The organism is Streptomyces sp. NRRL S-920, assembly GCF_000717945.1.
Classification (GTDB): Bacteria; Actinomycetota; Actinomycetes; order Streptomycetales; family Streptomycetaceae; genus Streptomyces; species Streptomyces alboniger.
In genome coordinates, this window is the sequence record NZ_JODF01000003.1 from 1 (window position 1) to 57,402 (window position 57,402).

Genomic DNA, 57,402 nt, shown 5'->3' on the forward strand with positions numbered 1-57,402 from the left:
GACTTCGGCATCGCGACCAGCCGGGGCGACTCCACGCTCACCGCGACCGGCATGGTCATCGGCTCCCTCCCCTACCTCTCCCCGGAGCGGGCCCAGGGTCTGAAGGCGCAGCCACCCAGCGACCTGTTCGCCCTGGGCACGACCCTGTACGAAGCCGTAGAAGGCACCTGCCCCTTCAAGCGCGAGAGCCCGGCCGGCTCGCTCCACGCAGTCGCCTACGAAGACGTACCGCCGATGAAACGCGCAGGCCACCTGCAACCCCTGATCGAATTACTCCTGGAAAAGAACCCGGCCAACCGCCCCACCGCCACCGAGGCCCTCGAACTGCTCAACTCATCGCGCTCGACGTCGGCACCCAAGCCGAAGCCCGAGCCGAAGCCCAAGCAGGACTCTCCCGCTGCTGCGGCAGTCGCTCCCGTCGACAAGAAGCCCTCAGAGGAGAGCGACTGGGGGGCCGGCCTGGCCTGCATCGGTTGTCTCCTCGGCGTGCTGCTCTTGCTATACGCGAGCGAAGAATCCTTCGCTAGCTGGGTGAGCGGTGGCCTCAACGGCCACGTGTCCTCCGCGAGGGCGGGCGACTGCGTCCACGAAACCGGAGACGTTGACGAGCACCGCACATGGGTCCAGGTCTCTTGCGACTGAGCCGAGGTCGGTGTTTTCCGCGCCCCGGCGGCGTGCTGGTGGGCCGTGCGACGGTGGAGCCGGAGTTGAGTTCCCAGGTGAGGCGCTTGGTGGCGGCAGCTGAACGGCCGGTTCAGTCCTCGATATTGACGCCGTACCTTCGTGCCAGATCACCAAGTCCCTGGTCGTAGCCCTGGCCGACGGCGCGCAAGCGCCAGACCGGGCCGCGCCGGTAGATCTCGGCGAGGAGCAGGGTGCGTTCGCTGGTGGCCGCGTCCAGGAAGGCGGTCTCGTCGATGATGGGCACGCCCTCGGCGAGGGCCCGCCGGGCCTTGGCCGACCCGGACGCGGAGTCGTTGGTGACCAGCACGCTGGTGTGCCGGCTGACCGAGGACACCATGTTCAGCCCTGCCGCGACGGACCGCGCCACCAGCTCGGGGCGTGAGGTCGCGGTCTCCCCGGTGACGGCGATCTTCATGCCCTGGAGGAGTGGGCCGCCGGGTTGCAGTCGCCCCGGGTTTCGATAGGCGCAGGGCGTCTTCGGCGGCTTGGGCGCGAACTGCGAGTCCTGCCGCGGCGGGCAGGCCACAATCGGCAACGGCAGGTCGATCCGGGCCGCCTCCCGCAGCGTGGCGCGGAAGATCCCGGCAAGCACCCGCGTGTCGTCCAGCGCGTCGTGCGCCTGACTCTGCGGTACGCCGTAGTGGGCGGCGAGCGTGCCCAGCTTCATGTCGTGGAGCGGCAGGTCCACCTGCCGGTTGAGCGCGAGGGTGCACAGGCGCCGCGAGACCGGGAGGTAGGCGCGGGCCCGCGCGAACTCGTGGGCGAGGAAGTCATAGTCGAACTGCGCGTTGTGGGCCACTAGGACGCGGTCCCGCAACAGTGCCCCGATCCGCTCCGCGACCTGCTCGAAGGTCGGTGCTCCGTGGAGCCGCTCGGGGGTCAGGCCGTGCACGTGCACCGGCCCGGGATCGCACCCGGGGTTCAGTAATGTCGAGAACTCTCCGGTCTGTTCACCGTCCGGCCCGATGGTCACCACCGCGATCGACAACACACGGTCCCGCCGGGCGATGAGCCCCGAGGTCTCCACGTCCACGAGCGCCCAGTCGAGGGCGTAGTCACGCAGGTCGGAGAGGGCGGGGGAGGGGAGAGCAGCCATGCCCGTAAGGATGGTGCGGAATCAACTGACCCATCAACCTGGATGACCATTTACCCCGATATGCGGGCGGCTGGCTGCTGTCCGATGGGTAGCTCGGCAGTGAGTTGCTCCAAGCGGGCGCGGAACGCATCGCCCTGAGGACCGTCCCACTTGAGGCCCGAAGCCGCCGCGCGGAGTCGGTCGGCGCGTGCGCGCAGCTCGCCCGCGTGGGCGCGCAGTCCGCCGGCGGGCCGCGGCCAGGCCCGCGGCCGCGCGCATCGACACACCCAGGACCAGCGCGACCGCTTCGGTCACGACTCCTCGCGCCGATCTCACCTCATCGGCGAACACACTCGATGAGGTAATCCTCGGTGAGCGGGTCGACGACGACCCCGTGCGTTTCGCTGCGGAAGCCGGGAAAGTGCCGGTCGAACGTTTCCAGGGCCGTCAGATAGCGCATGAGGGGCCCCTCGGGAGGTCCCGTCTCCTCGCCGGGCATCAGGACGGGGATGCCGGGCGGCGTGACGGTGATCATGGCTGCGGCGACGCGGTCGGCCGCCTCGGACAGCGGGATGCGTTCGGTACCCCCGCGGATCAGTTGCCGGTAGCAGGTCTGGGGCGAGTCGACGGGCCTGGGCAGGTTCTGGAAAGCGGCGTCGAGCAGTTCGACAAGGCGGGCCTGCCGCAGGTGGTCGTGCATCGACTGGCACAGTTCCGGCAGGCTCTGGCCGGTGTAGCGCTGGGGGTGGGCGGCGACGACGTCGGGCAGTACCTGTTCGAGGGGGGCCTCCTGGTCGTAGAGCGTCTTGAAGTCCATCAGCGCGTCGAGGAGGGTCCCCCACTTGCCCTTGGTGATGCCCATGGAGAAGAGGATCAGCGTGGTGTAGCTGTCGGTCTTCTCCACCACGATGTTCCTGGTGGCCAGATAGGAGGTGAGCACGCGGGCGGGGATCCCCCGGTCCTCGACCTGTCCCGTGGCGTCGATGCCGGGGCAGGTGAGGGTGACCTTGATCGGGTCGAGTTGGCAGTAGCCCGGGGTCAGGTCGGAGAAGCCGTGCCATGCGGCGCCCGGTTCCAGCTCCCAGCAGGAGGGGTCGGAGCGGAGCACCTCGGTGGAGGCGTCGGCGAAGGGGATGGTGTCCCCGCTGCTCGGGTCGGTCACCGTAGCGGGCTGCCAGACACCGAAGAACCAAGCGGGCCGGTCGCCCGCGTCCTCGATACGTCGGCCGGTACGCACCACGGCCTGCCGGAAGCGGATCGCCTCGGTGACCGCCTCGTCGATCAGCCAATGTCCCTGCGGGCCGTCCATCATCGCCCCGGCCACGTCCAATGAGGCGATCATCGGATACAGCGGCGAAGTGGTGCCGTGCATCATGAACGTCTCGTTGAACCGCTCGTGCGCCACGGGCGCCCGCGGGGATTCCCGTACGTGGACCATGGCGCTCTGCGACAGGGCGGCGAGGAGCTTGTGCGTGGACTGGGTGGCGAAGACGGTGGGGCGCTCGGCGCCGGGGAAGGAACCGGAATCCACGGCCATGCCGTAGCGCCGCGCGTAGAGAGGGTGGAAGCGGGCGTACGCGAACCACGCCTCGTCGAAGTGGACGCGTGGGGTGCTCGGGGCGAGCGCCTCGGCCACCTGGATGGTGTCGTAACACAGGCCGTCATAGGTGGAGTTGGTCAGCACCGCGTACTGGGCCTGGGGTGAAACGGCGCGCTCGGTCAGCGGATTGCGCGCGACTCGCTCGGCGACGGCACGGGCCTCGATCTCCGACGGGGGCAGCGGGCCGGCCAGCCCGTAGCCGTTGCGGGTGGGCACCAGGTACACCGGCCGGGCACCGGAGAGGATCAACCCGTGCAGCACCGACTTGTGACAGTTGCGGTCCACGAGAGCGATCTCGTCCTGGGTGACGCTGAAGTGGCCGACCATGCGATCACATGTCGAGTCACCGCCCAGGACGAAGTAGGTGCGCTCGGCGCCGAAGATCCGAGCGGCATTGCGCTCGGCGTCGCCGATCGGGCCGGTGTGTTCGAACAACGAGCCGAGTTCTCCGACCGAGATGGAGAGATCACTCCGCAGCAGCCGCTCTCCGAAGTAGTCGTGAAAGGCCCGTCCGACCGGGGACTTGAGGAACGCGATGCCGCCGGAGTGGGCGGGAGTGTGCCAGGAGTACTCGTGCGCGTCGTCGAAACGGCGCATCGCCTTGAAGAACGGTGGCAGCATTCCTTCCTGATAGTCACAGGCGGCGCGAGCGATGCGTCCCGCGATGAAGGACGGAGTGTCCTCCAGCGGCCAGACGTAGCCGATCACGGTCTCCGCCACCCACAGCGGCAGTCCGTCGATGTCGTCCTCGGCCGTCACCAGGAAGACCGGCAGCTTCTGGAAGCGCCGGCCGATCAGGCGCAGTACCGTGCCGCCGCCCGGCGCCCCCTCCGGGCCATCGTCCGAGAGGTGAGCATCGACCGGCCCGGCCTCGCCGGCGGGAAGGTCCCAGGCCACCACCGCGGCGGCCAGGTTCGCCTGCGTCTGGAGCACCGCCTGGGCGTGCGGGCCGGTGGCCGCCCACCGCACCTCGAACCCACTGGACTCCAACTCCTTCTCGATCCTGCGAAGTTGGTCGGACGCGGCGCTTGAACTGCTTGCGCCACCTGGTACCGCGAAAAGAACCGTTCCGTTTGCCATCGTGCCCCTTAAATGTCCGGCGTATCGCCTGCCCCGTGCCACCAGCACCCCATGGGGAGCCGAAGGAGGAACGGACTGACCGCGGGCAGCGACACCGAAGGCGGGCGGTCTTCACTCTCACGGGTACGCCGTGCCGGGCGCGGACGGGGCGCTCGTCGTCCGCGACTTCCCCGATGGCGGCCCGAGCCCGGAGCAATGGCAGCTCACCCCGTGCAGACCGCGCAAGGCGGGCAGGCACAAGGCCAGCAGGCATACGTGATCCGCAATGCGGTCAGCGGGAAGGTGCTCGGCAATCCCGCCGCCGCGGACCGCGCCGTCCGCCAGCGGGACGCCGCCGGCAGGAACCTCAGGGCACCAGACGGCATCGCTGTCCGCCGGCGCTGACAACGGGGAGAAGCAGTCCAGCATCACCCGCACCTATGGCAATGTGGACAATGGCGAGACCCACAACATGGACGCCAATACCGTCCTGTTCCGGGGCGCGGTCGACAAGGTCCTGCTCTGCCACATCGAGCTGTGGGAGGAGGACCAGAAAGTCGACTCCGAGCTGGCTGAAGTCATTCGGGATATCGCCACCACTCTCCAGGGCACCGCCGAAGTCATGAGCGCGCTCCCGGCCGGCGGGCCGTGGCAGTGCATGCACCAATTCATCGCGATGGTCGGCAGCCTGGGCCAACTCGTCAGCGAAATCGCCGGCTGGATGGCCGACGATCTGCTGCACCACCGCACCATCGCCTTCGACTGCGCGGCGCTGGAAGTCCTCTCCAACCCCACCCTCCCTAACCCCGACACCACCTGGTGGTTCCAGAACCCCAGCGACGCCGGGGCGGAGGGCCGGTTCTCCCTCGACATTCGAGGCCGCTCCTCCCAGCCCAGCAGCAACGGCATCGGGCTCCTGGCCCTGACCGGCTCCCAGTGGACCGGCCCGGCCCTTCCTTGGCCGAACTCCCGTACGCAGGGCGTCCTCGCGTTCGCCATGCACAACGGCAATCTCTTCTGCGCGGTCCGCGGCCTCGACAACGCGGTCTACATCAGCCGGCGCCAGAACAACCAATGGGGCGCCTTCCGCAAGGTCACCGGGACCAACACCCTGCATGCCCCGACCCTCGCGTCGACCGGCGAACGGCTCTACCTGGGCTTCACCATGTCAAGCGGCGACACCACCAACAACAGCGGCTACTGCCGCTACTCCACGGACGGGGTCGACTGGCCGACCACCAACATCACGGGGCCGGGTGGCGGACACCGGCGGGGATTCACCCTCGTCTCCCACTCCGGGCGTCTGTGGTTCGCCGCATTCTCCGGCGGCAGCATCGACGAATACCGCGAGTTCCGGGTCACCCAGCACAGGATCGAGAGCCTGCCCCGCCCTTACGGAGAATCGTCGAGCACTGGTCGGCCTCCGGAGGCCGATTGACCTGGGGCAGGAGTGGACCGATCGTCTTGACCGAATTGCAGCTCTTCCGTGAGGCAGAAGGCGAGAGGACTGGCCGGTGGGTCGTCCGACTGGGCATCCTGGACGAAATGCTCTGCCAAGCTGATTCGGTGTTCGAATATCGTCTCTGGCTTGCCGCCGTCCCGGAACCTGTACCTGAAGCCGAAGCCCGTATCTACTGGAACCTCAAGGATCTCCCCACTCCGACCCTCGACGAAGCATTGAAGCAAGCGCACTACGCATACGTCGGCTCCTGGCAAGACAGGCATCTGGCGGACATTTCGCAGGCTGGCCGTTGCTCGGCTGTCCGGGTCTTCGACTGGCTGTTCTATCGAGGGACCATTGACTGCTACCAAGCACCGATCCTGGACGCTCGGATGCGAGATGAACTGATCGGGCTGTACCAGCCCCGGCCGGACGACCTGCCTGCGGAGTCCATCAATACGGACGAGATCGCCGCGTTCCTCACCACGCACCTCGGTTGGTGTCTGCTGCCCCAGGAAGCGCCACCCACTGACCACCCCGTCCCCGGGCACCCCGGGGCAGTCTGACCGACGAGCAGGACGGCTGAGCTGACCTTCTTGCCGACAGTAGATCTTCCGCGAAAGCCATGTCGTTTGAGAATGAGCATGCAGCGGGGCAACGTTCTCAAGTGACATGGCACGCCAGCAGGCCAGCAGCTCTCTGCCCGCCAGATGAACTGCGACGGGTCAACGGAGAGCATCGTGCCGATACCGCGCCCCGGGGAACTCTCGGAGACCGCGAGGCCGGCCAACTCACCCAAGCCGTCCACCGGCGATGAGCAGGCGCCCGCGCCGACGATCCGCGAAGCCCCCGACCGGACGACGCCGTCAGAACTCTGTCCCTTGCCATTCAATCGAGGCGCTTTCGCAGCGGACTCAGCCGAATCGACTTCTCCGGCAGTGGATCGAGTCGTGAGGGGTGATCGCGCTGGGGGTGTTGTGTGTCGGTATCGCACGGGGTGGGCACGAACCGACCACCGGCCCGCGCACGGGTACGGCCCGCGGGCCGCTGCCGGGCCGCGGCCCTGGCTCCGTCCCGTCGGCTTACCAGGTCACCGGCAGGCCCACCGGTCCGCGGATGAGCACGTCCTTCTGCCAGATCACCTCGCCGGGGTCGACGGCCAGCCGCAGGTCCGGCAGTCGCTCGACCAGCGTGGTCAGGAGCAGCTCGGCCTCCAGCCGGGCCAGCAGCGGTGCCACGCAGTGGTGAGGGCCGTAGCCGAAGGCCAGGTGGGGCGGGCCCTGGCGATCGATGTCGATGCGGCCCGGCTCGGGGTAGCACGACTCGTCCCAGTTGGCAGCCACGTACGAGACGTACACGGCCTCGCCCCGGCGGATCTGGACCCCGCCCACCTCGACGTCCTCGGTGGCGACGCGTGGCTGTCCCACGCCGTGCTTGTGCGGAATCCAGCGCAGCAGCTCCTCCACGGCCGCCGGCACGGCCTTCGGGTCGGACCGCAGCCGGCCCATCAGGCTGGCGTCGGTCAGGAGTACGTACATCATGTTCGAGGTGTGATTGCGGACGGCGTGCCAGCCGTTCAGCCCCATCAGCACCGCCAGAGCGAGCATTTCCTCCTCCTCGATCCGGCCACTCGCGACCGCGGCCGCCAACGCGCTCGTGAGATCGTCCTGCGGCTGGGCCCGGCGCTCCCGGGCGAGCTCGCGGAACAGGACGCGGGCGGCCTCCTTGGCCTGACGGGCCCGCTCGACGCCTGCCTCGTCCGTCGCCCTCGTCAGCACGGCGTCCGCCCAGCCGCGCAGGCGCGGCCGGTCGGACTCCGGCACGCCCAGCACGGCTCCGATGACGTGCAGGGGGAACGGCGAGGTCACCTGCCGTACGAGGTCCGCGGGCGGCCCCGACGCCACCATGCGGTCGATCAGGCCGTCGAGCACAGCCTGTGCGCGCGGACGCAGCGCCGCCATGCCCGAGCGGTTGAACGACGAGGCGACCACGGAACGGACCCGGGTGTGGTCGGGGGGATCCACGAAGCTGACCGCACGGTCCAGCGGCACGAGGTACCTGTTCATGCTCGGCAGCGGTCGGCCGACGATGTCCCGGCTGAACCGGGGGTCGGAGGTGACGAACCGGACCACGTCGTGCCGCGTCGCCAGCCAGCACTCGCCAGGAGTCCCGTGCAGCAGCCGGACCCGGACGACCGGCGCTTCCCGCAGTGCTTCACGGAGGAACGGGTCGAAGTCCAGCGCCGTCAGGTCGACGGCCTCGTACACGGGGGGAGCGGTGTCCCGCATCACTGGCTCCTCGCCGGCCGGTCGTGGCGCAGCGGGGTGAGCTGCTCGATGTCGTAGCGGCGGCGCAGGGCCGCGATGACGGTCTGGTCGGCGGGTCCGTCGGCGGACAGGATGTCCATGAGTTCCTCGAAATACCGCTCGTGGTCCGGCGGCGGGGACGACTGGAAGAACATCCGCGCCGGGTCTTCGGTGGGATTGGCGAACGCGTGCGGGCAGCCCGGCGGGACCACGATGACCGTGCCGGGTGTGGCGCGGACCACGCGGTCCCCCTGCGTGGACCGCCACCCCCGCCAGCTGTCGGGAGTCCGGATGCGCGGCTCGAAGGCGAGGACGTCGAGTTCCCCTTCGAGTACGTAGAAGAGCTCCTCGCTGCGGGTATGGACGTGCGCGCCGACGTCGAAGCCGGGCGGTACGACGACCTCGAAGCTCGATGCGCTGCGCGATTGTTCGCCGGTCACCTTGAACGTCACCTGCTGCGCGGCGGTGCGCAGCGTGCGGCCACCGCCGGGCGGCACGATCAGGCCGTTGGGTGGCCGCGGGGCCGTGGGGGTGGCGGATGTGATCGTGGTATCTGCCTCGGGAAGGGTCACGGCGTACGGCTCCAGCGACCCAGTGTCATCTCGGCGGTGATGCCCGGCCCGAATCCGGCCAGCAGGCCGCGCGCCCGGTCGGCGGCGCCGCCCTCGTCGAACAGGCGGCGCAACGCGTCCAGTACGACGACGCTCGCCACGTTCCCGTACTCGGTGAGCGTGGCCCGGCTGAAGCGGAAGGCGTCCGGGGGCACGCCCAGGAACTTGCTGAGGTCGTCGAGGATCCGCGGCCCTCCGGCGTGCACGATGTAGAAGTCGAGGTCGGACGCGTCCCAGCCGTGTCCGTCGGCGAGGGCGCACAGCGCGGGGGCGAGCGGCTCCATGGTGCCCGGCACCCGCTTGTCGAGCAGGAAGTGGAAGCCGGTGGCGCGTACGTCGTACGCGATCCAGTCCTCGGTGCCCGGGACCAGATGCGAGCCGTTTCGCTCCAGGTGGATGCCGGCTCCGCCCGTCCCGCGGACCACTGCGGCGGCCGCACCGTCGCCGAACAGGCCGTTGGACAGCAGCGATCCGACGCTGATGTCGGTGGGCTGGTAGCACAGGGAGCAGAACTCACAGGCCACGATCAGCACGTTCGCCTCCGGGTAGGCCGTGCAGAAGTCGTGCGCCCGGTTGATCGCGGCGCCGCCGGCCGCGCAGCCCAGCTGGGCGATCGGCAACTGCCGGGTGGTGGAGGGAAATCCCATTGAGTTGATGAGCCAGGCGGTGAGCGAGGGCATCATGAACCCGGTGCAGGACACGTAGATGATCAGGTCGATGTCGGCGGCGCGCAGCCCGGCGTCCTCCAGCGCCCGCCGTACGAGCAGGGGCACGCGGGCCTTGGCCTCTGCCTCGTAGAGCCGGTTGCGCTCTTCGAAGCCCGGGTGTGCGAGTGTCTCCTCGACCGGTTGCACCAGGTGGCGGGTCCGTACCCCGGTGTTCTCAATCAGGCGGAGTGAGAGGCCCAGTTGGGGGTGGCCGGCATGGCGCGAGCGCGCGAGCTCAAGTGTCTCCTCCATGGTGATGACGTACTCAGGAACCGACACGGCAGGCCGACATAACGTCGCCATGCAACACCCTCTTCTCCACGGGCGCCCAGAGTGCCCGGTCCGGCTCTACCCGGTGAGTAACGATCACTCTCGGTATAGGTCACAGCGGTCCGGAGCCGGCACCGCGGTGTGGACCGACGGATGGAAGTGAGACGGTGGCAACGTCGACGGCGCCCGCAAGTTCGTCACTCACGGCCAGCAGGTCCTGATCCGCGTGAACAGGACCGTGGCATGAGGCCTTCAGCGGTCGATGTCTGCCCTGCCGGCGTGAGTACGAGGCCCCACAGCTGCCCCCTTACCTCTTCGTTGGCTCCGCAAGGGGGCCTCCGGCCTTCGGGTCCGGCATGACTTCCCCCGCTGTTGTTCATGATCCGGGGGGTGTCACCGGGCCCGGAGGCATCGACGGATCACTGATTCGGATGCTGCTTACGGCTTGCGGCCGCACCACGCCACAAGGCGGTCGATCGCCGGCGCGTCCGCGTCGACGTCCACCGCGGCCCCGAACGGCGCACCGTCGCGCGGCCCGGCGGGCAGCCCGCGCCTCATCGCGGCGTACGAGATCGCCACGAGCTGGGGGTCCCAGTCCGGGAGCTGGCCGGTCGCGGTGGCCATGTCCCAGGTGTGCACGGTGAATTCCGAGGTCCACACGGCTGCGGCGGCAGCGCCCGGAAGGCTGCCGAACGGCAGTGTCAGCGTCCGGCCCAGGATCGCGGGATCCGCCCACGCCGCCTCGACCTCACGCACCGCAGCATCCCACGCCTCCTGCCATTCGGTGTCCCCGAGATCGTCGGTGACCGCGGGAAGACTCATCACGTCGCCGCCGCGCCCGGCGAGGGCGATCCGGCGCAGGACGGCGACGAGATGGCCGGTCAGCTGCCGGACGGTGAATTCGGTGCAGGGCGTGGGCGCGTCGAACTGCTCGGGGCGGACTGCGGCGACGGTACGTCCGGCCAGTGCGATCGCCTTCAGCAGGCCCTGGCGAGGGTCGTTGGTGGCGTCAGTGCCGTCAGTGGACGGCGGGGTGTTCTGGGTGTGCGTCATGACCTCATCCTGGAAGCTGAACAGGTCATCTCCTGGCCACTTTCCGGAAGAGAATGGCCGGCATGAGAGCCGATCGCCTGGTGGCAACCCTGCTGTTCCTCCAAACGCACACCCGTGTGACGGTGGCCGAGGTCGCCGCCGAACTCGAAGTGTCGCCGCGGACCGCACGCCGCGACCTGGAGGCCCTGGCCACCGCGGGCATCCCCGTCTACTCGCAGCGCGGCCGCGGCGGCGGCTGGTCGCTGGTGGGTGGCGCCCGTACGGACCTCACCGGCCTGACCGCCGAGGAGATCCGGGCGCTGTTCCTGCTCGCGGGTCCTTCGTCGACGACGCCCGAACTCCGTACGGCGCTGCGCAAGTTGGTACGTGCCCTGCCCGCACCCCTGCGTTCGGGCGCGGAGGCCGCGTCGCGGGCCCGTCTCATCGACGGCACGGACTGGTCGCGCGCGGACGTCACGGCCGCCGGACAGCACGTCGACGCGCTGCGGCGGGCCGTGGTGGACGGGATCCAGGTACGCCTTGGGTACGCCGGGCCCGGCAAGCCCGTCGGCGTGCGCACCGTCCATCCGCTCGGGCTCGTGGCCAAGGCCGGTCACGACTACCTTGTCGCCGACACGGAGCGGGGCTTGCGGACCTTCCGGCTCAGCCGGGTCTCCTCGGTCGAAACGACCGGCGAGCCCGTCGTACGGCCAGTCGGCTTCGACCTCCCCACGGTCTGGCGTTCGCTCGCCGCGCGCTTGGAGGAGCGGCTGTACGCGGCCACGGTCCGGGCCCGGGCCGAGCCGGGTGCCATGGCGATCCTGGAGCGGCTGTTCAACGGACGACTGCACGTCGGCCCGACGCTCCCCGACGGATGGACCGAGATACGGGTCGACGGGCCGACGCCGGAGGTCGTCGCCGCACAGCTGGCCGGCCTGGGGGCACGCATCGAGGTCCTGGACCCGCCGGAGGCAAGGGAGAGGCTCGCCCGTCTGGCGGTTGAGCTGGCCGGTGTGTACGGACCACCGACTCTCTCCGGGCAAGAGGTAGCGCGCTGACCCTACGGGTAACTGCCGACACTCCCACCAGGAAGGCTGACCATCTCCCGACGAACAGCCGACACGTCGTAACCTCCTGGCGCCCCTCGCCCCGCCCCCGGCCCCACCCTGGGCGGATGGTGCAGATGCTCACGCGGACATCTGCGCGGCTGATCCTCGGTTTGTCGGTGTGCCGGTCGATCGTCACGAAGCCTTGGGCGACGGCACGCAGGGCGGTGTGCTGCGCGGGCGGGAGGTCGAGTGGCTATGGGGGCCTGAGCGGGCTCTGGTCCACTTCGTGTGGTCGCGCACGCAGCGTCACCCTTGGCTTCTTTGTGATGGGCTAGAAGTTCCGGTGCCGCTTGCGTCACGTTCCCGGGCGCCTTGGTCGGCATAAGCTCTGCTGAGAAGTTCTTCCACCAGCATGCGTTTTGCTTCCGAGTAGGCTGTCCGGCCCTCGCGGTCGTTGGTGTACCGCAGTGCCACCCGCTTCTTGAACTGGCTGTATCGCTGTGCCTGATGAGGACTGAGTGGGACGCACCCTCTATCGCCCGCCGCGCGGATGAAGGACGCCCGGCGCCTGCGGTTCGACTGCGTCACCCACGACAACTCCGGCGCCCCCTACCTGACTTGGGTCAACCACAAGATCCACGGGCGCATCGCGTTCTTCCCCTTACGCTTTGAAGGACAGTAGATTGGCCTGCTCAAGGGCGGCGAGGAACGGGTCCGTCAGTAGTGCGGAGGGTAGCCTTCACGGCCCTGCTCCTCTTGCGGCTCGCAACCGCCCGAGTCGGCCCGCCTCAGTCGGTGGCGGTCCACTGGGGTGCGGGTGTAGGGCCGGGGCGGGCGGTGATCGGCTCGCCTTCGGCCCAGTCGCGGTACTTCACCTGGAAGGACTCGTCGCCGGTCGCCGTGTCGGCCGCTGTTCGGGATCTCACCGGCGACCGTCTGCCGGGTCATTCAGCGGCTGGGGCTCCTGCTCATGCTGGAACCGGTTGCCCGCCCCGTCGACGCCGCAGAGCGGTTGTGGTTCGTGGACGGGACACTGATCCCGGTGCGGGACCGCACAGTGGCCGCGTCCTCGCGCAACTACCGGTTCTCGGCAAACGTGCAGGTCATCATCGATGCCGACACGCGCTTGGTCGTGGCCACCGCCCGCCCGGACCCGGGGAACAAGGCCGATGCCCAGGTCTGGCGGAACTCCGGCCTCGCCCAGCACTGCGAAGGCGTCAGCGTGCTGGGCGACGGCCCTACTTCAACACCGGCTTGATCGTCCCGCACCGCAAACGCCAGCATCGGCCCCTCCTGCCCGGCGAAGAGGCCGACAACGCTGGGCACCGCAAGGTCCGCGCTCGAGTCGAGCACACCTTCGCCCGCATGAAGAACTACAAGATCCTCCGCGACTGCCGCCAGCGCGGCGACGGCCTCCACCACGCGGTCCGAGCCGTCGCTCACATGCACAACCTCGCCCTGGCTGCGTGATCAGGAAGCCCCTCAAACGCACCCTGACCTGCTCAAACACAACCTTCTGCAACAGCTTTTAAGGGTCGTCCCGCGGCTACTGGTCAGGGGCAGATGGTCTTGCTGTGGCTGGTGTGATCGCGGCGTCCGAGCCGTCCTGGATGGCTCGCGGTCACGACAGCTCGGTTTGCTAATCTGTGGCGATGGACGAGGTGCTGGACGAGGGGCCGTTCTTTCACGGAACAAAGGCCGAGCTGCGGGTCGGAGACCACCTCACCGCCGGTTTCCGTTCCAACTACCGGCCCGAAATCGTGATGAACCACATCTACTTCACCGCGTTGCGCGACGGCGCGGGACTCGCCGCCGAACTCGCCGTCGGCGAAGGGGTCCCGCGAGTGTATGTCGTCGAACCGACCGGGGAGTTCGAGAACGATCCAAACGTCACCGACAGGAAGTTCCCTGGCAATCCCACCCGCTCCTATCGCAGCAGGGAACCGCTCCGGATCGTTGGCGAGGTCACCGACTGGACGCGACAGACACCCGAAGCTCTCCAGATGTGGCGAGACCGGCTGGCCGCAATCCGTCTGGATGACCGCGCCGAAATCATCAACTAAGGGTCGTTCCGTAACTACTGGACCACGGCGAGATGAACTGACTGGTTGCTCCGTATCAGGTAGGAGTGCAGTCGGCGCCAGTGTGAGTGGTGTCCGTAGCGGAGATCGCGGGCGCGGTCATAGCGCTCCCGCTCTTCGTCGTGCTCAGCCTCGTTGTCTTCCTCATCCGCGTCGCCGACGTCATTGCTGTGGTGCGGGTAGTCGCCGGTGGAGAGGGCGATGGCCGCGTCACGCTCGGCCTTGATGTCCTCCTCGTCCTCGGGGTCTGTGTCGAGTCAGATGGTGAGAGAGTCCACGTCGTTCACCGCTGCGCCGAGCGGCAGGATGGGGCTGTCCGTGAGCAGGGCCCATCGGCAGTTCGTACAGAGTCGCTCGACGGCTTCGCCGAAGGGGATGTCGAACTGGTTCACAGAAGCGGCTGACCGCAGTGTGCGGCACTCGGCGCTTCCGTGGAGCTTGCCCTTGCCCGTTGCCGAGGCATGGCAGGTGATGGGGGTGCCCCAGGTCGGGCCCAGGGGAACCTCAGGCCTGAAGACCGAGCCGAGCATGACGTGGCGGAGCTGACCGGTAGTCGAGGACATGTCGGCAGGCTACGCGCCGGTACTGACAGCCCGCCGGGTAATCGGCCCCCACGACTCTGGGGTGAGCTGACGAACCTGGCCAGACACACGGCCGTCGGCACGGTGGTCATGGGCACATGTGATGGAAGCGGTCGGGGACGAAGTGTGTGCCCACGCCTGCGGAGCACACTGGAGCGCCTGAGCGGTCTTGCTAGGTCGTGCCACTACACGTGTCAGAGGGTTCTCACCTGCCTCACCCCGGGCGGGAGTCTGGTCCGTGGTTGGCCCGGGGGCAGTCCTCATGCAGGCCGATCATCGACCTGAGGCAGTCTGTTGATTACCCAGAGCGACTCCGGTTTCGGGCTGGCTGGAACGTAACGGCGCCTCCAGGCAGCCCACTTGAAGCTCTAGAAGAACCCAAGTTTCTTTGGGCTATAAGAGCAAAGAATGTTCTTCGTCTGTTGGCGGTACAGCGGCTGCACCCAGGCTGACCTCGGGAAACGATGCTCTGTAAGCCTCTCGCACGGTGGCTGGTCCGGAGCTGGTCCGGATCTTGGTAGACACCGCATAGGCGGCAGGGGACGGTCAATAGTGGGGTCGACCGAGCCGGATGTCGTGGGCGGAGTACCAAGTGGGACTCCGCACATGCTCAAGTACCGCGCGAGTTGAGACGGCGGCGCGTCTGACGAACGAGTTGGCGGGCGCGTCCGACGGTCAGAACCGACCGCAGCGGTGCCAGGGGGCGAAGCGGTGTGCCGAGCAGGCGCGGGTCGAGGTACGGAACCCAGCCGGTGGCGCGCGGGTGGTAGCGGGGCGGGCCGAGGCAGATGCGCTTGGTGACCACCCACCGGGTCTCCGGCCCACTGTTGGGACGAGTGGCATGGAGATGGTCGCCTGCGAAGAGCAGCAGGTCACCCGGGTCGAGCTGGACTTCCACCGGTTCGCCGACTGCTTGGTCGGGGAGCAGGCGTACCCCCTCGTGGAGCAGCGAGCGCCGATATGCCCCGGGCCAGATGAGCAGGCCGTTGTCCCGGCGGACCCGGCTGAGAGCCATCCAGAGGTTGACGGAATTGACGGCTGTGTTGAACCACGAGTCCACGTGGGCGCCGGTCGGGACCATGAAGCCGGTGTACCCGCCCAGTTCTTCTTCCCGGCCGTGGACAACGGTCCTTGGGGGCATGATCCGTACACCCAAGTGCTCGCTGACGTATACCTTGCGGCTCTGCGGCGGGAGCAGGTCGGCGAAGCGCAGCAGCAGGTGACGTGCGGCGGGTCTGAGGCGACGGTCCAGGTCGTCGCGGACGGCGCGCAACTGGTCGACGTCGGCGACGGTGTGGATGTGCTCCAGCCCTCGCTCCGACACCTGCTCGGCGACCTCCGGCGAGACGGCGGAGGCGATGGCTGCCAGTGCCGCCCGGGTCCATGATCCTGTGGAGGTGAGCTGTGCGAGACCGCCCTGGACGACCACGATCCGGCCGTCGAGGACGTGGCGGAGATCGATCTCGTCGAGTGAGCGGTGTGAGGTCACGGCGGGCAAGCTGCTTCTCCCTGTCTCAGACCTGATTTCAGGCGGGCGGCTTGGAAGCACGGAGAGAGAAGGACAGGGGCATGGACGGCAGACCATCCGGCAGCCGCCACCAGTAGTGGTCGTGCTCCACCATGCAGGGAAGCATTCGCCAGGCCACGAAGGGCCATTCGTGAAGGAATTCGATGGTCAGTCCCGCGGACGCCAGGCCGCTGACGATCTCGCCGAGTGAGTGTCCCCAGGCGTATTCGACTCCCGGAACCTCGCGGTCCGGTACAGCTGTTGGACTGCGGTACTCGAAGGAAAGGGGCTCCGGCTCACCGAAGTACGAGTAGCGGAGGCGTAATTCGGCCGTGTCGAGGCGGTTGTCGAGCATCCAGGCCGCGGGATGGGACTCGAAGACGTAGACGAAGCCGCCCGGTGCGACGAAGTGGGCGACGACCTCGGCCCAGCGGCGCAGATCGGGCAGCCAGCCCAGCACACCGTGAGAGGTGTAGACGATGTCGAAATGACCGTCCAGATGGTCGGGCAGCGCCAGGACATCCGCCTCCACGAAGACCGCCGACGGGTCGATGTCGGCGGCCAGGGAACGCGCCGTCGCCACGCCCTCGGCGGCGAAGTCGACACCGGTCACCCGGGCACCCAGCCGCGCCCAGGAGAGTGTGTCGATGCCGACATGGCATTGCAGGTGCAGCAGCGAGCGGCCGCGCACCTCGCCGACCTCAGCACGTTCAAGTGCGCGCATGCGTGAACCGCCGGCCCGGAAACCGGCCAGGTCGTACTGGGTCGACGCGGCCTTCAATGGCGTCCACAGGCGCCACAGTTCACGATTCTTGCGCAGGTACGCCTCTGGGTCACGAGCCCCACGGGGCAGGTCCGCCGCGCTCATGAGGGCAGCTCGTACACACTGACGTGGTAGTTGCTGCTGTCGGTGAACGGGCCCCCGGACCAGCCGCCGAACCGTTGGCGCAGCCGCAGGCCCGCCATGGCGGCCATCAGGTCGAGTTCGCCGACAGTGGCGTAGCGGAAGGCCACCCGGATGTGCCGAACCTCGCCGTTGTGGACGACCTTGTAGTCGGAGGTGTAACGCTGGGTCGCCGGGTGGAGCCGGCGGATACGCGTGACCGGGTCGCCGCTGGCCGCCCGGACCGGCTGGGCATCAGCCCCGGCTTCGGCCGCCAGGACCTCCGGAAGATGCGCGTCCAGGACGAAGATCCCGCCCGGGAGCAACCGCGCCGCGGCCCGGGCCAGGCAGTGGATCTGCGCTCCCTGGGAGGTCAGCTCGAAGAACGTGCCGTTGACCACGTAGATCATCCCGAACCGGCCGTCGTGGTCCACATCGGAGAAGTCGCCGATGCTGATGGTGATTTCGGCCCCCCGGGACTTGGCGCGGAGTTGTTCGACCATGGCCTTCGCGGCATCGATACCGTGGAGGTCGTGCCCGAGCGCGGCGAGCGGAAGGGCTATCCGCCCTGTGCCGATGCCCAGTTCGAGCATGGGACCTTCCGGTGCGGTCGCCGCCAGCCGGTCGAGCAGGGACACCGTCGCGTCGGTGGTGGCCGTCGGCGGGGTGAACCAGTCGTCGTAGTGGTCGGCCAGGTCCACGGCATAGTCGGGACTCGGGGGCATGCTGCTCCTCTGTGAGTGGTTCAGCCGAAGGGGTGCGGCGGAATACGCGAGCCGATGGGAGAGGCGGACGGCAGCGGCAGGGCGCCGGGGGCGATCAGCCGAACGACGGCCGTACCGGAGGCGGCGAACGCGGCGGGGGTCGTGTCGACCGCGATCACGTCCTGGCCTGTGTGCTCGGAGAGCAGGCGCACAGGGTCCACCGGCCCCTGCCTTGTCGGGCACACGTCTGCCGTGGTGTGCGGCAGCCAACGCGCCATCGCGTCCTGGCAGCCGAGATACGTCCACACAGCGTGCTGGACCGCGGAGACCGGTCTGTCGCCGGGTAAGGGCCGCCCGCGGACCCGTCGGGCAGCCGACGTGCTCATGCTCCAGCGCACCATGAGCGCCTCGTGGGCCGCGCGGGCGATGAGCTCCGCGTCCTGCCCTGGAGGGCCGCAGCGAGCACCGAACGTCTGCTCGCTGTGCTCGGGCGTGTGCAGACAGACCGCGACGGCGTGGGAGCCGGGCGCGGGCAGGGTGAAAGCGGTGGCCCGCAGTCCGAGGTGCTCGCATACGCGGCGCAGGGGGAGGGGCAGTTCGTCGTGTACGGGACGGTGGCGGGGCGGATGCCGTGCCGGGTCCTGCCAGCTCAGGCGGAGCAGATCGCGTTCGAGTGTCTCCCATGCGGCATGCTCGACGGCGGTGCCCGGGTCGGGGTGGGCCGCGAGGCCCGTGGAGCCGGCCCGGTCGGGCGCCGTGCAACCCGTGGGCGGACGGTGCTGAAGGAAGGCCAGACCTGCTGGAACCAGCACTTCCGAACCGGAGAGCAGGGAGCGCCCGGTGACCCACAGCTGGCGCGCGCTCCGGGTGGCCGGCCCGGACCAGGGCGCGGGGTCCAGGGCGGGAGTGCCTCGACGGACCAACTCGGCGTGATCGGCGAGGAGAGTGCAGGACTCCTCGGCGGCGCGGGCCGCCAGCACGTTGCCAAGGCGCTCCAGCAGTTCGCCGCGGGCCCGCACGGCGACGTCGTCGGGGTGTGTCCCCGAAGCGCTGCCGATCAGGACGTGGTCGCCCCCGGCGCTGTCCGTGGCGGCGAACAGCGCGCTGCGGGCCGCGACCCGCCCGAAGAACACCGCGGGTTCGCTGGGGAACGGTGCGAAGACCTGAGGTTCCCACGCGGTGGGTGAGGAGGGAGCTGCGGGCTGTGGCATCGGCGTGGCTCCGGGGTGTCGGGTCAGACGGCGATGGTCCTCAGCAGGGCGGCACACTCCTCCAGCACGGTCAGCCCGTGTCCGGTGAGCAGTGATGTTCGGTCCCGCAGGGTGCCGATCGCCTGCCGCGCCCTCTTCACCAGCAGGGCCCGGCGGGCGTCCAGCGCGTCCGCGGCCGTGGTGTCCCCGCCGAGAAGCAGCGTGTAGAGCGCGCTGCTTCGGGTCAGGACGACCATTTGCTGGAACAGCCCCGCCACAGGCCGGGGATCGGCGCGCAGGGGGGTGCGGACGGGACGCGCGGAGTCCGCGGCCGGGGTGAGGAAAGGAGCGCTCAGCTGGGCGGCGTTGCAGCGGGTGTGGGTGCCTTCGTGAACCAGTGCCTCCGCGCACCGCACCGGACCGGGCAGCCCGCGGGGACTGGTGCGCAGCCGCGACCGGTTGACGTAGATCGCGCCATGAGTGGTGAAGTCGGTGAAGCCGTCGATCGCCGGGCCCTCCAAGAGAGCCACTTGCGCGACACCGACGCGCAGTTCGCTCAGCATCAGCGGCCAGGTCACCGCCAGCCGCGCCACGCTCTCGTCGAGCACGGCCCGGTCTGGTCGCTGCCAGGACGCCACGCGGGAGCCCCCGGGGGTGCCGGCTCCGGTCGGCAGCGCGGACAGTGCGCGGGTCACCGAGCGGATGAGGTGGGGGGATGGCTCCGCGGGTGCCAGGCTCTCGCGGGCCTTGGTGTCACGCATGCTGCGTAAGATCGCCGAAGGAGCGAGTCCTGGCTTCGCCTGAAGGGTGAACGCGGCGGCCACCACGGCGGGATGCGCCTGCGGCGGCGCGGGGAGCCCCGCCGCCGTCAGGACGGAACAGACCACTCGATGGACCGCTCCCTCATCTCGCACCGTCTCGCGCGTGTCGGGTGCTACTCGCAGCAACGGCTCACCTCCACGCGTTCACTCTCTCCGGGGCAAGGACTTGAGGGGGGAGGGGCCGGTGCTATGTCCGGCAGGGCCCGTCCTTCGCCGGACTGCCGGGGCTCCGACGGAATGAACCTCGCCGACAGGAGCACCGGCACAACGGGAGGGGTGCGACCTGTCCGGACCGCTCAGTCCTGGTCCGGAATGTCGATCATGAGCGCGTACTCGGGGAGTTCCTCGGTGACCTGCTCGATGTCCTCGTTCTCCACGATGTCCTCCATGGCTGCTCGCGGGCCCGGTGGAAGCGTCGGGTGACGCCCCGATCAGAAGTACCGCACACCAGGACGGCACACCATCGGGGGAGACAGGCCGGTGCGGGAACCGGACAGGTCCTGTTTTTCGTGCTCCGGCCTGCCCGCCACGGCATGGAACAGGCGAACGGCGTTCCGGTGACCGGTCCTTGTCGATGCGCGTGTGACGTGTGGGGCGCCATGGGCCCTGTCGGCCCGTCAAATCTGGCTGGCAAGGGTGAGGCCGGGCCCGCCCGTGCGCTGCCGTGCGCCCCTGGGTGCCACGGCCGCCCGGTGGCGGGCATTGTGCCCAGACGCCCCGCTGCGGAGCATGGGTGTCCCTCACCGGCATCTCGGAGGCCCATCCAGTCATGCGGATCGCCTACCTGCACTCCGGCAGCATCCCCTCCGTCTACGCGAACGGCGTCCACGTCATGCGGATGTGCGATGCCTTCACCGACGCGGGGCACGAGGTCGTCCTCTACGCGCTGCCGGGAACCGTGCCCGCCGGCGACGTGCACCGCTACTACGGCACCCGCAACCGATTCGAGGTGCGGAGCATCGCCCAGCCCGCCCTGCGGGGGCTCGGCGTATGGATCCGTGCCTGGCGGATCCGCGCCGACCTCCACCGACGAGGCACCCCCGATCTGCTGTACGGACGAGACCTGCGCGCCCTGCTCGTCTCGTCGGGCCAGACCCCTCTGGTGTACGAGACGCATCTGATGTGGCCGCGGCGGATCGTCCGGAGGATCGAAGGCGTCCTGTTCCGCAGAAGGAACCTGCGACGCGTGGTTTTCGTGTCCCAGGCGCTCGCCGACGACTACCGTCGCGTCTTTGCGGAGCTCGACTCGTCGCGGTGGGCGGATCTGGTGACGGCTCATGACTGTGCCGACCCCGTCCCGGCCGACGGGCCGGTGGCAGACCTGCCGGGCCGCCCGGAGGCACCGAAGATCGGCTACGTGGGTCATCTGTACCCGGGGCGCGGCACCGACGTCATTCTCGAACTCGCCGCCCGCGTACCCGAGGCCGACTTCCATCTGGTCGGCGGCACCGCGGCCGACCGCGCCCACTGGCAGAGCCGCTGCACACGCCCCAACGTCTACTTCCACGGACATCTCCCGCCTGCCGAGCTGGCCCCCTACCAGCGGGCGTTCGACGTCGTCCTGGCGCCTTACCAGCGCCGGACGTACTGTGCCGGAGGCGTGGGCGAGATCAGCCGTTGGGTATCGCCGATGAAGCTCTTCGAGTACATGTCCTACGGCAAGGCGGTCATCGCCTCTGATCTGCCGGTACTCCGGGAGATTCTGACCGACGGAGTCAACTGCCTGCTCTGCCCGCCGGACTCCGCCGAGGCCTGGGCGGCCGCGGTCAAGAGGCTCGTCGGTGATGAAAACCTGCGCGCCACCCTGGGCGGCGAGGCACGACGGCAGCTCCACGACCGGCACACCTGGCGGATCCGGGCCGACCGGGTGCTGGCCGGGCTCGGCGACACAACCAGGCCGCAGCCTTGACGCGGGCCGTGGTGACCGGCGCCGCCGGCTTCATCGGCTCCCACCTCTGCGCTCACCTGCTCGCGGCCGGTGACACCGTCCTCGGTATCGACGTGCTCACCGACTACTACGACCCGGCACTCAAGGAACGAAACCTGCGCGACCTGATCCCGCACCCGTCCTTCGCCTTCCACCGCGTGGACCTGCTGGAAGCCGCTCTCGAACCCCTCGTCGACGGAGCGGACGTCGTCTACCACCTGGCCGGTCAACCAGGAGTACGGCCTTCATGGGGAAAGGACTTCGAGCTGTATGCCCGTCGCAATGTGCTCGCCTCGCAAAGGCTCCTGGAAGCAGTGAGGGACCGACCGTTGCGCAAGTTCGTCTACGCCTCCAGTTCCTCCGTGTACGGCGACGCCCCGGTCATCCCCACGGGCGAGTCGGTGTGCCCCCGGCCGCTCACGCCGTACGGCGTGACCAAACTGTCGGCGGAACATCTGTGCGAGGTCTATCGGATCACCTTCGGCCTGCCCGCGGTGTCACTGCGTCTGTTCAGCGTGTACGGCCCACGGCAGAGGCCCGACATGGCCCTGGCCCGGCTGATCGAAGCGGCCCTGACCGGCGGGCCCTTCCCGCTCTACGGGAGCGGCGAGCAGACCCGCGACTTCACCTACGTGCACGATGTCGTCACGGCGATGCGGGAGGCGGCCTGTTCCTCTTTCACCGGCGTGGCCAACCTCGGCGGTGACGCCCCGGTGTCCATGAAGCACGCCATCGCGGCCGTCGAGCGTCTCGTCGGCCCGGTGAACCTGGATCCACGGCCCGGCAGCCGTGGCGAGGCCCGGCACACCGCGGCCGACATCGCCCTGGCGGCGCGGGCGTTCGGATATCGGCCCCGCACGGAGCTGGACGACGGTCTGGCGGCGATGGCCGACCAGACCGTCATCGATCTGGCGCGTCGGCCCGAGTCCGGAAGCACCGGCCCGCGAGCCATGTGGAGGGGTGTCACGTGACCGGTGGTATTCCCGGTGCGGCACCGCACCGCTCCCGTCCTCGTCCCAAGGTCTTCGGTATCGGCCTCTCGCGCACTGGCACCCGCTCGCTGACCGCCGCGCTGCGCACCCTGGGCTTCGACACCGTGCACTACCCCTCCGACCCCGCCACCTACCGGACCCTGCTCGCGGGTACCGGGCGCTTTCCGCTGCTGGCGGACCATGACGGGATCACCGACATCAGCGTGGTTCCGTACTACGAGGAACTCGATCTCGACTGGCCCGGAGCCAAATTCATCCTGACGGTCCGGGAGGAGCAGGCCTGGCTGCGCTCGTGCGCGACACACTGGGCGCGACCGGTGGACAGCAAGACCGACCGTGGCGAGGGGTATCCGGACATGCAGCGCTTCCTGCGTGCTGCCGTCTACGGGTGTCTCGAATTCAACCCGGAACGCTTCGCCCGCGTCCACCGCCGCCACGTCGAGCAGGTGCTGCACCACTTCGCGGGCCGGGACGACGACCTGCTCGTTCTCGACATCGCCGGGGGCGAAGGCTATGAACGGCTGGCCCCCTTCCTGGGCAAGGAGACCCCCGACGGCCCCTTCCCGAACGTCAACCGGCCCTCGCCCGCCCGGGACCGGCCGTGAGCGGCGCGATCCGCACCCTCCCCGGCGACTGGTCACCGCCCGCCGGCCGCCCGGTCGACCTGGTACTCCGCACGGTCGGTGAGCGCACCACCCACCTCGCTCTCGGCCTCGCGATCCGGCACATCCGCCCACGCCGGGTTCACATCGCAGAGAACATCCGGCCGCTCGCCCGTGCCGTGGACCGCCAGGTGCACATCGACCACGGCGAGGCCTCGCATGTCGTCCACGTCGACGCCGACTGCCTGATCCTCGAGGACATGAGGCCCTTTCTCGACGCCAACGACCTGGCATACGTCGACTGCTTCGTGCACGACCGGTTCCGCGGCCGGGTCCACTGCGGAGTGCACATCACCCGAACCGACCTGGTCCGGGCGATGCGGGAGGTGGATGTCGTAACGGAGGCACCAGCGGCGGGGCGCGGGCCGATGCTGCGGCCCGAGGCGTTCCGGCGGCACCTCGCCCGACGTCATCTCCAGCCCGACGTGCAGCTGAAGGGCTTTCACATCCTGCACGACCACTTCCAGCACTATCACCACATCTTCGCCAAGTACGCTCTGCGCGAGGTGCGCAGCCGTACCGAAAGCGCACACGCGGTGCTGAAGTCGGCCCTGCTGCGCTGGGGGGACGACCTGGACTTCGTGGTCGCCAGAAAGGCGATACAGCACAGCCGCTCGGTGGTACCCGCCGATGTCACCCCGCACGCGCTGGGCCAGTACCTCGACGGCCTGCCCGAACTGGCGGCCCGCGTGGTCGGGGAGCTGCGCTTGCCCAGCCGTCCTCGGCTGACCATGGCCAACGTCCGGGAGGCCGTGGCCCGCGCCCCGCAGACCCTTGGACCCGCCGCCGACCGGCCCAAGGTATTTTCCCTCGGCCTGCCCGGTACGGCGACCCGGAGCCTGGTCGAGGCCCTCCATCTGCTCGGTTTCGACCTCGCCCACTACCCGCTGGGTGCGGCGGACCTGGCGGCCCTGCGCCGCGAGGACGGTGACTTTCCGGCGCTGCGGCACTACGACGGCCTGACGAGCGTCTTCGCACTCGCGTCCCTGACGGCACTGGACGCGCGGTATCCGCGGGCACGGTTCGTCGTCACTGTACGGGAGACGGAGAGCTGGTTGCGTGCGGTGGAGCGGCTCTGGGACACCGGCTGGCCGGCGAAGGCGCCCGCGGCCGAGCGGGCCGCCCACAGGGAGGCGGCGTATCTGTTCCGTACGCGGATCTGTGGCGGGGAGTCCTTCGACATGGCCCGATTGGCTCGGGTCTACCAGGAACAACTGGTCCGCGTACAGCGTTACTTCGCTCGGCGCCCCGGGGACCTGCTTATATTGGACATCAGCGCGGGCGAGGGTTGGGAGAAGCTCGCCCCTTTTCTCGGCCGGCCGATTCCACCAGGACCGTTCCCGAGAGGGTGAAATCCTCCACCGCACTGTCATCCGCACTGTCATCCGCACGTGGGGTTTCCGCGCCCGGAGAGGCGCGGCCCGGAGCGGTGTCACCGTGCGACACCGGGAGCGACGGCAGGATGACACGGGTGCCGACCCATGTTCCCTCGACCTCCGCTCAACAGCCCGAACTGCGCCTGGGCTGGGACGACCCGCATCACGATCACGTCGCGGCGGCGGGTCTGGCGCAGATGGCGGCCCGTCTGCCCGCCACGCTCGGCGCCGCTGCCCGGTTGAGCTGGGCCGCCGACCGGTGGGCGGCCCTCCAGCTGCTGGTGGCCCAGCTGCTCGCGGCTGCCTCCGCCGCGGTGGTCCTGGCCGCGACCGCCCAGGTGATCGGAGCCCTTGTCGGGCAGGGCCAGGCCACCGAGCGGCTGCACGCCGCGGTGCCGGCTCTGCTCATTGCGGCGGGGGCGGCCGCGACCCGGGCGGCGTCGGACGCGGTCTCCCAGTACGCGGCGGTGAAACTGGCACCTGAGGTGACCGCCCTCGCCGAGGAACGCATCCTCGCCAAAACCCCTGAGGTCGAGCTGACCGCGTACGACCAGCCGGAGTTCAACGACTCGCTCCAGGCCGCAGGGCTGGGGGCGATGGCCACCCAGGATCTGATCGCCGACGCGCAGCAACTGATCTCCGCGGTGGCGCAGTTGACGGCCGCGGCGACCGTCCTCACCCTGCTGAACCCCCTGCTGCTGCCGCTGCTGGTTCTCGCGATGCTTCCTAAGGGAGCGGCCGCTCTGGGCGCGGCTCGTATCGCCCACCGCACCGCTCACACCAGCCTCGCCGACAACCGACTGCGCTACATCCTGCGCCAGCACAGCACGGACCGCCGGACGGCCGCCGAAGTCAGGGCCGGCACCATGGCCGCGTTCCTGCGTCAGTGGTACGCCCAAGTCGCGACGCGGATCAGGACCAGGCACCGGGCGGCCGCACCCAGAGTGCTGCTGGTGACACTCGGCGGAGCGGCCGGGACCGGCATCATGCTCACCCTCACCTGGCTCACCGTCGGGCTGCTGACGATGAACGGCACCATCGCGCTCGCGGTCGCCATCACGGCCGTGGTCGCCGTCCGCTCTTCCACCGGCGCGCTCAACTCCCTGGTGGTGGCGAGCGCCCGGCTGTTCCGCACCTCGCTCCACCTCCAGGACTGGCAGGACTTCCTGGCTCTCGCCGACACCCTGCGCGCTACGCGTGGACCGCTGGCGATCGACTCGGCCGGTCCCCGGGAGATCCGCGCCCACCGAGTGTCCTACCGTCACCCCGGCAGCCCGGTGAACGACTTTGCGGTTCACGACATCAGCCTGACCCTGCGCAGCGGTGAAGTCGTCGCCCTGGTGGGTGAGAACGGTTCCGGCAAGACGACTCTCGCCCACCTCCTCACCGGCCTCTACCTGCCCACACACGGCACGGTCAGCTGGGACGGCATCGATCTGGCCCAGGCAGATCCGCACTCGGTCTGGTCGCGCGTCGGTCTGGTGCCCCAGGACTACACCAAGTGGCCGATGGCCGCGAGGGAGAACATCACGCTCGGTCAGGACCGCGGCGGAGACGGCCTCGTGCACGCCGCCGCCCGCGAGGCCGGCGCGGACAGCGTGCTGGCCGGACTGCCGAACGGTCTCGACACACTGCTGGCCAAGTCGTTCTGGGGCGGGCACGATCTCTCGGGCGGCCAGTGGCAGCGCCTCGCCGTCGCCCGCGCCTGCTACCGAGAGGCCGGCGTCCTGGTCCTCGACGAGCCTACTTCCGCGATGGATCCACGTGCCGAACACCGGGTGATCAGCCGCTTCAAGACGCTGGCCGAAGGCCGGACCGCCGTGTTCGTCACGCACAACCTCACCAACACCCGCGTCGCCGACCGCATCATCGTGCTGGCCGGGGGGAGCATCGCAGAGGAGGGAACCTTCGACGAACTCCTCGAGCAAGGCGAGCTGTTCGCGGAACTGTACAAGCTGTCACAAGATCGGTGACCGGTTCCTCGACCCCGGCGACGGAGGTGCTGTGAAGTGATGAACAGTGAGCGGCACAACAAGGCGGTGATCTTCATCATGGGGGCCGGGCACTCCGGTACCACGCTGCTCGGGCTGATGCTGGGTGCGCATCCGGCGGTCTGCTTCGCCGGCGAGGCGTGGAACAGCACCCGCCTCGGCACCACCGACGGACAGGGGCGGACCGTCGGCTGCAACTTCTGCACCGACGGTTGTCCCGTGTGGGGCGACCCGCTGCCGAGCACCGGCCCCGACCTCTACGAGGTGCTGGCCCGGCGCTGCGGACGCCCCTTCGTCGTGGACTCCACGAAAGCGGTCGGCTGGATCGATCAGCAGGCGGCACTGCTGCCCGGCGCCGTCCACCGTCATCTGGTGGTGCTGGCCCGTGATGGCCGGGCGGTGGTCAACTCCCTCCTGCGCAAGTACCCCGACGCCCGCCCCGCGGAGCTGGCCGCGGAGTGGGTCGCCCAGATGCGCCGGACAGAGGACCTTGCGGCCCGCTGGCCCGGCATCGTCAGCCGGGTGCACTACGAGGACGTCGCCACCCACCCCGAGGACGTCCTGTCCCACCTGAGCGCGACACTGGGCTTCTCCTTCCTTCCCGCGATGCTCGACCCTTGGCTCAGCGTCCAGCATCCGTTGGGCGGCAACGCGGGCACTCAGTACATCGTGGCGCGGGAACGCGCCGCACGGGCCACGGGCCGGCCCGTCAATCTGAAGCGCACCGAGCGCGCCTACTACCTCGGCCACCCACCCGCGATCGTGCTGGACCTGCGCTGGCGTGAGGAGATGTCCGAGCCCGCGCTGCGCGCCTTCGACGCCATCGCGGGCGAGACCAACGCGCCCTATGCGCGTTGACGGTTGCCGAGCCGCAGGATTCTTCCGGTCGGCGCGGGCGGTCCCGCATGCGCTGACTGCGGTGGCAGATGCCCTGCCGCGCTTCGGCGGGCCGGACGTCTGGTGTAGCAGGTGCTTACTGTTTCTAGCAAAAGCGGCTGATCATGTGACTGTTGGTCTGTTGGTCTGTTGTGGCGAAACGTCAGTCGCGGCCGTGGATCGTGTCGGATGAACTGTGGTCGCCCATCGAGCCGTTGCTGCCCGAACCGGGGCCTAAAAGCGGGCCCAGCCCGATCGACCGGGCACCGCCGGGCAGCAAACACCACGTCATCACCGACGGCCAGGGCATACCGCTCGCGGTGTCTCTGACCGACGTTAACCGTCACGATGTCACGCAGCTGTTGCCCCTGGTGGACAAGATCCCGGCTGTCGCCGGGCACGTCGGCCGACCCCGCCGGCGGCCGGAACCCCAGTCATTGCCGAACGAGGCCAGCCACATGGCTCGGGCCTGGGCATCTTCCGATACGTCGTCGAGCGTACGATCGCGTGGCTGACCGGCTTCCGCCGTCTCCGTATCCGCTGGGAACGACGCGACGACACCCACGAAGCCTTCCTCAGTAGGTGGGGTCCCAGGGGACGCGGTCTTCTCATAGCGAGTGGACGATTCCGCGCCACTGCTTCGAGCGTCGGGTGCCTTTGGTGAGGCCTGTTGGTCGACCGCGTCGGTGTAGGGGGTGTGGGGGACGAACCGGATCGACCGTGGAGCAGCTGGTACGCGAAGTTCCGACGGCGAGTCACCGGTCCTGTGCGGCGATGCTGTTCAGCATGTCCTGCTGGTGGCGGTGTCCGATTGTCTCGTAGCCGATCACGGTGACGAAGGGGGCGAGCATGACGATGAGCAGGCACACCGCGATGGCGACGTCGGCCGCGGAGAGCAGTACGGCCGCGGCGAGTACGGCGAGCGTGAGGCCGATGAGCAGCAGGTGGAAGCGGTCGGCGGTGGAGAGCAGCAGGGTGTGCAGGAGATAGACCATCAGCAGGTAGAGGCCGACGGGGAGGGCGAGGGACAGGACGACGGCGGCGTCGCTGATCTTCGTGTGGTGTTCCAGGTGCAGGCCCGCCACGTGGAGCCCCGCTCCCGCTCCGGCGATGCCGATGTAGAGGGGGATGTGTCCGTAGCCGAAGAGGTATCCGCGGTTGCGGCGGTGGGTGAGGATGTCGCCGAAGGGGGTGGTGAAGTACACCCACCACATGCCGAAGGTCAGACCGACTCCGGCGATGACGACGGCGATGGCGTTCGCGCTCCACTGTGTTCCGTCCGCGCCGCCCAGGAGTTCGCCGGACGAGGCGATGGTGCCGACGACTCCTTCGCCGAGGGTGATGATGGCGAACAGGCCGTAGCGTTCGGCGACGTGGTGGGGGTGCCAGGGGGTCCCTCCCGCGCGGCCCTGGGTGAGGAGCGGCAGCGCGAGTTCCAGCACTCCGAGCACGGCGAACGCGGCCAGCACGGCGGGGAGCGGCAGCTCGGTGAAAGCGACGATGATCCATCCGGCCTGGGCGATCATGGTCCAGCGGATGTTGGCCATCCCGACCTTGCGGAAGGGGGGAGACTCCCGGGCCGCGCGCCACCACTGCGCGACCATCGCGATCCGCATCACGACGTAGCCGATGACCATGGCCCGCAGTTCGAGGTGGTCGCCCTCTTCGAGGGAGTGGAACATCGCCGGGAGGCCGAGGGAGAAGACGACGACGCCGATCATCTGGAGCATCGTCAGGGCGCGGTAGAGCCAGTCGTCGGTGGCGAAGGCGGAGGCGAACCAGCTGAAGCTGATCCAGGCGACGCTGATGGCGAACATCGCCAGTACGAAAGCGAGGATCGCGTGGGTGGCGTGGCCTTCGGCGAGCATCTCGGCGAACTGGGATGCCGCGGTGCCGACGGCGACCACGAAGGTCAGGTCGAACAGCAGCTCCAGTGGTGAGGCGGCCCGGCCGTGTTCCTCCGGGTCACGGCCGGTCATCGGTACCAGGCGGTGCGAAAGCCCGCGCCGGCGGCCGGCGCTGGTGGTGTGGGAGTCGCTCATGCGCCGCATGATGCCCGATGCCGAAGCGCTGACGGTCCGGCGCCACGCGGCGCCGGCAGAGGCGTAGGCGAGTCCGGGGCGGAACGGGGGCATGTCAGGTATGGACTTGGTCTCCAGGTACGCGCCGATGCCGAAGTCGGCCCACTCTCGGCCGTTGCCGGAGTGCTTGTAGCCGCCCCAAGAGGTATTGCCATGCCACCGGACGCCACCGCCACCAAGAGACGCCTGCTCGAAGCCGCATACCAAGAGTTCGCCGACTACGGGCTTGGCGCGGCCCGGCCGCCGCCGGCCGGTGCCCGCGTGGATCGCATCGCCGAGAGCGCGCAGGTCAACAAGCGACTGATCTACGTCCACTTCGGCACCAAGGGCGAGTTCTTCGACCTGGTGGTCGCGCGGAGCCTGGCCGACCTCGCCGAAGCCGTCCCCTTCACCGCGGACGACCTGCCCGGCTATGCGGGCGCACTCTTCGACTACCTGCTCCAGCATCCCCAAGTTCTCCGTCTGACCGGCTGGGCGCAACTGGAACGCCCCGAGCCCACCGCGGCCGAAATCGACGCCTACCGCCCCAAGATCGAGGCCCTCGCCGGCGCTCAGCAGCAGGGCATCGTCACCAGCAGCGTCTCCCCGGCGGACATCCTTGCCCTGGTCCTTGGACTGATCACCGCCTGGGCCGCCGCCTCACCCGCCCTGAGATCCCTGGCTCCCGAAGATCCCTGGTCGCCCGAGCGCATAGTGGCTCACCGCGCCGCGATGACAGCCGCCGTGGAGGCCCTGACCGCTCCTGACGTCGCAACGCAAGCCGAGGAGCGGACCCCACCTTGCCAGGCGTGTACGCGTTCACCCTGGGTCCGCCGCCCGGGGCCTGGGCCGTTTTCGTTTCTCTTGCATGGTTCACGTTCCGGCCGGATGGCGCCGTACTCCGGTTCACCGCCCTTGACTACGCGGAGCAGCGGTGCGGGCGGCGCGCCTCATCGGCAGCATGCGGCAGCGGAAATGCCCGTGGTCTGCAAAGCCGCAGCCCTTCGACCTCGATGTCCGAACGCCTTGGTTGCGTCCTCGACGCTCGCGGTTCGAGAGCTGTGGCGTACAGAGACCTGACGGTTACTCAGCACGTTCCGGGGGCCACCGTGACGCCGGACCTCGAAGATCGTTCACCGTGCGTGATCTACTCCGGCACGCCGCTCAAGACGCCGCATCTCCCCGCCGAGACTGCTTCGCCAGCGGGCGAGCCACTTGTGCGAGCACATCGTTGGCAGGGCTTCTCCTGCGAATCACGTGTGATCCGCGCATCCGCCCCTCGATTCCCACCCGTGCTGATCATTGGCGGTGCGTTCCAGCGCAAGGAGTCCTGGGGGCGCTGTGAAGAGGTGTTCCTCGGGAGCATGGACGTGTTCACCGTCGACCCCCCGGGCTGGGGGGCAGCCGACTTGCTGCCTGAAACCTACGGCGTCGACTTCCTCGCCGACGCGGTCTGCCACATGCTTGATGAGTGTGATGCCGGTCAGGTCAACGTGCTCGCCGGCTCCTACGGAAGCGCCATTGCCTACGAGATCGCCCGCAGGTACCTGGACAGGGTGGGGCGCATGGTCCTGGTCGGCACGATGATCGCCATCCCGGACCACGCACAGGCCGCGATGCGCCGCACTCTGGAACACCTGGCCGCCGGAGACATGGAGACTTACGCGCACGTCACGCTCGACCTGCTCATGACGCCCGAACGCCTCGCAGACATCCCCAACGGCGCCCGCGTCCGCAGACTGCTGCTGCGCCGCATCACTAACATCTCCGAGGCGGAGGCGCACCAGATGCATGCCAACACCCTGCGCCTGCTCACCCATCAGGCTCTCGATACCCGCCAGCCGCCTCGTGCGCCGGTTCTGACCGTGGCCGGCGAGTACGACTCGTTCACCACGCCGGAGCTGTGCCGCCAGATGGCGGCGGCGTGTGCCGACAGTTGGCACGCGGAGGTCCGCGACGCCGATCACATGGTCATCCTGGAACGGACAGCGGAAGTCGCCGACTTGATCACCCGGTTCCTTGCCGGGGAGCCGCTGCACGGACTGCCGTACTGCCGCAGCGTTGAACGAGTATCAACAGGCGTCAGCGGGTGAGCAGCCGCGATATGGAATACCGCTGAGTGCGCCCGTACGACGCAGCGTGATCACACCACGGTCGTCGTCTTTGAGGAAGACTCCTACAGCTTCGCCCCGCCAGCCTGTCCCTGCCTCGCCGGTGTATCGCCACGTGCTGATCGCAGCCACGCGTTGATGGCTGCTCGCGGGAGTCGACCGCGTCAAAACGTGGCGGCCGACCGCCACTCGAGCCGAGCTTCTGGCGATTACGCGCTTGGTCCGTCTTGTCCGGGATGGTGCAGCGGATTCCCCGGCGGCTCAGGTAGGCGCGGTTCTTCCGAGAGGTGTATGCCTTGTCCCGCGTTGTCCCGCCGTGAGCGCGACCGACATGGGCTTCTGGGCCTGTTCGAGGGCCAGGTGCAGCTTGGTGGTGAACCCGCCGCGCGAGCGTCCAGGGGCGTGATCACCAGGTTCGGCGAAGACCCCGCCTGGTGGTTCCTTCTGTAGGCCACCTTGCTTGCGGGCCCCGGCAGCGTGCTGATGAGCGCGGCACACCGTGGAGTCAACGCTCAGATCCCAGCTGGTCACACCCTTCGCGTCGGCCAAAGACTGGAGACGCGTGAAGATCTTGTTAGCCGAATCGTATGCCGTCGATCAGCCGCCGCCGAGGCCAGATGGGCGGCCGCCCCCTCCTCGTCTCTTTCGACAACAACGGCTCCAACACCACCCACTGTTCATTCGTGAGATCTCCCCGCCCCATGAACCGTGACTACCCAACGCTCAAGATCCACTTTCGACACACGGCCTAGCGGTGCGCGGTCACGATCTGGCATCTCACCGCGGTCCGCGGCAGGCATTCGGCATCATGTGCGAGTGCGCCAACGGAGACTACGAAGACGACAGCCACCGGCTCCGGAAACGGGCCACGACGCTCTGCTCGCTTACGCCGAGGAGGAGTTGGCCTGGTACGCGGGAACGCGCGACCGAGCCCGGCGGCTCCATCAGCTGACCGAACTGACAGCTTTGCTCACCGGCGCTGCGACTGTGGTCGCCGCCGGGATCCAGGCGCCTGCGGCGGTCACGGCGTCCCTGGCCGGAGCGGCTGTGTTCATCGGCGGGTTCCGGCAGGTCTTTCAGCACGTCGATCGCTGGGTTCTGGCCGCAGAGAGTTGGACGACCCTGCGCGTGGAAGTCCATCGCTACCGGCTCCTCACGGATGAGGACCGCGACCAATCGGCGCGGGAACGACTCCTGCAGAAGATCGAAGAGGTCGCCGCAACTGAGGTCACGGCGTGGGCTTCAGGCCGTCGCGCGGCTGGAGGAGGAGCCGCGCACCAAGGCCAGATCACTCCGTGAACGCTCAACAGGGTCAGGTCCGCCCGCCGGCGCACCGACGCCCAAGCCATCGGCACCGTCGTGACCCGGGCGCGAACTCGCGTATCAGGATCAGCAGCGAACTTTACCGAGACCGCTTGGCGTCAAGTCCATGATCGTATGGCTCAACGGCACTCACGGCGCAGGCAAGACGACGACCAGTGCGCTCGTCCGCGAGCTGATCCCGGACTCACGGGTATTCGACGCCGAGAAGGTCGGCGAGACACTCATGGACATTAAGCCGGGACTGCCCGCGACGGACAACTTTCAGCACTGGCCGCCATGGCGGCCGCTCGTGGTCGAAACCGCCCGACGCATCCTCGACTACACCGGCGGAAGCCTGATGATGCCCGTGACCGTCCTGGTCGAGCGGTACTGGCGCGAGATCAGCTCGGGCCTTGTCCAGCACGATATTCCGGTCAGGCACTTCGTCCTCCACGGTCGTCAAGAGCTGAGACGACCTTCCGACGCCGCACCTCGCAGGTGACAACAAGACTGCCTATGTGACAACTACCGTGCTTCGGCTCAGCGAGGAGCAGGCGGAGCTACCGGAGAAGCGCGCTCAGAAATGCTGCTGACCCGCGCCCATCTCTCTGGGGGCGCGGGTCAGCAGGGGCAGAGACGTGTCAGAGGTCTGACGGGAGCCGCTCGCCGGTTTCACCGTCGTACGCGCGGCCGGTGGGGGAGAAGCGGAGGGTTCGGGATTCGGCCCTGGTGCGGCGCTGCTGATCACCGCGCTGCTGCAACCGACGGTGGCGCGGCTGAGGAGGCTCGGTCTGCCGCGCGGCCTCGCGACGGCGGTCACCGCGATCCTCGGCTTCGTCATCATGGGCCTGGTCGGCTGGTTCGTGGTCTGGCAGGTCATGGAGAACGCCGACGTCGCACCGATCCAACTCACCCTTCATCCGCACGGTCCGGCCCACCTGGCCGCAGGCCCACACCAGGAAGCCAGGGCGCACGTGCCGGGCTGTGTCGGAAGGAACGAGAGGTCCGGTGCCTCTGCGGTCATCCTGTCTTCCACCAGGGGTTCGGAGGTAGCCAGGCGTACTACGCTGACCTCGCCCACATCAGCGTCGCCACCGGCCGTTGCCGAGGGTGACCTCGCTGCGATGCTGCTCGACCGCTACTTCGAGGCTGGTTTCCTCGCCCTTCCTATCAGTGACTCGCGGACCGATGGTGCCCGAACGGCGGCCGCGGCTGGCCCGGTCGTACTCCTGCCCGATTCATGAGACCCCGTCTCTTCCTCGGTGTTGGGCTCCCCCTCCGGCTCCCTGGCATTCACGGGACGAAATATCGCAAGTGCATGCAAACGGAGCCTGTTTCGGTCCCGTCGGGTCCGGTTACCCATCTGGCATGGCACCGACCCCGGAACCACATGAGCGTCGAAACGAACCCGGCAGCGACGGCGGCACCGACCGCCATGACGTCCGTGCGAGCGGCAAACCTGATGCCCCGAGTGGATCGGAGAGCATCGGTCCGGATCCGGAAGTGGAACGCAACGCGCCCGATGAGCCGACTGCCATGCCCAAGAGGTCGTGGTGGGTACTGCTCAAGCGCACGGCGAAGGAGTTCAAGGACGACGAACTCGCCGACCGGGCCGCGGGCCTGACCTACTACGGTGTCCTCTCCCTCTTTCCGGCCTTGCTGGTGCTGGTGTCGCTGCTCGGCATCGCGGGCAAGTCCGCCACGCAGCAGGTCATGGACAACCTGCAAAAGCTCGCCCCTGGCCCGGCCCGGGACATAATCTCCAATGCCGTTGAGCAATTGCAGGGCAGCGGCGGCACCGGCTCGCTCATGGCGATCGTCGGTCTGGTGCTGGCGGTGTGGTCGGCCTCCGGCTACATCGCGGCGTTCATCCGCGCCTCCAACGCCGTCTACGACATGCCCGAAGGCCGCCCCGTCTGGAAGGTGCTACCCCTGCGCCTGGTGCTGACCGTCGTCCTGATGGTGCTGGCCGTCGTCAGTGCGCTGATCGTGGTGTTCACCGGCCCCCTCGCCCAGCGGGCGGGCTCCGCACTGGGGATCGGGGACGGCGCCATGACGGCGTGGTCGATCGCCAAATGGCCGGTCCTGGTCCTGCTCGTCATCATCATGATCGCGATCTTGTACTGGGCCGCGCCCAACGCCCGGGGCCGCGGCTTCAAATGGGTGACCCCCGGGAGCTTCCTCGCCCTGCTGCTGTGGATGGTCGCCTCGGCGGGCTTCGCGCTGTACGTGGCGAACTTCGCCTCGTACAACAAGACCTACGGCGCCTTGGCCGGCGTCATCATCTTCCTGGTGTGGCTGTGGATCACCAACCTCGCGGTGCTGCTGGGCCTGGAGTTCGACGCGGAGATGGCTCGTCAGCGGGCCATAGAGGGCGGCCATCCCGAGCACGAGGAGCCGTACGTCGAACCGCGCGACACCGCCAAGTGGACCGAGGAAGACCGCCGCCGCCTGGACTGAACCCTGCCGGCGCCGCGGGGCACCGGCCCAAGAGATGGGCCGGCCCCCGAAGACGCGGGCAACGGGAAGTAGATCAGCTGCGTATGACACAAGCGAGAACGGGAAGCTGCCGCACATGATCGACTCGACGGCTGTCCAAGAAGGCGACGAACGGCTGACCCGTCGCGTGGCGCACTGGACCTCGCCCCTGACGCGGCGGGTGCCGCCCGCGGTGGAGGCGGCGGCCGAGCACATTCCTGGATGGCGTCAGGGAGCAGGCCAACCCTCTCGTCGAGCAGTCGATCGAGGAGTGGAACCGCGTCAGTCTGGGCGGGACGCCTACGGGGTGAGTGGGGGTTTTGGTCCGTGACGGGTCCGGAAGTGCTGGTCAGGAGCGGGATAATGGTGGGAGAAAATGGGAGGTACGGTATAAACCGGGCCTCGCTCTGAATGGGCCGGGTGAAAGGCGCCGGACGGGTAAAAGCCCAGTTCAGGCGCCCTTTTTCGTGCATCTAGAAGAAGCCGAGCTTCTTCGCCGAGTACGACACCAGAAGATTCTTCGTCTGCTGGTAGTGCTCCAGCATCATCTTGTGCGTCTCGCGCCCAATGCCCGACTGCTTGTACCCGCCGAAGGCCGCGTGCGCCGGATACGCGTGGTAACAGTTCGTCCAGACGCGCCCCGCCTGAATCGAACGTCCGGCCCGGTACGCGGTGTTGATGTCGCGCGTCCACACCCCGGCGCCCAAACCGTAGAGCGTGTCGTTCGCGATCTTGATGGCGTCGTCGAAGTCATTGAACGACGCGACCGAGACGACTGGGCCGAAGATCTCCTCTTGGAAGATCCGCATACGGTTGTCGCCCTCGAATATCGTCGGCTGGATGTAGAAGCCGCCCGCCAACTCGCCGTCGTAATCGATTCGTTGGCCACCCGTCAGGATCTTGGCCCCCTCCTGCTGGCCTATGTCCAGGTAGGAGAGGATCTTCTCCAACTGGTCGTTGGAGGCCTGCGCGCCGATCATGGTGTCGGTGTCGAGCGGATGCCCGGCCTTGATCTGCTCGGTGCGGGCGATCGCCGCTTCGAGGAACTCGCCGTAGTGCCCGCGCTGCACCAGCGCCCGCGACGGGCAGGTGCAGACCTCACCCTGGTTGAGGGCGAACATCGTGAAGCCCTCCAGCGCCTTGTCCCTGAAGTCGTCGTCGGCGGCCCACACGTCGTCGAAGAAGATGTTCGGCGATTTCCCGCCCAGCTCCAACGTCACCGGCTTGATGTTCTCGGAGGCGTACTGCATGATCAACCGCCCCGTCGTGGTCTCCCCGGTGAAGGCGACCTTCGCGACGCGCGGACTGGAGGCCAGCGGCTTGCCCGCCTCGACGCCGAAACCGTTGACGATGTTGACCACGCCCGGCGGCAGCAGATCGGCGACCAGGCTCATCCAGTAGTGGATGGAGGCCGGTGTCTGCTCGGCGGGCTTGAGGACCACCGCGTTGCCTGCGGCGAGCGCGGGGGCCAGCTTCCATGTCGCCATCAGGATCGGGAAGTTCCACGGAATGATCTGCGCGACGACACCGAGCGGCTCATGGAAGTGGTACGCGATGGTGTCCTCGTCGACCTCGCTCAACGACCCCTCCTGCGCCCGGATGACGCCCGCGAAGTAGCGGAAGTGATCGATGGCGAGCGGGATGTCGGCCGCCAGCGTCTCGCGGATCGGCTTGCCGTTCTCCCAGCTCTCGGCGACCGCGAGCTGTTCGAGATTGGCCTCCATCCGGTCGGCGATCTTCCGCAGGACATCCGCGCGCTCGGTCACGGAGGCCCGCCCCCAAGCGGGCGCCGCCGCGTGCGCCGCGTCGAGGGCACGCTCGACGTCCTCGGCGGTGCCCCGGGCGATCTCCGTGAACGACTGACCATTGACCGGGCTGGGGTTCTCGAAGTACTGACCACGCGCGGGAGCCACGTACTCGCCACCGATGAAGTGGTCGTAGCGCGACTGGTAGGAGACGATCGCGCCCTTGGTGCCGGGCGCTGAGTATCGGGTCATCTTGGCTGGCCTCCCGGGGAAGACTGCCCGCCGTTGGGCAGCTCTCGCCCGGAGGCTAGAACCACGGACGTTGCATCCACGTTGCGCTCCTTCCGTCGGTCGCCCGTGGGAATGCTCGGGGCGGTCAGCGTGCCCGCTCGGGCCTCCGTACCGCCATGGTCAGATCGGTGTCGAGTTCGCGCAGACGGGCCAGGACGGGAGGTGTCGGGCGCAACGAGGCCAGTGCCCGCCACGCCACCAGGTCGTCCTCGGCCCATGGAGCGTGGGCCCAGTCCGCCAGCAGATCGGGGTCGTTGCGATCGATGAGCGCCGCCCGCAACTGATCGGCGAGTCTGCGGCGGAGACGGACCAGCGCGGGTGCCTGCGACTGCGGCAGCAGCGGCCCGGCGTACGCGGCAGCGGCCGCCGCCACCGCGCCCGCTCCCAGACGGCGCTCGACCGTGTCGACATCGCACTCGACAGGCACAGCCAAGCGGTACGGACGTGACCGCAGCAGCTCCGCCCCGAGAACCCGCCGCAGCCGCGCCATCTCCGCTCGCAACGTCACCTGCGGCACCGACTCGTCCTCGTACAGCGCGCACAGCAACTCGTCCCCGCTCAACCCCTCCGGGTGGCGGGCAAGCAGCACGACGATCTCACTGTGCCGACGGCTGAGCCGCACCTTGCGCCCACCCGCCAGAAGCAGCGCCTCGTCCCGGCCCAGCGCCGACAACTCAACCGTTCCACCGGGCGCTACTGGTGGTGCCAAGAGCGCCAGTTGGGACTCGGCCGCCCTCGCCACCGCCTGGACGAAGGCGAGACTGTGCGGATGCGCGAGGCCGTCCCCACCGGTGATGTCAACCGCCCCGATCAACCTCCCCGTGCGCGGATCGTGCACGGGGGCCGCCGCACACGTCCACGACTGCACGCGCCGCATGAAGTGTTCGGTGGCGAAAACCTGCACGGGCCGGTCCACGGCGACTGCCGTGCCCGGAGCGTTGGTCCCTACGGCGGACTCCGCCCACCGCGCCCCCGGCACGAAGTTCATCCGCCCCGCGTGCCGCCGCGCCACCGCGTGACCCTCGACCCACAACAACCTTCCCTGCGCGTCACACACGGCGAGAAGATGCTCCCCATCCGCGGCGAAGGTGCCCATCAACTCGCGGAACAGCGGCATCACCCTCGCGAGCGGATGATCCGCCCGGTACGCCCCCAAGTCGCCGTCGGTCAGCTCCACCTCAGCGCCGCTGCCCTCCGGACTGACACGGGCTCTGGCTGACCTCCGCCACGATTCCGCCACGACGGAACGCACCGGACGGGCAACCGTCCCGGCGGCGGTGAACCTCTCGTGTGCCCGGCGCAGCACCCGCACCCGCTCGGCGGGGTCAGCACCCGGCTCCAGCGCCACCCATGGATCGGACAACTCGGCCTCCCGGGACGGCGATGCGGTGGTGCCATCGTCGCCCCGCCAGCGGAAGCCGACAAGCGTGCCGCTAAGGGCGGAACTCGCCGTTCTCCCGCCTGGTGCGTCTCGGTCGCCGTCAGGCGAAGTTGACGAGCCGTATGTAGCGCGTCCAGTCCCAGTACGGGCCGGGATCCGTGTGGTCCGAGCCGGGCACCTGGTGGTGACCGATGATGTGCTGGCGGTCCTTGGGAATGCCGTACTTCGAGCAGACGGCGGCGGTGAGCGCGGCGGACTGCTCGTACATCGCGTTGGTGAAGTACTGGGGTGTGTCGACCCACCCTTCATGCTCGATGCCGATACTGCGTGTGTTGTAGGTCCAATTGCCCGCGTGCCACCCGACATTGCGGTCGCGTACGCACTGCGCGATGTGCCCGTCACTGGAGCGCACCACATAGTGGGCGGAGACCTTCTTAGCCGGGTTCTGGAAGATTGCGAGCGTGTCCGCGTATGTCTCCTGGGTGACGTGGATGATCACGTAGTCGATGGGATAGGTGCTGGGGCGGCTGGCGGCCGTGTAGTTGGACGTGCTGGCCGGCACCCACTCGGCCAGGGGGTAGTCGACTGCCAGAGCTTGGGCACGCGCGTAGCCGGCGGGCAGGAGCGCCGCGGGTGCGGCGGCGGCCGCGCCCTGGAGCAGTCGGCGCCTGCTCGGGAAGCGTCTTGGTCGATCCATGACTGACCTGCCTCTCGATGGGAGGAACGGCTGGACGGGCGTTGCGGGTGGAAGGGCTGATATGGCTACCAAGATGTGCTGTGGGCTGGTCCGTGGGGGAGCTTGGCGGTTGTCTCGAGCAGCCGCGCGTGCAGTCCGCGGTGCGCCTGACGGCAGGCAGCCACTCCTTGCGGAGCTTGGTCACCCCCGTCACGTGAATTTCCCGATCCGCGAGGATGCCGCCGTCATCAGGTCGGCGGAGCCTCACGCGAATTACGTTACGGCGCCCGCCGGTTGGGGCGGAAGGGCGAGACTCACATCTGTGTACGGCATCGAGATTGTGGATATCTCGGCCACCCGAACGGGTGACTCGACGGCTGGTGACGCCTGTCGGTGGAGCCGTGCTGAGGCGGCAGCGGGCCCTGCGGCGGCCTCTTCGTCAGTAGCGGCCCGGGTTCAGCTGCCCCGCCCTACCCCGCCGCGCAAACCCCCACCGGATCGTCCAGCACGGCCTGCACAACCGAGTGCGCCGCGCCCAGCAAAGGCCCGTCGGGCCCGAGTCCGGACACCGTCACCCCGCAGGCCCGGCCCCGCGTGCGCCCCGCCAGCTCCCGCTCCAGCGAAGGGAGCAGCCACGGCGCGAGGCGGGCCAGTGCCCCGCCGAGCACCACCGCCCGCGGATCCAGCAGATTGACCGCTCCCGTGAGCGCGATGCCCATGGCAGCCCCCGCGCCGCCCAGCGCTCGCCGAACCGCCCTGTCACCTGCCGCGGCGCGCTCGGCGAGGAGCCCGACGCGGCCTTCGCCCGGCTCCAGCCCCGCTGCTCGAAGCACCGCTTCTTCTCCCGCGTACTGCTCAAGGCAGCCGCGCCCCCCGCAGGGGCAACGCGGACCCTCGGGCCGCACCGGCACGTGCCCCAACTCGCCTGCGAAACCACGCGTCCCGCGCAGCAGCCGCCCTTCGACGACCAGCGCGGCGCCGATGCCGATCTCCGCCGAGACATGGAGGAAGTCCTCCGGTGTGTCCTCGCCGAGCCACAGTTCGGCGAGCGCCCCGAAGTTGGCTTCGTTGTCCACCGTCAGCGGCAGCCCGGACGGGAGTAGCGGTTCCAGGTCGATGTCGTGCCAGCCGAGGTTGGGGGCGCGGACGACCGAACGGGTGTCCCTGGCGACCAGGCCCGGCACGGCCACCGCGAGACCTGTGGGGGACAGGCCCGCCATGCGGACCTCGGCGTACGCTCGCTGCGCCAAGGCGGCAACGTCCCGCAGCACCAGTTCGGGCGAGCGCCCGCGATTGCGGACCTGCTGGACGGCACGCGCGCGCACCTCGCCGCGCAGATCGACCGCGCAGACCGCGAGATGGTCGACGCCGACCTCCGCACCGACGCCTACGGGGCCGCGTGAGCTGACCGCGAGAGCGGACCCGGGGCGGCCCACTCGGCCGGGCCGCTCGGGGCCGAGTTCGTCCAAGAGTTCCGAGCGGATCAACTCGTCCACCAGCGTGGAGATGGCGGCTCGCGTCAATCCGATCCTGGCGGCCACGGCGGCGCGGGACAGCGGACCGTGCGCGGCCACGGCGTGCATGACCCGGGAGAGGTTGCGGCGGCGCATCCCCTGTTGGGTGTCGGGCAGCTGGACGCCTGACGTTCCCGGGCGTTTGTCGTGCAGCGGTGCGGTCATACCTCGGTCGGTCCTCACTCCCCACGGGGCGCCCTGTCCAGGAGCGGCGCCGCGTCGGAGAGTACCCCGGAGATCCGCGTCAGCGTCTCGTCGTCGCGCTCCGTGGGGTCGAGCACGGGCCCCTGGGCCGTGCCCCAGCGGCGTGCGATCGCGCTCGGGTCCTCGCCGGTGAGGAGGCCGGCGGCCTGCGCGGCAGCGCCGAGTGCGACCAGTTCTTGTGCCTTGGGCACCTGAACGGGACGGCCGGAGAGGCGACGTACGGTGTGCTGCCAGGCCGTGCCGCGCGCCCCGCCTCCGATGAGGAGCAACGGGGACGACCGGTCGGTGTCCGTATCGAGGACGAGGTCGAGAGCGCCGAGCAGTGAGTGCACCGCCCCGTCATACGCGGCTTGGAGCAGCTGCCCGGGCGTGGTGTCGTGGCGCAGGCCGTGCACCATTCCGGTGGAGTGGGGGAGGTTGGGCGTCCGCTCACCGTCGAGGTAGGGCAGCAGTGTGACGGTGCCTCCCGGTGCCACCGCCTCGCGGTCCAGGCTCAGCAGCGCGGCCATCCGGTCGACGGCCAGTGTGCAGTTGAGAGTGCAGGCCAGGGGCAGCCAGGCATCCCGCGCGTCGGCGAAGCCCGCCACCGTACCGGTCGGATCCGCCGGGCGCTCCCGGGAGACCACGTACACCGTGCCCGAGGTGCCGAGGCTCAACACCGGGGTGCCGGGGCGCAGGCCGAGCCCCAGGGCGGCCGCCGCGTTGTCGCCGGTGCCGGGCGCGACTAGCGTGCCCTTGGAGAACGGCAGTTCATCGCCGACGTGCACCGTGCCGACCACCTCTCCGGGGCGTGCCACGCGGGGCAGCAATGTCGGGTCGAGCCCTACCATGCCGAGGATCTCTTCGTCGTACGTCTCCGAAGCCGACGCCCACCACCCGGTTCCCGAAGCGTCACCCCGGTCGGTCGTACCGAGTCCTGTGAGGCGTTCGGTGAGGTAGTCGTGGGGCAGGCGCACGGCTGCCGTGGAGCGGGCGGCGGCCGGCTCGTGTTCGGCGAGCCAGGCCCATTTCGTCACGGTGAAGGAGGGTCCCGGCACGCTGCCCACCCGATCGGCCCACTCCTTTGGGCCGCCGAACCGCTCCAGCAGAGAGCGTGCCTGTGCGGCGGAGCGCATGTCGTTCCACAGGAGAGCGGGCCGCACGGGGCGCCCGCTCCTATCGAGCGTGACCAGACCGTGCTGTTGGCCGCTGATGGAAACCGCCGCGGCCTCCCTGGCCGCGGGGCCGCACTGGCGCAGGGCCGCACACAGCGCTTCCCACCACTCCTGGGGGTCGCTCTCACGCGCCTCGCCCGTAGTGACGTGGTGCGGAGCCTGGCCGCTTGCCATGACCCGGCCGGTGGCCGCGTCGACGACCAGGGCCTTGGTGGACTGCGTGGAGCTGTCCACGCCGACGACAAGAGGTCCTTGGGTTGATGGCGCTGATGACATGGCGGTGTCCTTCCCTTCGGCTCTTCGGGTACGTCCTGGAGTTCCTTCCCGACCTTCCCAGCGGAGCCTCCGGAGATTAATTTGTAAAGGGCCATGACGAAATAGTCGAGGGAGCCGCACATGAACTACCAGCCCACTCCTGAGGACAAGTTCAGCTTCGGCCTGTGGACCGTCGGCTGGCAGGGACGTGACCCGTTCGGCGATGCCACCCGCAGCGCCCTCGACCCAGCCGAGACGGTGCGCAACCTCGCCGAACTGGGCGCCTACGGAGTGACCTTCCACGACGACGACCTGATCCCGTTCGGGTCGTCCGACGCAGAACGCGAAGGTCACATCAAGCGCTTCCGGCAGGCACTGGACGCGACGGGCCTGGTCGTGCCGATGGCGACCACGAACCTGTTCACCCACCCCGTCTTCAAGGACGGCGCGTTCACCGCCAACGACCGCGACGTACGCCGTTACGCGCTGCGCAAGACGATCCGCAACATCGACCTGGCGGTGGAGCTGGGAGCACACACCTACGTCGCCTGGGGCGGCAGGGAAGGAGCGGAATCCGGCGCCGCGAAGGACGTACGCGACGCGCTCGACCGCATGAAGGAAGCCTTCGACCTGCTCGCCGAGTACGTCACCTCACAGGGCTATGCCCTGCGGTTCGCCATCGAGCCGAAGCCGAACGAGCCGCGCGGCGACATCCTGCTGCCCACAGTCGGACACGCCCTCGCCTTCATCGAGCGCCTGGAGCGGCCCGAACTGTTCGGCGTCAACCCCGAAGTGGGCCATGAACAGATGGCGGGGCTGAACTTCCCGCACTCCATCGCCCAAGCACTCTGGGCGGACAAGCTCTTCCACATCGACCTGAACGGCCAGACCGGCATCAAGTACGACCAAGACCTGCGGTTCGGCGCCGGCGATCTGCGCAGTGCCTTCTGGCTGGTGGACCTCCTGGAGAGGGGCGGTTACGAGGGACCGCGTCACTTCGACTTCAAGCCGCCCCGTACGGAGGACCACGAAGGAGTGTGGGCATCGGCCGCCGGATGTATGCGCACCTATCTGATCCTGCGCGAGCGCGCGGCTGCCTTCCGTGCCGACCCCGAGGTACGCGAGGCACTGAGGGCGTCCCGCCTCGACGCGCTGGCGCTGCCCACGGCCGACGACGGGCTCTCCGGGCTGCTCGCCGATCGGGGCGCCTATGAGGCCTTCGACGTGGAAGCGGCCGCCGCGCGCGGGATGGCGTTCGAACGCCTCGACCAGCTGGCTATGGACCACCTCCTGGGAGCGCGCGGCTGACGGCCGTCGACGGCGACCCATGCATGGACGGGGGCGGGCCGACGGCGCCTCCCGCGAGGGGCAGGAGGCGACGTCGGCGATCACCGGTCCGTTCAGCGCGATGGGGCGCGGCGCCCGGGTCACCCCCTTCACATAGGCCGCGCCGGCAGAGCTGACACGTCCCGCGCCCCGCTGCCGATCCTGGGGACGGCTCGTGCCGTCAGACCTCCCTGATCGACCTCATCCACGCTCGCGGATGGCCCGGCCGCGCTCAATCGCTGGCCAGGGTGAGTGCGTGCGCCGGTGTTCCCAGCGCACGGGTGCCCGGCGCGAACACGCCGGTGAGCGCCGCGTATTTTCGGCCAAGCGTCGGTCCGGGCACCGTCGAATGTCCACCCCAGGCCGCGCGCCGCCGTGCGTCATCCGCAGGCCGCACGCGCCCTTCTCACTCGCTGCCGCTCGCCACGGCCAACGCCGTCGCCGGATCGTGCGCCGCGGGCCCTGCCGGAGTCCAGCGGCCCCGCTCCTTGCGGTAGGGCCACCAGCGGCCGTCGTGCCCGTGGCGCAGCTGAACGTCCGTACCAACCACGGTCCACCGATTGCGGGAAGCCCGCAGCTCCGGACGTTCACCTTCGTCCCAAGCCGCTTCGAGTGCGGCACGCGCGCGTGCCAGGGAATCCTCCTTGGGCACCCACTCCTCCTCGAGTACGCGGAGTGCGGCCCGGCCCCCGTACCGCCAGGCCTGGACGGCCAGCGCGAGGCCGCCGCGGCCGCGCTCGGCCACCGCCGCCAGCCGGGCCTCGATCGCCGGCCCCGGATCAGCGGCGGCCAGGCGTACGGCGTCCTCACTCGCGGTCAGCTCGTCCTCGACCGCGTGCCGTTCATGCTCCGGAGCGAGCGCGTCGGCCAGCAGGCGGTAGGCCTCGACGGCTGCCTGTGCCGCCAGGAACTCGACCGCGGCCACATCGAGGTCCTGCGCGGGCTCGGTCTCTGTGTCGAGCCTCGGCGGCAGACCCGGCTCGGGCGGCAGCACGGGCAACCCGGGCAGCGGAGGCAGGATCGCGCCGTCCGCGTACGCCTCCTCGGCGCTGACGCCCTCTGGAGCCGCGTCCTGGGAGTCCTCACACTGCTGGGGGGCGTCGGTGCGCGCGAGGCTGCGCACGTGCAGTTCATCGAGCAGCTCGCGCTCCCCGCGGCCTCGCATCAGCAGGAGCACGAAGGGATCCTGGTCGAGCAGCCGCGCCACCTGATAGCAGAGCGCGGCTGTGTGCCCGCAGTGGTCCCACGCCTCACAATCGCACTCCGGCTCCAGGTCGCCGATGCCCGGCAGAAGTTCGACACCCGCCGCGGCGGAGTCCTCCACCAAGTGCGGTGGCATGTCACGGTCGAGGAGAGCCGCGATGTGCCCGGCCCGTTCGATGGCCATCCCCAGGAAGCGGTCCCATTCCTCCGGGCTCAGTTCCTGTAGCAGTACGTCGGAGCGGTGCGGCGTGCCGTCGCGGTCTTGGACGACCGCCGTTATGCGGCCGGGCCGCACGGAGACGGCGCCCACGGCACCCGCGCGCGCGAGCCGACGCCCCGCCTTGAGCTGACCGGCGTCCAGGGCCGTGTCCTCGAGCGCCTTCAACCAGGCCTGGCCCCACCAGGTCTGCGCGAAGCCCCGCCCGTGCGCGGGCGGCAAAGCCTCGAACGTACGCTCGTTAGCTGCGCCGTCAACGTGCCTGTCGCCGCCTTCGGCTCCGTACACCTCGTCGTGGATGTCACTCATCGCGTGCCCCCTCGCAGCTCCACCAGGTCCGACAGTTCGGCGTCGGTCAATTCGGTGAGACCGGCCTCGCCCGAACCGAGAACGGACTCGGCCAACTCCTGCTTGCGCAGCAACATCCCGGCGATGCGGTCCTCGATCGTGCCCTCAGCGATCAGCCGGTGCACCTGCACCGGCTGCGTCTGACCGATGCGGTACGCACGGTCGGTGGCCTGCGCCTCGACGGCGGGGTTCCACCAGCGGTCGTAGTGCACGACGTGCTCGGCCCGTGTCAGGTTCAACCCCGTACCCGCCGCCTTCAGGGACAGCAGGAAGACCGGGACTTCGCCGTCCTGGAAGCGCTCCACCATGGCTTCCCGTTCGGCGACGGGCGTGCCGCCGTGCAGGAACTGCGACGGGACGCCACGGTCCGCCAGATGCCGCTCGATGAGCCGCGCCATCTGCACGTACTGCGTGAAGACGAGCACGCTCGCGTCCTCGGCGAGGATCGTGTCGAGCAGCTCGTCGAGCAGTTCCAGCTTTCCGGAGCGCCCCGGGATCCGCGGCTTGTCCTCCTTGAGGTACTGCGCCGGGTGGTTGCAGATCTGCTTGAGACCGGTGAGCAGCTTGACGATCAGCCCGCGGCGCGCGAAACCCTCGGCACCGGAGATCTCCGCGAGCGTTTCCCGCACTACGGCTTCGTAGAGGCCCGTTTGTTCCGCGCTGAGCGAGACGGCGCGGTCGGTCTCCGTCTTCGGAGGCAGCTCCGGTGCGATCCCCGGGTCCGATTTGCGACGACGCAGCAGGAACGGCCGCACGAGTTGCCCGAGGCGCTCGGCTGCGCCCGGATCCGCGCCGGACTCCACGGCTTGCGCGTAGCGCGTGCGGAAGGTGCTGAGTTTGCCGAGCAGACCGGGAGTCGTCCAGTCCAGGATGGCCCACAGCTCGGAGAGGTTGTTCTCCACGGGGGTGCCGGTGAGCGCTACGCGCGCGCGTGCCCCGATGGTGCGCAACTGCTTCGCCGTTGCCGAATACGGGTTCTTGACGTGCTGTGCCTCGTCGGCGACGACCATGCCCCAGGGAGTCTGGCCCAGCCTCTCCGAGTCGAGCCGCATCGTCCCGTAGGTGGTGAGCACGAACTCACCGTCCGTCAGACCCTCCAGACTGCGCTGGGCTCCGTGGAATCGTCGCACGCGCGTGCCGGGCGCGAACTTCTCGATCTCGCGCTGCCAGTTGCCCATCAACGATGTCGGACAGACCACCAGCGTGGGCCCCGCAGTGTCCTCGTGGGACTGGCGGTGCAGATGCAGGGAGATCAGCGTGATGGTCTTGCCGAGACCCATGTCGTCGGCGAGGCAGCCCCCGAGACCGAGCGAGGTCATCCGCGCCAGCCAGTTCAGGCCGCGCAGCTGATAGTCGCGAAGCTCCGCCGCGAGCCCCTCGGGCTGGCCGACGGGCTCCATGCCCTCCGGGTCCGCGAGCCGTTCACGCAACGTGGCGAGCCACCCTGTCGGCTCCACATCGACGCGTTGCCCACCGACCTCGGTGGAGCCGGTCAGGGCGGCACTGAGGGCGTCGATCGGGGTGACCTTGCGGTCTGCCCGGTCCCGGGCGCGGCGCGCCTCCTCGGGGTCGATCAGCACCCACTGGTCACGCAGGCGCACCACGGGGCGGTTCGCCTCTGCGAGACGGTCCAGTTCGTCGCGCGTCAGTTGCTGGTCGCCCAGCGCGAAGCGCCAGTTGAAGGCGAGAAGAGCGTCGGAGGAGAGGAAGGAAGGCGTGTTCGACGCCAGCTTGGCCGGGTCCTTCGCGTCGCCGCCCTGTTCGTCGTCCGGCGGACCGATGACCGCGCGAGCGGTGAGACTGCGCGTCAACTCCCTCGGCCAGTGCACGTCGACGCCCGCGACGGCGAGCATCCGGGCACCCTCGCCCAGGAGTTCGGTGACCTCTTCGTCCGCGAGGTCGATCGCGTCGGGGACGGCGGCCGAAAGGAGCGGGGCGAGCGGCGGCCACGCGCGCGTGGCGCGTCGCAGCGCGAGGAGGGCATCCATACGCGACTGCGGGCCGAAAGCCTGGCCCCCGGTTCCGGCCCACACCTCGGCGGCGTCCGCGACGAGCGCGGGATCGCTGACGCTGTGCAGTTGCAGGACGGCACGGAAAGGCAGCCGGGTGCCGTCCTCGGTGACCGAGACGAGGCCGGGGATCTCCACGCGCAGCGAGATCCGCACCCCCGCGTCGTGCCCCGCTGCCACGTCCGTGGACCAGGGCCGCTGCTCGGGAACGTGCTGTGGTGCCATGGACGCGAAGACGGGCCCGCCCGCGGCAACGGCTGCCGCGGGGGAGCGCGGCAGAGTGTCGGCCACGGCGTTGAGGAACTGGAGCAGCAGACGCTCCGGCTCGGGCAGTCGCAGCGGCGCGGCGACGTCCAAAGGCAGGGCGTGGGCGGCCGGTGGCATCGCCGCGGCGAGATCACGCAGTCGCTGTAGGTCCTCGGCTCCCAACGGACCGACGCGCCAGCCGTCGTGATCACTGGAGGTCAGGCCCGGCAACAGCAGTCCGCGGGCCACGAGTTGCAGCGCGAGGACGCCCGCCGCTCCCCAGAAGGCGGCCGTCGGGTGGGTCTCCGACGCGGCACGCGCGCGCGTGAGGACCGGCAACGCGGCGCGTACAGGGAGCAGGACCGCTGGCACGGCGTTTAGCTCGACGCCACCATCATCCGTAAGGATGGCGACGGCCAGTTCCTCGAAGGTGGCATCAGCAATCGAAGGAGGCGCGGTGCCTTCTGGGTGCCAGAAGGCGATCCGCCCTCCGCGCGCGGGATCGGCGGGCACGAAGAGCACCGAGCAGCGCGACAGTTCGGAGATCTCGGAGGGGGAGACGACAGGAAGCCTGGGCACGGCGATGGCGCATTCCTCAAATTTGACTACTGAGACCGGAGCGGCCGAGAGTACATCACGGTGGGCGCTCAGCGGGAGGGCCTCGATGGTGATCCCGATCACGTGACCTGGGAGGGGTGTAATCAACCCCCCTTGGCGGTCGGTGCTGGCCCCCCGCGGAACACGGGTGGTGGCGCCATGGTTGCCCCGAGTCACGGAAACATACGTTTGATCAGGTCAGCCCGTCGCCACGCAGACCGGAGATCAATCCATGCCCCAGGCAGCAGTCGCGGAACGCCCTTCGGTCGGCGCCCGCAAGCAGCCCGCCGGAAGCGATTTCACACCACTCCTGCGCACCGTCAAGGAGCAGGGTCTCTTGGATCGCCGCGTTGGCTGGTACACCCGCACCATCGCGCTCAATGCTCTGGCACTGGTGGCTGTGGGGGCCGGAATGTTCATCGTCGGAGCTTCTTGGTGGGTGCTGCTGCTTGCCCCTGTGCTGTCCGTCCTGTGCGCCCGAACGGCGTTCATCGGCCACGACGCGGGGCACGCGCAGATAACCGGCAACCGGCCCATCAGCCGCGCCATCGGTCTCGTCCACGGCAATCTCCTGCTCGGCATGAGTTCCGCCTGGTGGAACGACAAGCACAACAGGCACCACGCCAACCCCAACCACGTCGACAAGGACCCCGATGTCGCCGCGGACGTCCTCGTCTGGACCCGCGGGCAGGCGACGGTCCGTGTGGGCTTCCGGCGCTGGCTCACCCGCAACCAGGCCTGGCTCTTCTTCCCGCTGACGCTCCTCCAGGGAATCGCCATGAAGGTCTATGGTTTCCAGGACCTGCGACGGCAGGCTCCGCGGGAGCGCGTGGTGGAAGGGGCCCTTCTCCTCACCCACCTCGCCGGATACGTGACGCTTCTCCTCGCCGCCATGCCGCTCAGTCGCGCGATCGCCTTCGCCGCGATCCACCAGGCGCTGTTCGGCCTGCACCTCGGACTCGCCTTCGCGCCCAACCACAAAGGCATGGAAATGCCCGACCCGGATGGCGAACGCTGGGGCCATCTGCGCCGGCAGGTCCTCACCTCGCGCAACATCCGCGGTGGCCCGCTCACCGACTGGTTCCTCGGCGGACTCAACTACCAGATAGAGCACCACCTGTTTCCCAGCATGCCCCGCCCTCACCTGCGCCTCGTCCAACCCGTCGTACGCGAGCACTGTAACGCGGTGGGTATGTCCTACACGGAAGCGGGATTCGTCGATTCCTACCGGCAGGTGCTGCGCCACATGTACGAGGTCGGGGAGCCCCTGCGCGTCGAATAGGCGTAGGAGCCAAGGAGGGCCGACTCGACTCGGGGCTCTGTCGGGGGTTTCTCCGGGGTCTCTCGGGGGTCTCTCAGGGCCGCGACCTGGAACCGTAGGAGGCCCGATCCCGTTTTCCCATACAGAGAGCGGCACCAGCCGCGAAGGAGGCGACACACATGTCGAGGAACGCGAAGATCGCCGCAGGAGGTATGGCGGCCGGGATCATCATGCTGTTCTGGCTGCCATGGTGGGCCGCACTCCTGATCGTGCTCGGAGTCCCCGCGGCGGCCTATCTAGCGCTCGATTCCGGACAGCGGCGCAGGCTGCGCCGGGTCACAAGCAAGGAGATAGGGCGTTGAGGCCGCGGTAGACCGCGCTCAGGACGGGCGGACCGCAATCTCGTCGAGGGACTTCAGGAGCGCCGGAAGCTCGGGCCCGCGGCCCGGCTCCGGGTCGTGCGGAGTAGGAACGCCCGGTGCCGAGACGGCGACCGCGAGGGGCCAGCCGGGCAGCGCGGTGACCACCGTACGGCTATCGGGGGACAGGTCGTACTCCATGCCGCAGTCCCAGGAGGCGACCGCCACGGCCACGAGCGACACATCGTCGACAACGACCGCTCATCGCGCGCCGTCGCCGTCCTGGCCGAGCACCAGCCCGTACCCGGCGGTGAGCGGTGGGAGGGCGAGCGCCGCGCACGCCTCGGGATGTCGTCGGCGGCGACAGCGTCGTCCGTCCCGGCCATGCCGGCTTCCCGTCACTTCACCTGGCGGCGCACCCTAACCAGTCGCCCCAGAGATCGTCGAGGGGTGGGCGGCCAGGAAACCGGTACCGGACCGACCCGGACCGCCTCCCCGGGGCGCGACTGAACTCAGGCGGCGGGCAGGCCAAGGAGCGTACGAGCCACATCCCGAGGCGACTCATCACGTTCCCGTGCGAGAGCGATGACAGCCCGGCACGCTAGCTCACTGACACCGAAGGACAGAGCCTCGGGCGAGACCCACCCCGTGGCCTCGTCCATCTCGTCCTGATCGTCCTCGGCGCAAGCCGCCACGTAGACAGCTGCGGCTTCGAAGAGATTGTGCGGGCGCTTGTGCTTGGTGGGGTCCTGCGTGCGCTCGCCCTCTTCGGGCTTGCCGGTGCGCCAGAACTTCCGAAACCTGTCAATCATGTGGCCTACCTTCCCCCGGTACGGCTTCCCCGCTGATCACTCATCCGCCCCTTACCAACGTAGAGTTGGTACTCCGGTCACAGAAGGGGGAACGCGCGGTGAAGCGTTTCGAGCGGCTCGAGCAGATCAGGCGCCTCGACCCGGAAAGGGACTTCCTCGAGATCTACCGGCTCACCGCGACCTTCGAATTCCCTTGGGACTATACGCGCGCACTCGAACTCGCCCTCTACCGCACCTATGCCGTACCCAGCATCGGTCGACTGCTAGCAGAGACAGCCGAACTGACGGACCGTTCACAGAAGAGGTACGACGACACTGCCCTGCTCCTCGACACCGTCGTTGAGCACGGTTTCGGGAGCGAGGAGGGCCGCACCGCCATCCGTCGTATCAACCAGATGCACCGCAGTTACGACATCAGCAATGACGACATGCGCTACGTCCTGTGCACGTTCGTGGTGATGCCCAAGCGGTGGATCGACACCTACGGCTGGCGCAGGCTCTCGCGTCACGAGACGGCAGCTGCCGCGGTGTACTACCGCACCCTCGGCCAGCACATGGGCATCAAGGAAATCCCCGGCACCTACGAAGAGTTCGAGAGGTGCCTCGATGACTACGAAGAGGCCAACTTCGGCTGGGACAAGGGCGCACGCGAGGTGTCCGACGCGACCCTTGACCTGATGGCCTCCTGGTATCCGCGTCCCCTGGTACCTGTACTGCGCTCCGCGACCCTCGCCCTGCTGGATGAGCCCTTGCTGCGTGCGTTCCGCTACGACCAGCCGGGCGCCCTTACCTGTTCGCTCGTCAGGGGTGCGGTGCGCCTTCGGGGGCGCGTCGTACACCTGATGCCGCCGCGGAGCGCGCCCCACTACGCGCGGCAGAACTGGGAGATCAAGGGATACCCCGACGGGTACGAGGTCGCCGAGCTGGGCTCGTTCCCGGTGCCTGGGGTTCGCGGCTGTCCGCTGCCGCACAAGGGCGGGTCAGCGTCCGCTCCCGCCGAGTGACGTCAAGGTCGTGCGTAGCCAGGCGAGTTCTGCCTTGCTGGTCGCGCGGGCGATCGTGAGGATGCCGCGCCGGAAGGGGTCGTCCAGCTCTTCCGCGCTGAGCGGCCGTTCGCCGTCGTAGAAGAAGCTCGCGGGCTCTTCCAGAAAGTCCAGCCGCCTGCGCAGTACCGCTGCCTGTGCCTTCTCGTCGTCCAGGTGGCGCAGGAAGGCGAGAAGCGTGAACCAGCGGTTCTCGTCCGTGATGTCCCCCCGTGCCGGGTCCGCGAGCCGCTTGCGCAGCTCCTGCCTGCCGTCCGGCGTGAGAGTGAGCACGTGGCGTGGCGCGGCGACCACCCCGGGCTGTGTCTCGCGGGCGAGCAGCCCCGCCTTCTCCAGCCGCTTGATGGCGGGGTACAGCGTGCTCTCCGCGACGGGTCGGACATGCCCGGTGAGCGCGGTGATGCGCTTGCGCAGTTCGTACCCGTGCAGGGAGGAGTCGTAGAGGAAGCCGAGGATGGCCAATTCGAGCATGCGCCGCATTCTGCCGTACTCCTCTGTCGGGCACGGTGTACCACGGGTACGGTGTACCTCGTATTCGGTATACATCGTCACCGATGTATGGTCGGTGGCGGCTGGCAGCAGCGAGGTGCTGGCCTGACTAGGGCGACAGGTGACAGGGGGACAGTCATGCGTGAAGCGCGGTTCGACGCACAGGGGAGCCGGGTGCGGTGGACGGAAGTTGAAGGGGCGGAGCCGGCGCGGGTGTACGTGCATGGTCTCGGCGCGGCCTCGACCGTCTATCACGCGCACATCGCGGCTAGGCCTGAACTGGTCGGCCGACGCTCGCTGTTCGTGGACCTACCCGGTCACGGCATCAGTGACCGGCCTGCCGACTTCGGCTACACGCTCGAGGATCACGCGTCCGCGTTGGCCGCGGTCCTGGACGAGGCCCGGATTTCGGGCGCTGAAATCGTCGGGCACAGCATGGGAGGCTCAGTGGCCATCGTGCTCGCGCACCGACGCCCCGACCTCGTGTCGCGGCTGGTCCTCACAGAGGCCAACCTCGATCCGGATCCGCCCATGACGGCGGGCAGCAGCGGCATTGCGGCATACGACGAGGACAGTTTCACCCATGGCGGCGGCTCCGCGCGCGTGCTGGAGAAAGTGGGCCCCACTTGGGCGGCCACCATGCGCCTCGCCGACCCCCGTGCCCTGCATCGAAGCGCGGTCGGACTCATGGCGGGGACGCGGCCCACGATGCGCCGCATGCTGATGGCGCTGACCGTTGACCGCGTTTACTTGCAGGGTGCGTCGAGTGGTGAACTCCTGGGGCGCGACGCCCTGGAGGCGTCCGGAGTCCGAGTGGTGACCGTGCCGGGAGCGGGGCACAACGTCATGTTCGACAACGGCGCCGCGTTCGCCGCCGCGGTCGCGGGCCGACCCTGACATCGTCCCTTGCGCCACCGCCGTCGCGGGCCGCCCCCGCCGGCGCCCTTCTGAAACCCGGCTTCGCTCAGTCCTCGCGCAGGGCCAAGGCAAGGAAGCGGGCATCCTCGTCGACATACGACGTCATCCGCCAGCCGGAGTCGGCGAGGAGGGAGCCGAGATTGGCCTCCGCCCGGAGATCGTCCGGCGTGATCTGCCGCCCCTGGCGAGCCGCGAGCGCCGCCCGGCCGATCGGGTGGAAGAGAGCGAGCGACCCGCCAGGACGTACCACCCGCCTCAACTCCCGCAGATTGTCCGCCGGGTCCGGCAGATGCGAGATCAGCCCGGCACCGAAAACAGCGTCGAGTGACCCGGACAGCAGCGGCAACTGTGCGACGTCAGCCCGCAGGAGCTGCCCGTCGCGATCCCTGCCCGCCTGTCTGGCGGCCTCCAGCATGGCGGGCGTCAGATCGGCGCCGAGCACCACCCCCGAGGGCCCCACGGCGCTTCTGAGGGCCGGTAGGGCGCGCCCCGTACCGCATCCGGCGTCGAGCACGCGAGAGCCCGGACGGAGTCCGAGTTCGGCCACGGCGGCCTGATAGGCCGGCCCGTCGTCGGGGAAGCGGGTGTCCCAATCGGCGGCGCGGGCCGCGAAGAAGTCCTGAACCTGTGTCGGATCGTCGCTCATGCGATCCATGATTCCGCATGAGCCGCACGCGCGTTGGGCGCACTCGTTCGACCGTGACGCGATCGTTCAGTGCCCTCTCTCTGTCATATTCCACCAGCTTTCGAAATGCGCCCCCGTTGTGCGCCCCTGACCGGACTAGCGTCCCTGGGCCATGGGACACCTGGACCACGCCACCTTCGGCTGGCTTACCCCCGCGCTGTCGTACGCGATGGCCTGTATCGGCGCCGCCCTGGGGCTGCGCTGCACTGTCCGTGCGCTGGGCGCCTCGGGGCGCTCACGCAGGAACTGGCTCATCACCGCCGCCTCGGCGCTCGGCACCGGCATCTGGACGATGCACTTCGTCGCGATGCTCGGCTTCGGAGTCACCGGCACGGAGATCCACTACAACGTGCCGCTGACCATCTTGAGCCTCCTGGTCGCGATGGCCGTGGTGGGCGCCGGTGTCTTCGCCGTCGGGTACGGCCGGGACCGGGGGCGGGCACTCGCGCTCGGCGGACTCACCACGGGCCTGGGCGTCGCGAGCATGCACTACCTGGGCATGGCGGCCCTGCACCTGCACGGCGACGTGCGGTACGACCCCGTGCTCGTCGGTCTCTCCGTAGTCTTCGCCGTCGTCGCGGCGACCGCCGCCTTGTGGGCCGCACTCAATATCAAATCGGCGCTCGCGGTCGCTGGGGCATCGCTTGTCATGGGCGGGGCGGTGAGCAGCATGCACTACACCGGGATGCTCGCGGTCAGTGTGCGCGTCACACCCTCCGAAGCCGCCTTGCCCGGTGCCACGACGATGCAGTTCATTTTCCCCCTCGCCGTCGGCCTCGGGTCCTATCTGTTCCTGACCCTGGCTTTCGTCGCACTGTCCCCCACGGAGCGCGAGCGAGAGGCCTCCGCGTCCGCCCAGCGACCTGTCCGGACCGCGGCCCGATAGCGACGAGCCCAGGCGGCGGCCCCGGCATGACGCCCCGACCCACATACGAGCGAGGAGGCCATGCGCACACCCCGTAGAACCCACGACCCTGACCTGGACCTCGACTCCGACGACGGCACCGCGCCGTCGCCGCCGGTACGCGGCCGCCGCGCCCACGCCGGCCCGCCCGCCGACGAACTATCCGACAGGGAGGGGAAGTTCACCGGCCCGCCCCATCAGGAAGCGCCCACGCGCGCGGGACGGTGGCGTGTACGGCCCCGCACCGTACGCGCCAAGATCGTGTGCTTGCTGATGGTGCCGGTCATCTCGCTGCTCGCCCTGTGGGGGTACGCGACGGTCAGCACGGCACAGGACGTGGCACGCCTGCGGCAGTTGCAGCGCGCGCACGCCGAAGTGCGGGCCCCTGTAGGCGAGGCTCTGACCTCGCTCCAGGCGGAACGTGCCGCCGCCGTGCGGTACGCGACCGAACGCGGCGCCGCCCGTGGTGAGGCACTGGAAAGGCAGGCGACGCGTACGGACCGGGCCGTGGCCAAGCTGCGCCTGGGCGATCATCGGACCGTCGCCGACGGAGCGGGACTCCCGGCAGGAGTGGCGGATCGACTCGACGCGTTCGTGAAGGGGGCCGAGAGCTTGCGCTCCCTGCGGACCGACGTACTGGACCGTCGTACGGGTTGGCACGCGGCGTACGGCCAGTACACGAAGACGATCTCGCAGGCCTTCGCCGTGGGTGGCGCGCTCACCGGTATGCACGACTCCGAACCGGGCTCCCACGCACGCGTGCTGCTCGAATTCTCCAGGGCGAGCGAGATGCTGGCCCGCGAGGACGCCGTGCTCGCGGCGGCACGGCGGGCCGGCACGCTGGACGGCGAGCGGCTCCGGCTGTTCACCGGCGCCGTAGACACCCGCAGGACCCTGAGCGAAGGGGCGGTCGCGGACCTCCGCGGGCCCGAGCGAGCCGCCTGGCGCAGCCTTGAGGAGGGACACGAGTACGGCGATCTACAGGCGGTCGAGGACAAGGTGCTGGCCGCGGAGCCCGGCCGCAAGGCCCTGGCCGCAGCCCCTGTACGCGGCTGGGGCAGGGCTTACGCGGCCGTGCGGAAAGAACTCCGGGCGATCGAGGACACGGCGGACAGCGGCGCCGTGGACCGCACCGATCCGTTCACCCACGGCGTGCTCACCCCGGCGGGCGCCGCCGTTCTTCTCGGTCTCGCAGCCGTCGCCGCCTCCCTGGTCATCTCCGTACGCATCGGCCGAGGCCTCGTCATCGAATTGGTCAGCCTGCGCAACGGCGCCTTGGAGATCGCCCGCCGCAAGCTTCCGAACGCCATGCGGCGACTGCGTGCCGGGGAGGAGATCGACATCCAGGCCGAGGCGCCGCTGAGGCCGCCCGCCGAGGACGAGACCGGGCAGGTGTCCGAAGCACTCGACACGGTCCACAGGGCCGCGCTGCACGCGGCGATCGAGCGTGCGGAACTCGCCAGCGGGATCTCCGGAGTGTTCGTCAATCTGGCCCGCAGGAGCCAGATCCTCGTGCACCGCCAACTCAACCTGCTCGACACCATGGAGCGCAGGGCCGACGACCCCGACGAACTCAGCGACCTCTTCCGCCTCGACCACTTGACGACCCGGATGAGACGTCACGCGGAAAGCCTGATCATCCTCTCCGGAGCCGCACCGGGCCGGGCATGGAGGATGCCGGTGTCCCTGACGGACGTGGTCCGCGCGGCTGTCTCCGAAGTCGAGGACTACGCGCGCGTGGAGGTTCGCCAGCTCCCCACGGCCTCGGTCCTCGGAACAGCGGTCGCCGACCTCACGCACCTCTTGGCCGAACTCGTCGAGAACGCCGCGCAGTTCTCTCCGCCCCACACCAAGGTGCGCATCAGCGGTGAACCGGTCGGCAACGGCTACGCCCTGGAAGTGGAGGACCGCGGCCTCGGCATGGGGGCGGACATGCTCGCCGAGGCCAACCGCCGCATCGAGCACTCCGAAGCGCTCGACCTCTTCGACAGCGACCAACTGGGGCTCTTCGTAGTCAGCAGGCTCATCGCTCGGCACGGCATCAAGGTGCAGCTGCGTACATCTCCCTACGGAGGGACCACCGCGGTCGTGCTGTTGCCCACCGCACTGCTGCACAGCGTCGCGGCGGAGAACGCGGAGGAGCACACGGGGCGGCGCATGAACGGCACTTCCGTTCCGGCCGCCGTATCCCACCCGGCCTTGCCGACTGCGATGCAACCACCACCAGGTGTCACCGCGTTACGGCCCCCGAGGGGCCGGGTTGACGGGCCGTACGTGTCCAGGCCGTACGACACGGGATCGCTCGACATCGCGAGTACCGATATCCGTGAGGGCTATATCGCGAGCGCCGGGGACCAGGGGCTCGATATCGCGAGCGCGGACGCTCAGG

The 57,402-nt window shown here is 69.1% G+C and carries 47 protein-coding genes and 6 pseudogenes (1 of these 53 only partly in view); 28 read left to right on the forward strand and 25 right to left on the reverse strand.

All coding sequences use genetic code 11. The features are described 5' to 3' along the window. A partial coding sequence (locus IG54_RS39865) for a protein kinase domain-containing protein (RefSeq protein WP_030776826.1) occupies positions 1 to 642 on the forward strand: 642 nt, incomplete at its 5' end. Positions 643 to 754: 112 nt separating this feature from the next. Here IG54_RS39865 and IG54_RS43695 read toward each other — a convergent pair. The 3 genes and pseudogenes from IG54_RS43695 to IG54_RS0102760 form a co-directional block, all read right to left on the reverse strand. Continuing rightward, positions 755 to 922, reverse strand: a complete 168-nt coding sequence (locus tag IG54_RS43695; RefSeq protein ID WP_420712220.1) for a TerD family protein — start codon at positions 920 to 922, stop codon at positions 755 to 757. Beyond that, positions 898 to 1,780 (reverse strand): annotated as a pseudogene (locus IG54_RS0102755) (exonuclease domain-containing protein); the annotation flags it as partial. The pseudogene IG54_RS0102755 and the gene IG54_RS43695, both read right to left, overlap by 25 nt. 316 nt (positions 1,781 to 2,096) lie before the next feature. Then, positions 2,097 to 4,439 carry an Orn/Lys/Arg decarboxylase N-terminal domain-containing protein gene (locus tag IG54_RS0102760; protein ID WP_030776831.1) on the reverse strand — a complete coding sequence of 781 codons (2,343 nt, stop codon included), beginning with the start codon at positions 4,437 to 4,439 and terminating at the stop codon, positions 2,097 to 2,099. A 195-nt stretch (positions 4,440 to 4,634) separates the two neighbouring features. Here IG54_RS0102760 and IG54_RS39870 point away from each other — a divergent pair, with 195 nt between their 5' ends. Genes IG54_RS39870 through IG54_RS0102770 form a run of 3 tightly spaced genes read left to right on the forward strand, consistent with a single transcriptional unit; the run spans position 4,635 to position 6,425 of the window. Next, the gene (locus IG54_RS39870; RefSeq protein ID WP_324615404.1) at positions 4,635 to 4,823 is read left to right on the forward strand and encodes a hypothetical protein; all 189 of its coding nucleotides are present in this window, start codon (positions 4,635 to 4,637) and stop codon (positions 4,821 to 4,823) included. A 43-nt stretch (positions 4,824 to 4,866) separates the two neighbouring features. Next, positions 4,867 to 5,856, forward strand: coding sequence for a hypothetical protein (locus IG54_RS37570; RefSeq protein WP_037896181.1), 990 nt, complete (start codon positions 4,867 to 4,869; stop codon positions 5,854 to 5,856). Positions 5,857 to 5,882: 26 nt separating this feature from the next. After that, on the forward strand, positions 5,883 to 6,425 hold the full coding sequence (locus IG54_RS0102770; protein WP_030776833.1) for a hypothetical protein: 543 nt from the start codon (positions 5,883 to 5,885) through the stop codon (positions 6,423 to 6,425). A 516-nt stretch (positions 6,426 to 6,941) separates the two neighbouring features. On the opposite strand, the gene IG54_RS0102775 is transcribed toward IG54_RS0102770, so the two are convergent. The 4 genes from IG54_RS0102775 to IG54_RS0102790 all read right to left on the reverse strand — a co-directional run bounded on the left by IG54_RS0102775 (position 6,942) and on the right by IG54_RS0102790 (position 10,806). Beyond that, entirely contained in the window at positions 6,942 to 8,147 is a 1,206-nt protein-coding gene (locus tag IG54_RS0102775) for a cytochrome P450 (protein ID WP_030776837.1), read from the reverse strand. Next, positions 8,147 to 8,710, reverse strand: a complete 564-nt coding sequence (locus IG54_RS0102780; protein ID WP_051819257.1) for a cupin domain-containing protein — start codon at positions 8,708 to 8,710, stop codon at positions 8,147 to 8,149. The genes IG54_RS0102775 and IG54_RS0102780 overlap by 1 nt, the downstream gene beginning before the upstream one ends. A 23-nt stretch (positions 8,711 to 8,733) precedes the next feature. Continuing rightward, a complete protein-coding gene (locus IG54_RS0102785) occupies positions 8,734 to 9,786 on the reverse strand; it encodes a type III polyketide synthase (RefSeq protein WP_030776843.1) in 1,053 nt (350 codons plus the stop codon). Positions 9,787 to 10,191: 405 nt separating this feature from the next. Continuing rightward, positions 10,192 to 10,806, reverse strand: a complete 615-nt coding sequence (locus IG54_RS0102790; RefSeq protein ID WP_030776844.1) for a TIGR03086 family metal-binding protein — start codon at positions 10,804 to 10,806, stop codon at positions 10,192 to 10,194. A 62-nt stretch (positions 10,807 to 10,868) separates the two neighbouring features. On the opposite strand from IG54_RS0102790, the gene IG54_RS0102795 reads away from it, so the two are divergent. Then, the gene (locus tag IG54_RS0102795; protein WP_037896245.1) at positions 10,869 to 11,843 is read left to right on the forward strand and encodes a helix-turn-helix transcriptional regulator; all 975 of its coding nucleotides are present in this window, start codon (positions 10,869 to 10,871) and stop codon (positions 11,841 to 11,843) included. A gap of 779 nt (positions 11,844 to 12,622) precedes the next feature. On the opposite strand, the gene IG54_RS41795 is transcribed toward IG54_RS0102795, so the two are convergent. Beyond that, positions 12,623 to 12,760: a hypothetical protein gene (locus tag IG54_RS41795; protein ID WP_158708778.1), complete on the reverse strand. Its 138-nt coding sequence runs from the start codon at positions 12,758 to 12,760 to the stop codon at positions 12,623 to 12,625. Between IG54_RS41795 and IG54_RS37575 the strand changes: the two are divergent. The 3 genes and pseudogenes from IG54_RS37575 to IG54_RS0102820 form a co-directional block, all read left to right on the forward strand. Continuing rightward, positions 12,742 to 13,304: pseudogene (locus tag IG54_RS37575) on the forward strand (transposase family protein); the annotation flags it as partial. The gene IG54_RS41795 and the pseudogene IG54_RS37575 overlap by 19 nt on opposite strands. A 182-nt stretch (positions 13,305 to 13,486) precedes the next feature. Further along, the gene (arr, locus tag IG54_RS0102815) at positions 13,487 to 13,897 is read left to right on the forward strand and encodes an NAD(+)--rifampin ADP-ribosyltransferase (RefSeq protein WP_030776849.1); all 411 of its coding nucleotides are present in this window, start codon (positions 13,487 to 13,489) and stop codon (positions 13,895 to 13,897) included. A gap of 89 nt (positions 13,898 to 13,986) precedes the next feature. Further along, positions 13,987 to 14,319, forward strand: a complete 333-nt coding sequence (locus IG54_RS0102820; protein ID WP_030776851.1) for a hypothetical protein — start codon at positions 13,987 to 13,989, stop codon at positions 14,317 to 14,319. A 787-nt stretch (positions 14,320 to 15,106) separates the two neighbouring features. Here IG54_RS0102820 and IG54_RS0102825 read toward each other — a convergent pair. The 5 genes from IG54_RS0102825 to IG54_RS0102845 form a co-directional block, all read right to left on the reverse strand. Continuing rightward, the gene (locus IG54_RS0102825; protein ID WP_158708779.1) at positions 15,107 to 15,985 is read right to left on the reverse strand and encodes a phytanoyl-CoA dioxygenase family protein; all 879 of its coding nucleotides are present in this window, start codon (positions 15,983 to 15,985) and stop codon (positions 15,107 to 15,109) included. A gap of 37 nt (positions 15,986 to 16,022) precedes the next feature. Next, the gene (locus IG54_RS0102830; RefSeq protein WP_199809489.1) at positions 16,023 to 16,727 is read right to left on the reverse strand and encodes a class I SAM-dependent methyltransferase; all 705 of its coding nucleotides are present in this window, start codon (positions 16,725 to 16,727) and stop codon (positions 16,023 to 16,025) included. Positions 16,728 to 16,867: 140 nt separating this feature from the next. Further along, positions 16,868 to 17,611, reverse strand: a complete 744-nt coding sequence (locus tag IG54_RS0102835) for a class I SAM-dependent DNA methyltransferase (protein ID WP_030776860.1) — start codon at positions 17,609 to 17,611, stop codon at positions 16,868 to 16,870. A 20-nt stretch (positions 17,612 to 17,631) separates the two neighbouring features. Then, positions 17,632 to 18,801, reverse strand: a complete 1,170-nt coding sequence (locus tag IG54_RS0102840; RefSeq protein WP_078593643.1) for a YcaO-like family protein — start codon at positions 18,799 to 18,801, stop codon at positions 17,632 to 17,634. Positions 18,802 to 18,824: 23 nt separating this feature from the next. Beyond that, entirely contained in the window at positions 18,825 to 19,541 is a 717-nt protein-coding gene (locus IG54_RS0102845; protein WP_158708780.1) for an aKG-HExxH-type peptide beta-hydroxylase, read from the reverse strand. A gap of 793 nt (positions 19,542 to 20,334) precedes the next feature. Here IG54_RS0102845 and IG54_RS39060 point away from each other — a divergent pair. From IG54_RS39060 to IG54_RS41160, 7 genes and pseudogenes are all read left to right on the forward strand, one after another. Further along, entirely contained in the window at positions 20,335 to 21,510 is a 1,176-nt protein-coding gene (locus tag IG54_RS39060) for a glycosyltransferase family 4 protein (protein ID WP_051819225.1), read from the forward strand. Continuing rightward, on the forward strand, positions 21,507 to 22,499 hold the full coding sequence (locus IG54_RS0102860; protein ID WP_051819226.1) for an NAD-dependent epimerase/dehydratase family protein: 993 nt from the start codon (positions 21,507 to 21,509) through the stop codon (positions 22,497 to 22,499). The genes IG54_RS39060 and IG54_RS0102860 overlap by 4 nt, the downstream gene beginning before the upstream one ends. After that, positions 22,496 to 23,125, forward strand: a complete 630-nt coding sequence (locus IG54_RS0102865) for a sulfotransferase family protein (protein ID WP_051819227.1) — start codon at positions 22,496 to 22,498, stop codon at positions 23,123 to 23,125. Before IG54_RS0102860 ends, IG54_RS0102865 begins: the two co-directional genes overlap by 4 nt. Continuing rightward, the gene (locus IG54_RS0102870; protein ID WP_051819228.1) at positions 23,122 to 24,534 is read left to right on the forward strand and encodes a sulfotransferase; all 1,413 of its coding nucleotides are present in this window, start codon (positions 23,122 to 23,124) and stop codon (positions 24,532 to 24,534) included. The genes IG54_RS0102865 and IG54_RS0102870 overlap by 4 nt, the downstream gene beginning before the upstream one ends. Before the next feature lie 110 nt (positions 24,535 to 24,644). Further along, positions 24,645 to 26,531, forward strand: coding sequence for an ATP-binding cassette domain-containing protein (locus IG54_RS0102875; RefSeq protein ID WP_030776881.1), 1,887 nt, complete (start codon positions 24,645 to 24,647; stop codon positions 26,529 to 26,531). Between the two features lie 39 nt (positions 26,532 to 26,570). Beyond that, complete coding sequence (locus IG54_RS0102880) at positions 26,571 to 27,407, forward strand: sulfotransferase family protein (protein WP_030776882.1); 837 nt, start codon at positions 26,571 to 26,573, stop codon at positions 27,405 to 27,407. A 248-nt stretch (positions 27,408 to 27,655) separates the two neighbouring features. Beyond that, positions 27,656 to 28,089: pseudogene (locus tag IG54_RS41160) on the forward strand (transposase); the annotation flags it as partial. 91 nt (positions 28,090 to 28,180) lie between these two features. Here the strand turns inward: IG54_RS41160 and IG54_RS0102885 are convergent. Next, on the reverse strand, positions 28,181 to 29,467 hold the full coding sequence (locus tag IG54_RS0102885; RefSeq protein ID WP_030776885.1) for a low temperature requirement protein A: 1,287 nt from the start codon (positions 29,465 to 29,467) through the stop codon (positions 28,181 to 28,183). Between the two features lie 192 nt (positions 29,468 to 29,659). Here IG54_RS0102885 and IG54_RS39885 point away from each other — a divergent pair, with 192 nt between their 5' ends. The 6 genes and pseudogenes from IG54_RS39885 (at position 29,660) to IG54_RS0102915 (ending at position 35,358) form a co-directional block, all read left to right on the forward strand. Beyond that, the gene (locus IG54_RS39885; protein WP_078593645.1) at positions 29,660 to 30,565 is read left to right on the forward strand and encodes a TetR/AcrR family transcriptional regulator; all 906 of its coding nucleotides are present in this window, start codon (positions 29,660 to 29,662) and stop codon (positions 30,563 to 30,565) included. Between the two features lie 212 nt (positions 30,566 to 30,777). Then, a complete protein-coding gene (locus tag IG54_RS0102895; protein WP_051819229.1) occupies positions 30,778 to 31,578 on the forward strand; it encodes an alpha/beta fold hydrolase in 801 nt (266 codons plus the stop codon). A gap of 834 nt (positions 31,579 to 32,412) precedes the next feature. After that, a complete protein-coding gene (locus tag IG54_RS37580) occupies positions 32,413 to 32,895 on the forward strand; it encodes a DUF4231 domain-containing protein (protein WP_267883630.1) in 483 nt (160 codons plus the stop codon). 130 nt (positions 32,896 to 33,025) lie between these two features. Beyond that, positions 33,026 to 33,373 (forward strand): annotated as a pseudogene (locus IG54_RS0102905) (ATP-binding protein); the annotation flags it as partial. 256 nt (positions 33,374 to 33,629) lie between these two features. Next, positions 33,630 to 33,792 (forward strand): annotated as a pseudogene (locus IG54_RS41165) (AI-2E family transporter); the annotation flags it as partial. Between the two features lie 474 nt (positions 33,793 to 34,266). After that, positions 34,267 to 35,358 carry a YihY/virulence factor BrkB family protein gene (locus IG54_RS0102915; RefSeq protein WP_030776900.1) on the forward strand — a complete coding sequence of 364 codons (1,092 nt, stop codon included), beginning with the start codon at positions 34,267 to 34,269 and terminating at the stop codon, positions 35,356 to 35,358. Between the two features lie 491 nt (positions 35,359 to 35,849). On the opposite strand, the gene IG54_RS0102920 is transcribed toward IG54_RS0102915, so the two are convergent. From IG54_RS0102920 to xylB, 5 genes are all read right to left on the reverse strand, one after another. Beyond that, a complete protein-coding gene (locus tag IG54_RS0102920; RefSeq protein WP_030776903.1) occupies positions 35,850 to 37,373 on the reverse strand; it encodes an aldehyde dehydrogenase family protein in 1,524 nt (507 codons plus the stop codon). A gap of 124 nt (positions 37,374 to 37,497) precedes the next feature. Next, on the reverse strand, positions 37,498 to 38,775 hold the full coding sequence (locus IG54_RS0102925; protein ID WP_030776905.1) for a GAF domain-containing protein: 1,278 nt from the start codon (positions 38,773 to 38,775) through the stop codon (positions 37,498 to 37,500). Between the two features lie 118 nt (positions 38,776 to 38,893). Continuing rightward, a complete protein-coding gene (locus IG54_RS0102930) occupies positions 38,894 to 39,490 on the reverse strand; it encodes an N-acetylmuramoyl-L-alanine amidase (protein ID WP_030776907.1) in 597 nt (198 codons plus the stop codon). 449 nt (positions 39,491 to 39,939) lie between these two features. Beyond that, entirely contained in the window at positions 39,940 to 41,148 is a 1,209-nt protein-coding gene (locus IG54_RS0102935; protein WP_030776912.1) for an ROK family transcriptional regulator, read from the reverse strand. Between the two features lie 14 nt (positions 41,149 to 41,162). Then, positions 41,163 to 42,617 carry a xylulokinase gene (xylB, locus tag IG54_RS0102940; RefSeq protein WP_030776914.1) on the reverse strand — a complete coding sequence of 485 codons (1,455 nt, stop codon included), beginning with the start codon at positions 42,615 to 42,617 and terminating at the stop codon, positions 41,163 to 41,165. Between the two features lie 120 nt (positions 42,618 to 42,737). On the opposite strand from xylB, the gene xylA reads away from it, so the two are divergent. Beyond that, on the forward strand, positions 42,738 to 43,904 hold the full coding sequence (gene xylA, locus IG54_RS0102945) for a xylose isomerase (protein WP_030776918.1): 1,167 nt from the start codon (positions 42,738 to 42,740) through the stop codon (positions 43,902 to 43,904). 424 nt (positions 43,905 to 44,328) lie between these two features. On the opposite strand, the gene IG54_RS0102950 is transcribed toward xylA, so the two are convergent. Both IG54_RS0102950 and IG54_RS0102955 read right to left on the reverse strand, forming a co-directional pair. After that, complete coding sequence (locus IG54_RS0102950) at positions 44,329 to 45,651, reverse strand: SWF or SNF family helicase (RefSeq protein ID WP_030776920.1); 1,323 nt, start codon at positions 45,649 to 45,651, stop codon at positions 44,329 to 44,331. After that, a complete protein-coding gene (locus IG54_RS0102955) occupies positions 45,648 to 48,524 on the reverse strand; it encodes a DEAD/DEAH box helicase (protein WP_030776922.1) in 2,877 nt (958 codons plus the stop codon). Before IG54_RS0102955 ends, IG54_RS0102950 begins: the two co-directional genes overlap by 4 nt. Positions 48,525 to 48,774: 250 nt before the next feature. Between IG54_RS0102955 and IG54_RS0102960 the strand changes: the two genes are divergently transcribed. Next, a complete protein-coding gene (locus IG54_RS0102960; protein ID WP_030776925.1) occupies positions 48,775 to 49,824 on the forward strand; it encodes a fatty acid desaturase family protein in 1,050 nt (349 codons plus the stop codon). 158 nt (positions 49,825 to 49,982) lie between these two features. After that, positions 49,983 to 50,165 carry a hypothetical protein gene (locus IG54_RS0102965; RefSeq protein ID WP_030776928.1) on the forward strand — a complete coding sequence of 61 codons (183 nt, stop codon included), beginning with the start codon at positions 49,983 to 49,985 and terminating at the stop codon, positions 50,163 to 50,165. 84 nt (positions 50,166 to 50,249) lie between these two features. On the opposite strand, the pseudogene IG54_RS39900 reads toward IG54_RS0102965, so the two are convergent. Next, positions 50,250 to 50,513: pseudogene (locus tag IG54_RS39900) on the reverse strand (hypothetical protein); the annotation flags it as partial. 161 nt (positions 50,514 to 50,674) lie between these two features. Then, positions 50,675 to 50,974, reverse strand: coding sequence for a hypothetical protein (locus IG54_RS0102975; RefSeq protein ID WP_030776931.1), 300 nt, complete (start codon positions 50,972 to 50,974; stop codon positions 50,675 to 50,677). A 98-nt stretch (positions 50,975 to 51,072) separates the two neighbouring features. On the opposite strand from IG54_RS0102975, the gene IG54_RS0102980 reads away from it, so the two are divergent. Then, complete coding sequence (locus tag IG54_RS0102980) at positions 51,073 to 51,978, forward strand: oxygenase MpaB family protein (protein ID WP_030776932.1); 906 nt, start codon at positions 51,073 to 51,075, stop codon at positions 51,976 to 51,978. Here the strand turns inward: IG54_RS0102980 and IG54_RS0102985 are convergent. After that, on the reverse strand, positions 51,955 to 52,488 hold the full coding sequence (locus tag IG54_RS0102985) for a PadR family transcriptional regulator (protein WP_030776935.1): 534 nt from the start codon (positions 52,486 to 52,488) through the stop codon (positions 51,955 to 51,957). The genes IG54_RS0102980 and IG54_RS0102985 overlap by 24 nt on opposite strands. A gap of 156 nt (positions 52,489 to 52,644) precedes the next feature. On the opposite strand from IG54_RS0102985, the gene IG54_RS0102990 reads away from it, so the two are divergent. Further along, the gene (locus IG54_RS0102990) at positions 52,645 to 53,403 is read left to right on the forward strand and encodes an alpha/beta fold hydrolase (RefSeq protein ID WP_030776936.1); all 759 of its coding nucleotides are present in this window, start codon (positions 52,645 to 52,647) and stop codon (positions 53,401 to 53,403) included. 67 nt (positions 53,404 to 53,470) lie between these two features. Here the strand turns inward: IG54_RS0102990 and IG54_RS0102995 are convergent, their stop codons facing one another. Beyond that, positions 53,471 to 54,070, reverse strand: a complete 600-nt coding sequence (locus IG54_RS0102995) for a class I SAM-dependent methyltransferase (RefSeq protein ID WP_030776937.1) — start codon at positions 54,068 to 54,070, stop codon at positions 53,471 to 53,473. A 151-nt stretch (positions 54,071 to 54,221) separates the two neighbouring features. Here IG54_RS0102995 and IG54_RS0103000 point away from each other — a divergent pair, with 151 nt between their 5' ends. Then, entirely contained in the window at positions 54,222 to 54,995 is a 774-nt protein-coding gene (locus tag IG54_RS0103000; protein ID WP_030776938.1) for an MHYT domain-containing protein, read from the forward strand. Between the two features lie 60 nt (positions 54,996 to 55,055). Next, positions 55,056 to 57,402, forward strand: partial view of a nitrate- and nitrite sensing domain-containing protein gene (locus IG54_RS0103005; RefSeq protein WP_030776939.1) — the 5' portion only. The gene runs 263 nt beyond the window's last position; the window shows 2,347 of its 2,610 coding nt (coding positions 1-2,347); its start codon is at positions 55,056 to 55,058; its stop codon lies beyond the right edge, outside the window.

Excerpts from the sequence above, each read along its gene's own strand:
- IG54_RS0102760 (WP_030776831.1), bottom strand. The coding sequence starts at position 4,439 with ATGGCAAACGGAACGGTTCTTTTCGCGGTACCAGGTGGCGCAAGCAGT.
- IG54_RS39870 (WP_324615404.1), top strand. The coding sequence starts at position 4,635 with ATGGCAGCTCACCCCGTGCAGACCGCGCAAGGCGGGCAGGCACAAGGC.
- IG54_RS0102775 (WP_030776837.1), bottom strand. The coding sequence starts at position 8,147 with ATGCGGGACACCGCTCCCCCCGTGTACGAGGCCGTCGACCTGACGGCG.
- IG54_RS0102785 (WP_030776843.1), bottom strand. The coding sequence starts at position 9,786 with ATGGCGACGTTATGTCGGCCTGCCGTGTCGGTTCCTGAGTACGTCATC.
- IG54_RS0102790 (WP_030776844.1), bottom strand. The coding sequence starts at position 10,806 with ATGACGCACACCCAGAACACCCCGCCGTCCACTGACGGCACTGACGCC.
- IG54_RS0102795 (WP_037896245.1), top strand. The coding sequence starts at position 10,869 with ATGAGAGCCGATCGCCTGGTGGCAACCCTGCTGTTCCTCCAAACGCAC.
- arr (WP_030776849.1), top strand. The coding sequence starts at position 13,487 with ATGGACGAGGTGCTGGACGAGGGGCCGTTCTTTCACGGAACAAAGGCC.
- IG54_RS0102830 (WP_199809489.1), bottom strand. The coding sequence starts at position 16,727 with ATGCGCGCACTTGAACGTGCTGAGGTCGGCGAGGTGCGCGGCCGCTCG.
- IG54_RS0102835 (WP_030776860.1), bottom strand. The coding sequence starts at position 17,611 with ATGCCCCCGAGTCCCGACTATGCCGTGGACCTGGCCGACCACTACGAC.
- IG54_RS0102840 (WP_078593643.1), bottom strand. The coding sequence starts at position 18,801 with ATGCCACAGCCCGCAGCTCCCTCCTCACCCACCGCGTGGGAACCTCAG.
- IG54_RS0102845 (WP_158708780.1), bottom strand. The coding sequence starts at position 19,541 with ATGCGTGACACCAAGGCCCGCGAGAGCCTGGCACCCGCGGAGCCATCC.
- IG54_RS0102875 (WP_030776881.1), top strand. The coding sequence starts at position 24,645 with ATGACACGGGTGCCGACCCATGTTCCCTCGACCTCCGCTCAACAGCCC.
- IG54_RS0102880 (WP_030776882.1), top strand. The coding sequence starts at position 26,571 with ATGAACAGTGAGCGGCACAACAAGGCGGTGATCTTCATCATGGGGGCC.
- IG54_RS0102885 (WP_030776885.1), bottom strand. The coding sequence starts at position 29,467 with ATGAGCGACTCCCACACCACCAGCGCCGGCCGCCGGCGCGGGCTTTCG.
- IG54_RS39885 (WP_078593645.1), top strand. The coding sequence starts at position 29,660 with ATGCCACCGGACGCCACCGCCACCAAGAGACGCCTGCTCGAAGCCGCA.
- IG54_RS0102915 (WP_030776900.1), top strand. The coding sequence starts at position 34,267 with ATGGCACCGACCCCGGAACCACATGAGCGTCGAAACGAACCCGGCAGC.
- IG54_RS0102920 (WP_030776903.1), bottom strand. The coding sequence starts at position 37,373 with ATGACCCGATACTCAGCGCCCGGCACCAAGGGCGCGATCGTCTCCTAC.
- IG54_RS0102930 (WP_030776907.1), bottom strand. The coding sequence starts at position 39,490 with ATGGATCGACCAAGACGCTTCCCGAGCAGGCGCCGACTGCTCCAGGGC.
- IG54_RS0102935 (WP_030776912.1), bottom strand. The coding sequence starts at position 41,148 with ATGACCGCACCGCTGCACGACAAACGCCCGGGAACGTCAGGCGTCCAG.
- xylB (WP_030776914.1), bottom strand. The coding sequence starts at position 42,617 with ATGTCATCAGCGCCATCAACCCAAGGACCTCTTGTCGTCGGCGTGGAC.
- xylA (WP_030776918.1), top strand. The coding sequence starts at position 42,738 with ATGAACTACCAGCCCACTCCTGAGGACAAGTTCAGCTTCGGCCTGTGG.
- IG54_RS0102950 (WP_030776920.1), bottom strand. The coding sequence starts at position 45,651 with ATGAGTGACATCCACGACGAGGTGTACGGAGCCGAAGGCGGCGACAGG.
- IG54_RS0102960 (WP_030776925.1), top strand. The coding sequence starts at position 48,775 with ATGCCCCAGGCAGCAGTCGCGGAACGCCCTTCGGTCGGCGCCCGCAAG.
- IG54_RS0102965 (WP_030776928.1), top strand. The coding sequence starts at position 49,983 with ATGTCGAGGAACGCGAAGATCGCCGCAGGAGGTATGGCGGCCGGGATC.
- IG54_RS0102975 (WP_030776931.1), bottom strand. The coding sequence starts at position 50,974 with ATGATTGACAGGTTTCGGAAGTTCTGGCGCACCGGCAAGCCCGAAGAG.
- IG54_RS0102985 (WP_030776935.1), bottom strand. The coding sequence starts at position 52,488 with ATGCTCGAATTGGCCATCCTCGGCTTCCTCTACGACTCCTCCCTGCAC.
- IG54_RS0102990 (WP_030776936.1), top strand. The coding sequence starts at position 52,645 with ATGCGTGAAGCGCGGTTCGACGCACAGGGGAGCCGGGTGCGGTGGACG.
- IG54_RS0102995 (WP_030776937.1), bottom strand. The coding sequence starts at position 54,070 with ATGAGCGACGATCCGACACAGGTTCAGGACTTCTTCGCGGCCCGCGCC.
- IG54_RS0103000 (WP_030776938.1), top strand. The coding sequence starts at position 54,222 with ATGGGACACCTGGACCACGCCACCTTCGGCTGGCTTACCCCCGCGCTG.